68 protein-coding genes and 6 pseudogenes (2 of these 74 cut by a window edge) are annotated in these 55998 nt (G+C 38.5%); 54 read left to right on the top strand and 20 right to left on the bottom strand.

The features are described 5' to 3' along the window. Positions 1 to 384, top strand: partial view of a GNAT family N-acetyltransferase gene (locus MKP09_RS16365; protein WP_240831211.1) — the 3' portion only. It extends 81 nt beyond the left edge of the window; only the last 384 of its 465 coding nucleotides appear in the window; its start codon lies off the left edge, out of view; it ends in the stop codon at positions 382 to 384. 209 nt (positions 385 to 593) lie between these two features. Here MKP09_RS16365 and MKP09_RS16360 read toward each other — a convergent pair whose 3' ends face one another. Beyond that, the gene (locus MKP09_RS16360) at positions 594 to 1691 is read right to left on the bottom strand and encodes an outer membrane beta-barrel protein (protein ID WP_240831209.1); all 1098 of its coding nucleotides are present in this window, start codon (positions 1689 to 1691) and stop codon (positions 594 to 596) included. A gap of 407 nt (positions 1692 to 2098) precedes the next feature. On the opposite strand from MKP09_RS16360, the gene MKP09_RS16355 reads away from it, so the two are divergent. The 5 genes from MKP09_RS16355 to accC all read left to right on the top strand — a co-directional run bounded on the left by MKP09_RS16355 (position 2099) and on the right by accC (position 5196). After that, positions 2099 to 2371, top strand: a complete 273-nt coding sequence (locus MKP09_RS16355) for a hypothetical protein (RefSeq protein WP_240831207.1) — start codon at positions 2099 to 2101, stop codon at positions 2369 to 2371. After that, positions 2344 to 2664: a hypothetical protein gene (locus tag MKP09_RS16350; protein WP_240831205.1), complete on the top strand. Its 321-nt coding sequence runs from the start codon at positions 2344 to 2346 to the stop codon at positions 2662 to 2664. Before MKP09_RS16355 ends, MKP09_RS16350 begins: the two co-directional genes overlap by 28 nt. A gap of 181 nt (positions 2665 to 2845) precedes the next feature. After that, the gene (gene accB, locus MKP09_RS16345) at positions 2846 to 3334 is read left to right on the top strand and encodes an acetyl-CoA carboxylase biotin carboxyl carrier protein (RefSeq protein ID WP_240831202.1); all 489 of its coding nucleotides are present in this window, start codon (positions 2846 to 2848) and stop codon (positions 3332 to 3334) included. A 67-nt stretch (positions 3335 to 3401) separates the two neighbouring features. Further along, entirely contained in the window at positions 3402 to 3794 is a 393-nt protein-coding gene (locus tag MKP09_RS16340) for a four helix bundle protein (RefSeq protein WP_240831199.1), read from the top strand. Positions 3795 to 3855: 61 nt separating this feature from the next. Further along, positions 3856 to 5196, top strand: coding sequence for an acetyl-CoA carboxylase biotin carboxylase subunit (accC, locus tag MKP09_RS16335; protein WP_240831197.1), 1341 nt, complete (start codon positions 3856 to 3858; stop codon positions 5194 to 5196). 148 nt (positions 5197 to 5344) lie between these two features. Here the strand turns inward: accC and MKP09_RS16330 are convergent, their stop codons facing one another. From MKP09_RS16330 to MKP09_RS16310, 5 genes are all read right to left on the bottom strand, one after another. Continuing rightward, entirely contained in the window at positions 5345 to 6232 is an 888-nt protein-coding gene (locus tag MKP09_RS16330) for a DUF6263 family protein (RefSeq protein WP_240831195.1), read from the bottom strand. A 106-nt stretch (positions 6233 to 6338) separates the two neighbouring features. After that, positions 6339 to 7169 carry a DUF2911 domain-containing protein gene (locus MKP09_RS16325; RefSeq protein WP_240831194.1) on the bottom strand — a complete coding sequence of 277 codons (831 nt, stop codon included), beginning with the start codon at positions 7167 to 7169 and terminating at the stop codon, positions 6339 to 6341. 120 nt (positions 7170 to 7289) lie between these two features. Beyond that, complete coding sequence (gene xerD, locus MKP09_RS16320) at positions 7290 to 8192, bottom strand: site-specific tyrosine recombinase XerD (RefSeq protein WP_240831193.1); 903 nt, start codon at positions 8190 to 8192, stop codon at positions 7290 to 7292. A gap of 203 nt (positions 8193 to 8395) precedes the next feature. Beyond that, positions 8396 to 8728: a hypothetical protein gene (locus tag MKP09_RS16315; RefSeq protein WP_240831192.1), complete on the bottom strand. Its 333-nt coding sequence runs from the start codon at positions 8726 to 8728 to the stop codon at positions 8396 to 8398. Positions 8729 to 9301: 573 nt separating this feature from the next. Further along, entirely contained in the window at positions 9302 to 9559 is a 258-nt protein-coding gene (locus MKP09_RS16310; protein ID WP_240831191.1) for a YraN family protein, read from the bottom strand. Between the two features lie 37 nt (positions 9560 to 9596). Here MKP09_RS16310 and manA point away from each other — a divergent pair, with 37 nt between their 5' ends. Further along, positions 9597 to 10481 (top strand): mannose-6-phosphate isomerase, class I, encoded by an 885-nt coding sequence (gene manA / locus MKP09_RS16305; RefSeq protein ID WP_240831190.1) that lies wholly within the window; start codon positions 9597 to 9599, stop codon positions 10479 to 10481. 299 nt (positions 10482 to 10780) lie between these two features. On the opposite strand, the gene MKP09_RS16300 is transcribed toward manA, so the two are convergent. Beyond that, positions 10781 to 11005 carry a hypothetical protein gene (locus MKP09_RS16300; RefSeq protein WP_240831189.1) on the bottom strand — a complete coding sequence of 75 codons (225 nt, stop codon included), beginning with the start codon at positions 11003 to 11005 and terminating at the stop codon, positions 10781 to 10783. Positions 11006 to 11217: 212 nt separating this feature from the next. Here MKP09_RS16300 and nth point away from each other — a divergent pair, with 212 nt between their 5' ends. From nth to MKP09_RS16240, 12 genes and pseudogenes are all read left to right on the top strand, one after another. Beyond that, complete coding sequence (gene nth / locus MKP09_RS16295) at positions 11218 to 11865, top strand: endonuclease III (protein WP_240831187.1); 648 nt, start codon at positions 11218 to 11220, stop codon at positions 11863 to 11865. 88 nt (positions 11866 to 11953) lie between these two features. Beyond that, positions 11954 to 12751, top strand: a complete 798-nt coding sequence (locus MKP09_RS16290; protein ID WP_240831185.1) for an N-formylglutamate amidohydrolase — start codon at positions 11954 to 11956, stop codon at positions 12749 to 12751. Then, the gene (locus MKP09_RS16285; RefSeq protein ID WP_240831183.1) at positions 12748 to 14049 is read left to right on the top strand and encodes a tyrosine/phenylalanine carboxypeptidase domain-containing protein; all 1302 of its coding nucleotides are present in this window, start codon (positions 12748 to 12750) and stop codon (positions 14047 to 14049) included. Before MKP09_RS16290 ends, MKP09_RS16285 begins: the two co-directional genes overlap by 4 nt. Further along, positions 13982 to 14426: pseudogene (locus tag MKP09_RS28255) on the top strand (tyrosine/phenylalanine carboxypeptidase domain-containing protein). Before MKP09_RS16285 ends, MKP09_RS28255 begins: the two are co-directional and overlap by 68 nt. Beyond that, positions 14423 to 14590: a hypothetical protein gene (locus MKP09_RS16275; RefSeq protein WP_240831179.1), complete on the top strand. Its 168-nt coding sequence runs from the start codon at positions 14423 to 14425 to the stop codon at positions 14588 to 14590. Before MKP09_RS28255 ends, MKP09_RS16275 begins: the two are co-directional and overlap by 4 nt. A gap of 106 nt (positions 14591 to 14696) precedes the next feature. Beyond that, a complete protein-coding gene (locus MKP09_RS16270; RefSeq protein WP_240831177.1) occupies positions 14697 to 14903 on the top strand; it encodes a hypothetical protein in 207 nt (68 codons plus the stop codon). After that, on the top strand, positions 14896 to 15060 hold the full coding sequence (locus tag MKP09_RS16265) for a hypothetical protein (RefSeq protein ID WP_240831175.1): 165 nt from the start codon (positions 14896 to 14898) through the stop codon (positions 15058 to 15060). Before MKP09_RS16270 ends, MKP09_RS16265 begins: the two co-directional genes overlap by 8 nt. After that, a pseudogene (locus tag MKP09_RS28250) lies at positions 14997 to 15678 on the top strand (ATP-grasp domain-containing protein). Before MKP09_RS16265 ends, MKP09_RS28250 begins: the two are co-directional and overlap by 64 nt. Positions 15679 to 15858: 180 nt before the next feature. Beyond that, positions 15859 to 17220, top strand: a complete 1362-nt coding sequence (locus tag MKP09_RS16255) for a carboxypeptidase-like regulatory domain-containing protein (RefSeq protein ID WP_240831173.1) — start codon at positions 15859 to 15861, stop codon at positions 17218 to 17220. Further along, on the top strand, positions 17217 to 18167 hold the full coding sequence (locus tag MKP09_RS16250) for a SusC/RagA family TonB-linked outer membrane protein (RefSeq protein WP_240831170.1): 951 nt from the start codon (positions 17217 to 17219) through the stop codon (positions 18165 to 18167). Before MKP09_RS16255 ends, MKP09_RS16250 begins: the two co-directional genes overlap by 4 nt. Beyond that, positions 18137 to 19078, top strand: coding sequence for a SusC/RagA family TonB-linked outer membrane protein (locus MKP09_RS16245; protein WP_240831168.1), 942 nt, complete (start codon positions 18137 to 18139; stop codon positions 19076 to 19078). Before MKP09_RS16250 ends, MKP09_RS16245 begins: the two co-directional genes overlap by 31 nt. Positions 19079 to 19104: 26 nt before the next feature. Further along, on the top strand, positions 19105 to 20907 hold the full coding sequence (locus MKP09_RS16240; RefSeq protein WP_240831166.1) for a RagB/SusD family nutrient uptake outer membrane protein: 1803 nt from the start codon (positions 19105 to 19107) through the stop codon (positions 20905 to 20907). Positions 20908 to 20951: 44 nt separating this feature from the next. Here MKP09_RS16240 and MKP09_RS16235 read toward each other — a convergent pair whose 3' ends face one another. The 4 genes from MKP09_RS16235 to MKP09_RS16220 all read right to left on the bottom strand — a co-directional run bounded on the left by MKP09_RS16235 (position 20952) and on the right by MKP09_RS16220 (position 23521). Further along, positions 20952 to 21854, bottom strand: a complete 903-nt coding sequence (locus MKP09_RS16235; protein ID WP_240831164.1) for a sucrase ferredoxin — start codon at positions 21852 to 21854, stop codon at positions 20952 to 20954. Between the two features lie 147 nt (positions 21855 to 22001). Further along, the gene (locus MKP09_RS16230; protein ID WP_240831162.1) at positions 22002 to 22178 is read right to left on the bottom strand and encodes a hypothetical protein; all 177 of its coding nucleotides are present in this window, start codon (positions 22176 to 22178) and stop codon (positions 22002 to 22004) included. Next, complete coding sequence (locus MKP09_RS16225; RefSeq protein ID WP_240831160.1) at positions 22166 to 23185, bottom strand: cupin domain-containing protein; 1020 nt, start codon at positions 23183 to 23185, stop codon at positions 22166 to 22168. The genes MKP09_RS16230 and MKP09_RS16225 overlap by 13 nt, the downstream gene beginning before the upstream one ends. Before the next feature lie 96 nt (positions 23186 to 23281). Continuing rightward, positions 23282 to 23521 (bottom strand): hypothetical protein, encoded by a 240-nt coding sequence (locus MKP09_RS16220; RefSeq protein WP_240831158.1) that lies wholly within the window; start codon positions 23519 to 23521, stop codon positions 23282 to 23284. A gap of 169 nt (positions 23522 to 23690) precedes the next feature. Between MKP09_RS16220 and MKP09_RS28910 the strand changes: the two genes are divergently transcribed. From MKP09_RS28910 to MKP09_RS16180, 9 genes are all read left to right on the top strand, one after another. Next, the gene (locus MKP09_RS28910) at positions 23691 to 24215 is read left to right on the top strand and encodes a glycoside hydrolase domain-containing protein (protein ID WP_240831156.1); all 525 of its coding nucleotides are present in this window, start codon (positions 23691 to 23693) and stop codon (positions 24213 to 24215) included. Continuing rightward, positions 24169 to 24978 (top strand): glycoside hydrolase domain-containing protein, encoded by an 810-nt coding sequence (locus MKP09_RS28905; RefSeq protein WP_240831514.1) that lies wholly within the window; start codon positions 24169 to 24171, stop codon positions 24976 to 24978. The genes MKP09_RS28910 and MKP09_RS28905 overlap by 47 nt, the downstream gene beginning before the upstream one ends. Before the next feature lie 17 nt (positions 24979 to 24995). Then, positions 24996 to 25367 carry a glycoside hydrolase domain-containing protein gene (locus MKP09_RS26390; protein WP_317235365.1) on the top strand — a complete coding sequence of 124 codons (372 nt, stop codon included), beginning with the start codon at positions 24996 to 24998 and terminating at the stop codon, positions 25365 to 25367. A 23-nt stretch (positions 25368 to 25390) separates the two neighbouring features. Next, complete coding sequence (locus MKP09_RS28900; RefSeq protein ID WP_490355050.1) at positions 25391 to 25588, top strand: hypothetical protein; 198 nt, start codon at positions 25391 to 25393, stop codon at positions 25586 to 25588. Further along, the gene (locus MKP09_RS16200; protein WP_490355052.1) at positions 25585 to 26676 is read left to right on the top strand and encodes a hypothetical protein; all 1092 of its coding nucleotides are present in this window, start codon (positions 25585 to 25587) and stop codon (positions 26674 to 26676) included. Before MKP09_RS28900 ends, MKP09_RS16200 begins: the two co-directional genes overlap by 4 nt. A gap of 425 nt (positions 26677 to 27101) precedes the next feature. Continuing rightward, complete coding sequence (locus tag MKP09_RS16195) at positions 27102 to 27716, top strand: IS110 family transposase (protein ID WP_240831154.1); 615 nt, start codon at positions 27102 to 27104, stop codon at positions 27714 to 27716. Continuing rightward, complete coding sequence (locus tag MKP09_RS16190) at positions 27713 to 28153, top strand: transposase (protein ID WP_449587068.1); 441 nt, start codon at positions 27713 to 27715, stop codon at positions 28151 to 28153. Before MKP09_RS16195 ends, MKP09_RS16190 begins: the two co-directional genes overlap by 4 nt. Before the next feature lie 366 nt (positions 28154 to 28519). After that, positions 28520 to 28900: a sugar phosphate isomerase/epimerase family protein gene (locus tag MKP09_RS16185; RefSeq protein WP_240831147.1), complete on the top strand. Its 381-nt coding sequence runs from the start codon at positions 28520 to 28522 to the stop codon at positions 28898 to 28900. Positions 28901 to 28902: 2 nt separating this feature from the next. After that, the gene (locus MKP09_RS16180; protein WP_240831143.1) at positions 28903 to 29229 is read left to right on the top strand and encodes a hypothetical protein; all 327 of its coding nucleotides are present in this window, start codon (positions 28903 to 28905) and stop codon (positions 29227 to 29229) included. A 138-nt stretch (positions 29230 to 29367) separates the two neighbouring features. Here MKP09_RS16180 and MKP09_RS16175 read toward each other — a convergent pair whose 3' ends face one another. The 5 genes and pseudogenes from MKP09_RS16175 to MKP09_RS16155 form a co-directional block, all read right to left on the bottom strand. After that, positions 29368 to 29829 (bottom strand): DUF983 domain-containing protein, encoded by a 462-nt coding sequence (locus MKP09_RS16175; RefSeq protein ID WP_240831141.1) that lies wholly within the window; start codon positions 29827 to 29829, stop codon positions 29368 to 29370. Between the two features lie 5 nt (positions 29830 to 29834). Beyond that, positions 29835 to 30098 (bottom strand): hypothetical protein, encoded by a 264-nt coding sequence (locus MKP09_RS16170; protein ID WP_240831139.1) that lies wholly within the window; start codon positions 30096 to 30098, stop codon positions 29835 to 29837. After that, the gene (locus MKP09_RS16165) at positions 30098 to 31126 is read right to left on the bottom strand and encodes a UDP-N-acetylmuramoyl-tripeptide--D-alanyl-D-alanine ligase (protein WP_240831137.1); all 1029 of its coding nucleotides are present in this window, start codon (positions 31124 to 31126) and stop codon (positions 30098 to 30100) included. The genes MKP09_RS16170 and MKP09_RS16165 overlap by 1 nt, the downstream gene beginning before the upstream one ends. A 164-nt stretch (positions 31127 to 31290) precedes the next feature. Further along, positions 31291 to 31515, bottom strand: coding sequence for a helix-turn-helix transcriptional regulator (locus MKP09_RS16160; protein WP_240831135.1), 225 nt, complete (start codon positions 31513 to 31515; stop codon positions 31291 to 31293). A 195-nt stretch (positions 31516 to 31710) separates the two neighbouring features. Then, a pseudogene (locus tag MKP09_RS16155) lies at positions 31711 to 32006 on the bottom strand (type II toxin-antitoxin system HigB family toxin). 87 nt (positions 32007 to 32093) lie between these two features. Between MKP09_RS16155 and ispF the strand changes: the two are divergent. Continuing rightward, complete coding sequence (gene ispF, locus MKP09_RS16150) at positions 32094 to 32573, top strand: 2-C-methyl-D-erythritol 2,4-cyclodiphosphate synthase (protein WP_240831131.1); 480 nt, start codon at positions 32094 to 32096, stop codon at positions 32571 to 32573. A 30-nt stretch (positions 32574 to 32603) separates the two neighbouring features. Here the strand turns inward: ispF and MKP09_RS16145 are convergent, their stop codons facing one another. Together MKP09_RS16145 and MKP09_RS16140 are read right to left on the bottom strand one after the other, a co-directional pair. Beyond that, entirely contained in the window at positions 32604 to 32858 is a 255-nt protein-coding gene (locus MKP09_RS16145; protein ID WP_240831124.1) for a DUF2442 domain-containing protein, read from the bottom strand. After that, positions 32855 to 33124 carry a DUF4160 domain-containing protein gene (locus MKP09_RS16140; RefSeq protein ID WP_240831122.1) on the bottom strand — a complete coding sequence of 90 codons (270 nt, stop codon included), beginning with the start codon at positions 33122 to 33124 and terminating at the stop codon, positions 32855 to 32857. The genes MKP09_RS16145 and MKP09_RS16140 overlap by 4 nt, the downstream gene beginning before the upstream one ends. Before the next feature lie 114 nt (positions 33125 to 33238). Between MKP09_RS16140 and dut the strand changes: the two genes are divergently transcribed. The 5 genes from dut to MKP09_RS16115 all read left to right on the top strand — a co-directional run bounded on the left by dut (position 33239) and on the right by MKP09_RS16115 (position 37261). Further along, positions 33239 to 33682 (top strand): dUTP diphosphatase, encoded by a 444-nt coding sequence (gene dut, locus MKP09_RS16135; protein WP_240831120.1) that lies wholly within the window; start codon positions 33239 to 33241, stop codon positions 33680 to 33682. A 92-nt stretch (positions 33683 to 33774) separates the two neighbouring features. Next, positions 33775 to 34557: a lipoprotein insertase outer membrane protein LolB1 gene (gene lolB1, locus MKP09_RS16130; RefSeq protein WP_240831119.1), complete on the top strand. Its 783-nt coding sequence runs from the start codon at positions 33775 to 33777 to the stop codon at positions 34555 to 34557. Positions 34558 to 34656: 99 nt separating this feature from the next. Next, positions 34657 to 35397 carry a murein hydrolase activator EnvC family protein gene (locus MKP09_RS16125; protein ID WP_240831117.1) on the top strand — a complete coding sequence of 247 codons (741 nt, stop codon included), beginning with the start codon at positions 34657 to 34659 and terminating at the stop codon, positions 35395 to 35397. 71 nt (positions 35398 to 35468) lie between these two features. Next, positions 35469 to 36170 (top strand): murein hydrolase activator EnvC family protein, encoded by a 702-nt coding sequence (locus MKP09_RS16120; protein ID WP_240831115.1) that lies wholly within the window; start codon positions 35469 to 35471, stop codon positions 36168 to 36170. Positions 36171 to 36217: 47 nt separating this feature from the next. Further along, positions 36218 to 37261, top strand: a complete 1044-nt coding sequence (locus MKP09_RS16115; RefSeq protein ID WP_240831113.1) for a flavin reductase family protein — start codon at positions 36218 to 36220, stop codon at positions 37259 to 37261. A gap of 17 nt (positions 37262 to 37278) precedes the next feature. Here the strand turns inward: MKP09_RS16115 and MKP09_RS16110 are convergent, their stop codons facing one another. After that, positions 37279 to 38097: an N-acetylmuramic acid 6-phosphate etherase gene (locus tag MKP09_RS16110; RefSeq protein ID WP_240831111.1), complete on the bottom strand. Its 819-nt coding sequence runs from the start codon at positions 38095 to 38097 to the stop codon at positions 37279 to 37281. Positions 38098 to 38310: 213 nt separating this feature from the next. Here MKP09_RS16110 and MKP09_RS16105 point away from each other — a divergent pair, with 213 nt between their 5' ends. From MKP09_RS16105 to MKP09_RS16080, 6 genes and pseudogenes are all read left to right on the top strand, one after another. Further along, positions 38311 to 38538, top strand: a complete 228-nt coding sequence (locus MKP09_RS16105) for a Tex-like N-terminal domain-containing protein (protein WP_240831108.1) — start codon at positions 38311 to 38313, stop codon at positions 38536 to 38538. A gap of 134 nt (positions 38539 to 38672) precedes the next feature. After that, entirely contained in the window at positions 38673 to 38951 is a 279-nt protein-coding gene (locus MKP09_RS16100; RefSeq protein ID WP_394801088.1) for a hypothetical protein, read from the top strand. 20 nt (positions 38952 to 38971) lie between these two features. Then, positions 38972 to 40213 (top strand): annotated as a pseudogene (locus tag MKP09_RS16095) (helix-hairpin-helix domain-containing protein); the annotation flags it as partial. Between the two features lie 11 nt (positions 40214 to 40224). After that, positions 40225 to 40557, top strand: a complete 333-nt coding sequence (locus MKP09_RS28240) for a S1 RNA-binding domain-containing protein (RefSeq protein ID WP_262915474.1) — start codon at positions 40225 to 40227, stop codon at positions 40555 to 40557. A gap of 162 nt (positions 40558 to 40719) precedes the next feature. Then, positions 40720 to 41067, top strand: a complete 348-nt coding sequence (locus MKP09_RS16085) for a HesB/IscA family protein (RefSeq protein ID WP_240831097.1) — start codon at positions 40720 to 40722, stop codon at positions 41065 to 41067. 158 nt (positions 41068 to 41225) lie between these two features. Further along, on the top strand, positions 41226 to 42125 hold the full coding sequence (locus MKP09_RS16080; protein ID WP_240831094.1) for a class I SAM-dependent methyltransferase: 900 nt from the start codon (positions 41226 to 41228) through the stop codon (positions 42123 to 42125). Positions 42126 to 42290: 165 nt separating this feature from the next. On the opposite strand, the gene MKP09_RS16075 is transcribed toward MKP09_RS16080, so the two are convergent. Continuing rightward, positions 42291 to 43118 (bottom strand): glutaminyl-peptide cyclotransferase, encoded by an 828-nt coding sequence (locus tag MKP09_RS16075; protein WP_240831093.1) that lies wholly within the window; start codon positions 43116 to 43118, stop codon positions 42291 to 42293. A gap of 320 nt (positions 43119 to 43438) precedes the next feature. Between MKP09_RS16075 and MKP09_RS16070 the strand changes: the two genes are divergently transcribed. The 14 genes and pseudogenes from MKP09_RS16070 to rpsA form a co-directional block, all read left to right on the top strand. After that, positions 43439 to 44383, top strand: coding sequence for an EamA family transporter (locus MKP09_RS16070; RefSeq protein ID WP_240831091.1), 945 nt, complete (start codon positions 43439 to 43441; stop codon positions 44381 to 44383). A 233-nt stretch (positions 44384 to 44616) separates the two neighbouring features. After that, entirely contained in the window at positions 44617 to 45633 is a 1017-nt protein-coding gene (locus tag MKP09_RS16065; RefSeq protein ID WP_240831090.1) for an LLM class flavin-dependent oxidoreductase, read from the top strand. A 306-nt stretch (positions 45634 to 45939) separates the two neighbouring features. Next, positions 45940 to 47349 carry a phospho-sugar mutase gene (locus MKP09_RS16060; protein WP_240831088.1) on the top strand — a complete coding sequence of 470 codons (1410 nt, stop codon included), beginning with the start codon at positions 45940 to 45942 and terminating at the stop codon, positions 47347 to 47349. Further along, positions 47319 to 47666 carry a hypothetical protein gene (locus MKP09_RS16055; RefSeq protein WP_240831086.1) on the top strand — a complete coding sequence of 116 codons (348 nt, stop codon included), beginning with the start codon at positions 47319 to 47321 and terminating at the stop codon, positions 47664 to 47666. Before MKP09_RS16060 ends, MKP09_RS16055 begins: the two co-directional genes overlap by 31 nt. A 609-nt stretch (positions 47667 to 48275) precedes the next feature. Beyond that, positions 48276 to 49370, top strand: a complete 1095-nt coding sequence (locus tag MKP09_RS16050) for a DUF3810 domain-containing protein (RefSeq protein WP_240831085.1) — start codon at positions 48276 to 48278, stop codon at positions 49368 to 49370. Positions 49371 to 49791: 421 nt separating this feature from the next. Next, positions 49792 to 51228: a sulfatase-like hydrolase/transferase gene (locus MKP09_RS16045; RefSeq protein ID WP_317235363.1), complete on the top strand. Its 1437-nt coding sequence runs from the start codon at positions 49792 to 49794 to the stop codon at positions 51226 to 51228. A gap of 216 nt (positions 51229 to 51444) precedes the next feature. Beyond that, positions 51445 to 52473: an HAD family hydrolase gene (locus MKP09_RS16040; RefSeq protein WP_240831076.1), complete on the top strand. Its 1029-nt coding sequence runs from the start codon at positions 51445 to 51447 to the stop codon at positions 52471 to 52473. Positions 52474 to 52654: 181 nt separating this feature from the next. Next, entirely contained in the window at positions 52655 to 52996 is a 342-nt protein-coding gene (locus MKP09_RS16035; RefSeq protein WP_240831074.1) for a phosphate-starvation-inducible PsiE family protein, read from the top strand. 82 nt (positions 52997 to 53078) lie between these two features. Continuing rightward, on the top strand, positions 53079 to 53474 hold the full coding sequence (locus MKP09_RS16030; RefSeq protein ID WP_240831072.1) for a formylglycine-generating enzyme family protein: 396 nt from the start codon (positions 53079 to 53081) through the stop codon (positions 53472 to 53474). Positions 53475 to 53512: 38 nt separating this feature from the next. Then, positions 53513 to 54126: pseudogene (locus MKP09_RS16020) on the top strand (formylglycine-generating enzyme family protein). An 11-nt stretch (positions 54127 to 54137) separates the two neighbouring features. Beyond that, the gene (locus MKP09_RS16015) at positions 54138 to 54584 is read left to right on the top strand and encodes a hypothetical protein (protein WP_240831061.1); all 447 of its coding nucleotides are present in this window, start codon (positions 54138 to 54140) and stop codon (positions 54582 to 54584) included. A 377-nt stretch (positions 54585 to 54961) separates the two neighbouring features. Then, positions 54962 to 55219, top strand: a complete 258-nt coding sequence (locus MKP09_RS16010; RefSeq protein WP_240831059.1) for a hypothetical protein — start codon at positions 54962 to 54964, stop codon at positions 55217 to 55219. Between the two features lie 11 nt (positions 55220 to 55230). Next, positions 55231 to 55602: pseudogene (locus MKP09_RS16005) on the top strand (outer membrane beta-barrel protein); the annotation flags it as partial. Positions 55603 to 55873: 271 nt separating this feature from the next. Further along, a protein-coding gene (rpsA, locus tag MKP09_RS16000) for a 30S ribosomal protein S1 (RefSeq protein WP_240831055.1) crosses the window boundary here: on the top strand, positions 55874 to 55998 show its 5' portion. It continues 1843 nt past the right edge of the window; 125 of the gene's 1968 nt are visible here — the first part of the coding sequence; it begins with the start codon at positions 55874 to 55876; its stop codon lies beyond the right edge, outside the window.

Here is a 55998-nt window from a genome sequence, read left to right as displayed (position 1 = left end):
CTAGCCAATTACGAACGTGCGCCGCAAGAAGTTACAGTAAATCTCGATCATTTTACCGAAAGCGGATTTGGAGAAAACCCTGTGTGGTGGGGCTTTGTGGCTGAGCACGCTGGAAAAATTGTTGCATTTGCTTTATATTATATTCGCTTTTCTACCTGGAAAGGACAGGCAATGTACCTCGAAGATATTTTGGTTACGGAAACAATGCGTGGAAAAGGAATTGGGAAAATGTTAATGGATGTGCTGATAGAAGAGGCGAAGGAAAAAGGTTTTAAAAGAATCTGTTGGCAGGTGCTGGACTGGAATGAACCAGCCATTAATTTTTATAAAAAATATAATGCGAGTTTTGATGGGGAATGGATGAACTGCGCTATTGATGTATAATTAGAATTGATTCTTCACAGATCTTGAAAGCTGTGATTGCTGTGTTTATGTGGGATGCCATATATATTCTACAACTGACCTGAGCGTAGCAATTTTGATGCTGCATATTTACTGCCGCAACAATAGATTTTATTTTTTCAGCTTGACAAAAGCAAAAGAAACCCCTGCAAAAACAGGGGTTCATTTAATATAAGCAGCGTAAACAGAAGTTAGAACGAATATACTGCGGCTAACAAAAAGCTACCAGTGCTTTTGGTTAAACTACCGTCATTTTTATAAAAGAACGGGTCTTTAGCGTTATCAAATCTAAACTCAGGTATGAAAGTTAAACCGCTAACAGGCTTAATGTTGAAAGAAAGTGTGGCTTGCATAAGTGAAGTGCCATTTCCGTCTTCGTTGGTGAATAAGAAACCTCTGTCCTTATCATCGAAATATTCGCCACGAAGTGTGATGCCAAACTTTTCAGTTGGATCAACGTTCACATATAAAGCAGACCCCCACCATTTTCCGGAACCTCCGCCTACAGGATCAATAACTTTTACTGTACCGTCATATCCTAAAGAAAACATTTCGCTTATTTTGCCCGTTGCCGTTAAGCCTAACTGATTATGATTTTCGCCACTTAGTGTTTTACCGCCAACATAATTTAAGTAAGCATTTACGGTTTCGCTTGTTTTGCTAACCTGTGCAATCACATTTTTCTTAGCAAACGAAGCAGAAAGTATATCAGTTGGATTAGTAACTCCGGCCATTACGCCAAAGCCGCCACCAATGTTATAATCTATTTTTAACCCGGTGTGTGAGAAGGGTCCGTAAGAAAACATATAACTCATGCTATAGTTTCTGTTTAGTTGTGGATCCAAAACTTCGTAGCCCAGGTGCGTTCCCCATTTACCGGCAGAAATTCTTAAATTATCTGTTGGATTGTAAACAACATATGCTTGTTTAATGGCTTGTAAGATGGCGGAGCCATTTCCGAATCCGTCAGGCTCTTCGGCATAGGAAAATTCTCGGGCTCTTGTTCCAAACCCCAAGTCAACTACTACGCCTGCTTTCCCTTTGGTATAGCTTGCTTTTAAAGAAGCCATACCTAATTCGATAGAGTTTTGAGAGTTAGTGAAACTTGTTAAGTTGTTAGTTTCTTCGAGCGATTTGGCATTCGCGAAATTGTAGCGATAGTAAGCATCAACAGATCCGTTAATTTGCAGTTCGCCTTTTGGTTCTTCAGTTTCGGTTTCAGTTTGTGCAAAAATTGCACTTGAGATGAAAAGAGCTTTGGTTGTTAAAAGAAGAAGTTTTCCTTTCATTTACTGTAGTTTAATGTTAAAAAAATGGTTAAGAAGAAAAATTTATATTAGCAGTGAATTTCATATTTAATTTAAATACATATGATTATTTATGTGTTATTTCTATTAAATACATATATAATTAATTATAATTAATTGTAAAAATAACAATATTTGAAATAAATATTGTAAAAACTGTGTATAATAATTATATATTTATATTTATAATATATTTTAATGCAATTTTTCTTTTCATATTTTCATCTTTTGCTAGTATGAGTTCATATTTAATTTAAATATTATATTATTTCCTTCGTTTTTCTTTGTTTGGTTTTAGGTTGAACCTAAAGCTGGAAATCTGATGTTATTTTTTTGTGAACCTTACAGATGGAAAATTTTATGTACGTTTGCGCCCTAAAATTTTTACAATGGCAAATACTTCTGATATCAGCCGGGGCATGATCTTAAAGCTGGATGGTAGCCTTTATTCGGTGGTGGAGTTTGGAGAAAACAAAACAGCTCGTGCTGCTGCGAAAGTGTGGGCGAAGCTTAAAGGCGTAGATAATAGCAGAACGATCGAAAAAACGTGGAACTCAGGTGATACTATCCATCCGGTAAGAGTTGAAAAAGAGATTATCAGTATCTCTATCAGGATGAGACAGGATATAATTTTATGGACAACGCTACTTTTGAGCAAATGAGTGTTGCTGAAAATCTGATCGATGCTCCGCAGTTTTTAAAGGAAGGCCAGGAAGTTGCAATTGCGATGAATACTGAAACCGAACAGCCGGTAAGTGTTGAATTGCCCGATAAGATAGTAATGTTAGTTACTTATACCGAGCCGGGTTTAAAAGGGGATACTGCTACACGCACCTTAAAACCAGCAACTGTAGAGACAGGTGCTACAGTAAACGTTCCTTTATTTGTAAACGAAGGCGAGCTTATAAGAGTTAACACAAAAACTGGTGAATACGTTGAGCGTGTTAAAGAGTAATTCAGCCTTAAGAAAAAGTGCTGAGGAGAAGGTGGCAGGTGTTTTTACATCAGAGAATTGATCTGTCAAAAATTAGCAGTAAATCTTCTGTTAATCTTGCTGATTTACTTAACTTAGTTATTCTTTTCCAAAAGCCATTAGCTAAAATAATATTAATCCAAAAGCTGTCAAATTGAAAAATATGGACTTCAGACAAATTCAGGAGTTGATCAAAATGATCAATAAATCCAATATCGGAGAGTTGAGCATTGAACAGAAAGATTTTAAATTAACTATAAAACAAAAAGAAGACGCTGTGACTCAGGTAGTATCTGCGCCTCCTTTCTCAATGCCGATGCCTGTTGCCCCAGCGCAAATAACGGCGCCGCAAACAACACAAGCAGCAGCGCCTACAGAAAAGCAAAAAGCTGCCACGCCAACGTCCAGTAATAACACAATTGTTAGAAGTCCGATGATTGGTACATTCTATCGTAAACCTTCTCCCGATAAACCTGATTTTGTAGAGCAAGGAACAATAATAACTCCAGGTAAAGTTATATGTGTAATTGAAGCAATGAAACTGTTTAATGAAATTGAAAGTGAGATAAGCGGAAAAGTGGTTAAAATATTGGTGGAGGATGCATCGCCTGTTGAGTTTGATCAGCCTTTATTTGAAGTAGAAACGGCGTAGTTAATTAGCTAATTGGCCAATGAGCCTATTAGCCAATTTGGTCAGTTACACAATAATATTCAGAAATATGAAAAGGGAAATAATAGAAAAAAACCCAGTTCTGAAATTGTCTTTTGATTTTTCACTAATGGTGATTGATTATTGTGAACAGCTGGACTTTAAAAAGAGGTTTGTTGTAAGTAAGCAATTGTTGCGATCGGGTACTTCAATTGGCGCAAACGCGTTTGAAGCTCAGAATAGTGAAAGCAAAGCAGACTTTATACACAAGATGAAAATAGCAGCAAAGGAGAGTGATGAAACTCAGTATTGGTTATTGCTCTGTAATTATGCAAACGATTATCCTGATTGCAGTTTGTTGCTTCAAAAGCAGGAAGAGCTAAATAAGGTGTTAACCAAAATTATATCAACTTCAAAACGAAATAACCCTCTAAGTTATTTTTTTAGTTTCTTTAGTATATAGAAATTCTTTTTGCTAATTGGCTAATCGGCTAATTGGCATATTATCACATTGTATTAAAACCATGTTTAAAAAAATATTAATAGCCAATAGAGGAGAGATCGCATTACGTGTTATAAGAACCTGTAGAGAAATGGGTATTAAAACTGTTGCCGTTTACTCTACCGCAGATAGTGAAAGTCTTCATGTAAAGTTTGCTGATGAGGCTGTATGTATCGGTCGTCCGGCAAGTTCCGAGTCGTATCTTAACATTCCTAATATTATGGCCGCAATGGAAATTACCAATTCAGATGCGGTTCATCCTGGTTATGGCTTTTTAGCAGAAAATGCAAAGTTTGCCAGTATTTGTAATGATAGCGGAGTGAAATTTATTGGTCCCACTGCTGACATGATCAACAAAATGGGCGATAAGATTACTGCTAAGGAAACGATGGTCAAAGCCGGTGTTCCAGTAGTTCCAGGTGGCGAAAGTTTATTGGAAAGTGTAGAAGAAGCAAAAGGATTGGCAAAAGAAATAGGTTATCCTGTTATACTCAAAGCTACAGCTGGCGGTGGCGGTAAAGGCATGCGTATTGTTTGGGACGAATCTGAAATCGAAAAAGCATACGACACGGCTAAGATGGAAGCAGCTGCCTCGTTTAAGAACGATGGCATTTACATGGAAAAATTTGTGGAAGAACCACGGCATATTGAAATACAGGTAGCAGGTGATCAGTTCGGAAATGTTTGCCACATGAGCGAGCGCGACTGCTCTATTCAAAGACGGCATCAAAAGCTGGTGGAAGAATCACCATCACCTTTTATGACAGATGAACTACGCCATGCAATGGGCGAAGCCGCAAAGAAAGCAGCTGCAGCTATCGGGTATGAAAGTGTGGGCACCGTCGAGTTTTTGGTGGACAAGCACCGCAACTTTTATTTCATGGAAATGAATACCCGTATTCAGGTAGAGCACTGTGTTACAGAAGAAGTGATCAACTTTGATCTGATCAAAGAACAGATCAAAATTGCCATGGGTGAAAAAATATCAGGCGATGATTATTTCCCACACATGCATAGCATCGAATGCCGTATTAATGCCGAAGATCCATTCAATGACTTCCGTCCTTCACCCGGAAAAATTACAACGCTACATGTACCCGGCGGCCATGGTGTGAGAGTCGACAGCCATGTTTATGCAGGCTATACAATATCACCTTATTATGATTCGATGATTGGTAAGCTCATCACCATTGCGCGTACCAGGAAAGAAGCTATAGATACCATGTACAGGGCTTTAAGCGAGTATGTAATTGAAGGCGTTAAAACAACAATACCGTTTCATCTTCAGCTGATGAAAGATGAGAGTTTTATCAAAGGAGATTTCAACACTAAGTTTTTAGAGACTTTTCAATTGAAGAAATAATTATTGAACCAGCGTTGGCACTACTATCATCGTATTTGCCACGCTCGGTTTATCGTTCCGATCATTAATGAACAAAAAAACAGGCGTCGAATACGGCGCCTGTTTTTTGACCATTCACTATTGACCATCCACCATTCACTAAATTTCTTTACTTCTTCTGAGTAGTCATATTTATATCCATATTCATGGCCATAGGAACTTTTTGTCCCTGTACTTCAATATTGCCTTTTAAATTTTGTCTGGCATTCGACACCATCGGCATTCCTGTTTCTATATCGATTTCTGAAGTTCCAGACATATCACCCGATAAATCCAGTGTCATCTCCATTCCATTGCTCGAAATTTTTGAACCGGGTGCGGTTTTTAGCGTACTTACAGTATTGATAAAAGCTTTCTTGCCCTCCACTTTCGTTAAAGTGTAAGTGTTCGTAGAAGTTATGGTGTATGGCGATTTTATAGTTATGCTATCTGTCCAGCTCTCGCCAACCTTTACCGGTTTTTTAGGGTAAAATCCAAAAGCCTGATTAAGCATGTTTTTTAGCGCATCTTCACCTAAAACGCCTTCCATAGTTTGTTTTTGCATTTCATTGCCACCCACTTTTTCCAGAATTTCCTCCGTACCATCTACTTTTACTACCTGTCCCTGGGGGTTTAATGTGACGCTAATCGTTTGGCCTTTTAAAGCTCTGAAACCCTTGTTCACATCATTTGAAGTGTCGGCATCATCGCTGTTCATAGTGACTTTCTGACCCATTACATCCATGTCCATTTTTAATTGATCATAAGTCATCTGTAGTTTTTTATTAGCGCCTTCATTAAGAATATCATAGGACATATTTATGTCATAATTCATATTGATATTCATATCCTGACCCATTACATTTTGAGCAACTTTAGATTTTACGCTACTAACAACATCGTATTTGCTACCATTTTCGGGCTTAAAGGCAAGTGAATAAGTCTTTTGCCCGAATGCTACGGATGTTGTAAAAAGTATGGTTGCGCTTATCATCAGCGACTTCATGTGCTTTTTCATTCATTGATTTTTTAAAACTTAGAATTTAAAACTTAGAAATTAGTATACTTTATCCAACATTCTAAGCATATTTAATGCCACCAATTGTTTATTTAGGCTAAGGGGTTTAGTTTAGGCTTTTGATTAACTTATCATTTAAAGTTACATAATCCTGATTTTTAGCGGTTGATGCCAATTCTTTTGATTGCAAAGCGGCCTGCTTTGCTTCTGATTTTTTGCCAGCCTTAGCTAAAGCTCTTGCCTGCTGATATTTAATCCAGAATGCATCAGGCTGTGCTTCTGCTGCCTTAGCAAACCATTCAACTGCCTTGTTTAGATCCTTACCGCTTTCAAGGTAATACGACGCGGCCTGAAAATAGGCGGGTTTGTCTGATTTCATCGACGCTTCAATAGACGCCATCACTTTTGCATCGATATCAGTTTTAATAGGCAGGCTTACTAATGTGTTATCCCAAATTATAGTTAGCTCACATGTTTCAGCTGTTATATTTTCAAAAGAAATAGAAAAGTTTTCAAGATTAAATGGAAGCTCCATAGGTTTTACATTAACCCTTACAACATCTTCTTCCGGTTTGTATGCGGCGGGGCTTGTAACATCTGTTTGTTTTGTAATAATTAATGTCCATGAATCGGCGCCTGGAATACTTAAAAGGCCATACTTTCCAGCTGGAATTTTTTTGTCACCAATAATTACTTCATCACCAAAAGTTAAAGTAGTAGCTCCATTGGCTCCGGTTCTCCAAACTTTATCGAAAGGAACAAGATCTCCAAATATTTTGCGGCCTTTCATAGCAGGGCGACTATAAGAAAGTTCGATGTTTGATAAGCCAAATTCTTGTTTTACTGTTTGAGCCGGACTTGGTGCAGGTAGTTTTACTTGTGCGTTAGAGATATATACAGCGCATAGTAATGCAATCGATAAGGCAATTTTCTTCATTGTTGAAATGTTTTTTGTTTGATATTAAAGTTAATGAATATAAACGACAGCCACTACCAAAGCAATAGCCTTGTGTGGTGCGCAGGGATAGTAACACGCAATCGATTATAAAGTTTATGCTTATCCGTGAAAGGATGGATGAAACTGTTCCAGTGTTTTTCGTAAAAATTCTTTGTTAAGGTGCGTGTAAATCTCGGTGGTGGTAATACTTTCGTGCCCCAACATTTCCTGTACAGCCCGAAGGTTGGCACCACCTTCAATTAAATGCGTAGCAAAAGAGTGCCTGAAAGTGTGTGGGGAAACGGTTTTTTCAATACCTGCTTTTTGAACAAGGTCTTTAATTATTAAAAAGATCATGACCCTCGTAAGCTTCTGGCCTCGTTTGTTAAGAAACAAGATGTCCTCATTACCGGGTTTAACCTTAATTTGATTACGAATATTTTGTCGATATATATTGATATATTTTATAGCCGGAGCGCCAATAGGCACAAGTCTTTCTTTATCGCCTTTCCCAATCACTCTTATAAAACCAACGTCAAGGTATAATTGAGAAATACGCAGATTTACTGCTTCGCTTACGCGTAAGCCACAGCTGTACAAGGTTTCAATTATGGCTTTATTGCGCGTGCCTTCTGGTTTGCTTAAATCGATCTGAGCAATGATATGATCAATTTCCGCAAAGCTCAATACATCAGGCAGCGCACGTTTTGTTTTGGGTGCTTCGAGAAGCAGGGTTGGATCTTCAACGACTATATCTTCAATAAGACAGTATTTGTAAAAAGCGCGGATGCCTGAAATGATACGTGCCTGAGATGTAGCATTCATTTCAAGGTCACCAATCCACTGTATAAAAAACTGCAAATCCTGCAACGTGATTGTTGCAGGATTTTTTTGCAGATTTTTTATTTCAATAAATTGAGTAAGCTTATCCAGATCGCGCAGGTATGCTTCTGTTGAGTTTTCTGAAAGCGATTTTTCTAATTGAAGATAAGCTTTGAATCCTTTTTTATACGGTTCCCACATGAGTTGATAGTCGTGTCAAAATAAATTCCATTTAAACCACATAGGCTCATAGCATAATTCTTTTGAGGTTGCATAGACTCCGCCAAAGGCGGAGCATAAGCCTCAGGCAAATAAACGTTATGTGTTTTTATGTTTCCTGTCCTATCAAAAAAATATGTTTCTATGTGGTTTATTTTCAAAAACATCAAGCTATTTTAACGAGGTTATTTAAAAGTAAGGGGATTGTTATGTTCGATTTCTTTTTTGTCTGCTTTTAATTTAGCGTAAATATTGCTTTTGGTAATGTTAACCGAATCGATCAGACTGTGAACATTGTCGTAATCAATATCAGTAACACCTTTGTCGGTAAGCAATTGCTTAGCCACCTCACCGGTTTTCATATCTTCAACATAAATAAAAGTATTGTCATAATAAGCTGCCAAACCTTCTTCAATTTTAAACTTAGGATCAAAGTTGTTGATGGCGCTGGTAAATTTTCTCGTAGCTCCATCTTTATCAAAAGGCAGGTGCAACAAATATCCGCGCCCGTGGCACAATCATTGAATTTTATCCACGCGTATTTGCTATCAATAATTTCGCAACTAAGAAATTGTTTTGAAGGCTTAACCGGTTTGTCAATGAATTCTGCAAAAATGATGTCTTTAATTTGACCCATACCGCCTTTCTCCCAATGGATGGAATCTATCTGACAGTCTTTAAAACTGATTCTTACAAACGGGTTGCCAGATGCTTTGGCTTCAAACTTCATAGGTTCTTTAAGGCAGGTTGTATCACTGCAAAATGGTTTTGAAGAAGTGTCTGCTCCGTCTTTACAGCCAATAAAAGACAGGGTGGCAATAACAATAGTTAAACTTAATAATTTCATGTACATGTTTTAAAAAATTAATTAGGTTGCTGAAAGCAACAAACCTACATAAAATTAACGATGAAAGTTGATATGTTGGAAGGTTGATATATTGATAAGTTGAAAAGAATCATTGCTTTGATGATTGATACCTGTAAATAGATCAACTTACATAAACACATCTTCCAACAAAAAAATGCAGGCTCTTTTCCTTTTTGAAAAGTTATAGAAACGATGTCATACTGTATCCACTTATACCCCGGATTTAGAAACAGATATTCATCAGCAGCATTTTTAAGATATCTGAATTTTTTCGGGTAACGCTTTCTTCTGGATGTCCGTAAAATGAAGAGCTTCGCGTTTTTACTTCAATGAAATGTAATTTTTTACCTTTGGTAGCAATAATGTCTATTTCGTAATGTGCATGGCGCCAGTTTCTGCAAATAATAGTGTAGCCTCTGGTTTCGAGAAAGCCTGTAGCTAATAATTCTCCGTTTTTTCCAAGTTCATTATGATCAGCCATTACTTATCTTTATCTTGAATTTACTATAAAAAACAATATGCAACTGTTAGCGCCTTTAAGTGGAAGTATTAAACATTATGACTGGGGTGGCACCTCCTACATTCCGTCTTTATTACAAATAGAAAATCCTAATATGCAGCCGTATGCTGAATATTGGCTGGGCGTTCATCCCCAGGCAGATTGTAAGTTAACGCTCGCAAATGGTGAAATGGTGCTATTAAGAGATTATATATCGGCTAACTATTCTGATGCCTTGGGAGCAAAGGTTTTAAAAGCATTTGGTAATATGCCTTATCTGCTAAAGGTGTTAGATGTAAAAGATATGCTGTCGATACAAGTTCATCCTTCAAAGGCGCAGGCTGCAATCGATTTTGAGAATGAAAATAAAGCAGGTGTGCCGCTTAGCGCACCTAATAGAAACTATAAGGACGCGAATCATAAACCAGAATTAGCGGTGGCCATGGGAGCGTTTTATTTACTGCATGGATTTAAACCGGAGGATGAGTTGTTGTCCGTGTTGGATAAAGTAAAAGAGCTTAAAATATTCAAAACTATTTTTAAGAAGAAAGGGTATGCCGGGTTATATAAATTAGCGATGGAAATGTCGCAGGAAGAAGTGAATGAGTTATTGCAACCTCTGCTTGCTCGTATTATTCCATTATATCAAAACAATAAGTTGAGCAAGAGTGATGAGGATTTTTGGGCTGCCCGCGCAGCGCTTACGTTTAGTCAGCCAGGCGTTATTGACCGGGGTATATTTTCTGTTTACTTCTTCAATTTGGTGTATTTAAAAAAAGGTGAAGCGATTTTCCAGGATGCTGGTGTGCCTCATGCTTATCTGGAAGGCCAAAATGTAGAAATAATGGCAAGCAGCGATAATGTATTGCGCGGGGACTTACCACTAAACATATCGACTCCGTAGAATTGCTAAAACATACTAAATGCGAAGCCACACATCCTAAAATCATCAAGCCATCGAAGAGCAAAGCCAATCAGCTATACAAAGCGCCTGTAAAAGATTTCTCGCTAAGTTCTTATCAATTAAAAAAAGGAGAATCGATCGAGCTGGATATAGCTACAGCGGACCTTTTTTGCTAATGGAAGGAAAGGTGACTTTACAGTCTAAAAAGATCAAAGTTGTTTTACAAAAGCCCAATATTACTGCTGCAGCTTTTGCGGGCGCGACAGTAATAGTAAAGGCCATGGAAGATTCGTGGTTATTTAAGGCGTCGGCTCTATAGATGATCTTTGATACAAGGCTCCGTAAGGTGGCGAATACATCGAAATGAGTTTATCATTATCGAATTCAAGAAAATAGACTTCGTACAAATTTCCTAAAACAAATCTTGCGTATTGTAAACGCTCTAATGTGGCCCCGTTTGCATCTGTAAAAAATTCTTTTTTATACGGTTTACCAAATCGGTCTATTACGTCAGATTTACTCATCCCAATTTTTGCTTCGTTAGAATTGAAAGCAAATTTCGTGGGAGAACACGACATGAGAAGGCTAAAAGTAGAAGCGAAAAATAGGAGGATAAGAAATTTCTTCATAAAAATTAATCTTGTGTGTTTTAATGTTATGATGTTGCCTGCTATTTTAGGGTTGCAAATTCTTACTATTGATATGTTTTTTAACAATTAAGATTTTAGTTTTATAGATGACAAAAAAGGAACGCTACCAATTTGTAATAGATTATTTTTCGGTTCATATGCCTGAGCCGGAAACCGAATTGGTATATGATAACCCATATCAATTATTAGTTGCAGTTATATTATCCGCACAGTGTACAGACAAGAGGGTAAATATGACCACTCCTTTCATTTTTGAAAAATATCCGGATATTGAAAGCCTCAGTCAGGCTACCGCGGAAAACGTTTTCCCACTAATAAAAAGTATTTCCTACCCTAATAATAAAAGCAAACATTTGGTAGGGATGGCTCAAAAGGTGCTTAATGATTTTAATGGTGAAATACCTATGACGGTTAACGAATTGATAACACTGCCGGGAGTAGGGCGCAAAACAGCCAATGTTATTACTTCGGTTGTGGAAAAACAACCCAACATGGCCGTTGATACACATGTATTCCGCGTCAGTAAACGTATTGGCCTTGTTTCGCCAAAAGCCTCTACTCCGCTTGCGGTAGAAAAGGAACTCGTAAAAAATATGGATGCTTCTTTGATTCATAAAGCACATCATTGGTTGATATTACATGGCCGGTATATATGTATTGCTCGTAATCCCAAGTGCAGAGAATGCGGTCTTCAGCAGGCGTGCTTATGGTTTCAGAGAATAGTTAAGCAGTAGATTATCTATGGCCTTACATTTTTCTTCAGAATAATTTTCTCCACTATCTTAAAATTATTGTGGCTTACTTTTTGTCTTTAAAGAGGTTATGACCGCCGATAATTTTTTTACCATAACAAACAGAAATACTCCCATTATCGTTTTTGCGCTTCACGATGGGCATGGCATTGAAGATTCGCTGAGGGATTATCTTTTGCTGGACGAGCAAGCCTGTGCGCGTGAAGAAGATCCTTACACTGGTTATATGATTTCAGATCTGCCGGTTACTACAGTAATTGTTCATTCATCACGTTTTCAACTGGACCTGAACAGAGCAAAAGATAAGTCCATTTATAAGAAGCCAGAAGATGCATGGGGCCTCAACGTATGGAAAAATCTTCCAGACTCAAGTGTACAGGAACTTCATAAAAAGTACGATATTTTTTATAGCGCTATTGCTCATCTTATCGAAGAGGCGATAACTGCACATGGTTATTTCTTTATTTTGGATGTTCACTCTTACAATCATAAACGCGATAACAGTTTTGAGGAAGCACCAGTTGATACTCATCCCGAGATTAATTTAGGTACAGCTTACAATAAAACTAAATGGAAAAATACTTGCGATCGTTTCGCCGAATTTTTATCTAAAGAAAAAATTCTTGATCACGCAATTGATGCACGGCAAAATATAATATTTAAAGGAGGCGGATTCGCGCAATGGGTGATAGAGAACTATGGAGCACAAGGCGCAGTCTTTTCAATCGAATTCAAAAAAACTTTTATGGATGAATGGACGGGTATTGCTAACATTCCACATATTAACGAGCTTAAAAAGTTGCTTGCATTATCGGTAAGCTTTTTGTATAAAGAAAGGAAACAAGAAAAAGAGGATGTAAAACAATGACCGAAGCAGGCCAAAAAATACTAAATCGACTACAGGATAAACTTAAGAAGTCTGATCCTATTCATATCAGTTTGCCAGGAAATGGAATTTTGAAAATTGAAAAGGCGGTTCCATTTTTATTGGTTTACAGGCTGCGCGGTGGTAAAGATTATTTTGCCAATCGGTTGGGTAAAACTGAATCATCTTATTTAGTAATAGAAGAAGATAATGAAGGGCTATTGGTAAAGATCGTAGAGTCGATCAGTAATTTATTTGCAGATAAATTTAAGGGATTTCTTGTTGTAGAAACCTGGTTGGCACCGCAGCCTTATCAATCACCGTTTACAATTTATATAAATCAAAAAAGCGCTATAGATACTGCCCGTAAGTTAGATGCCGAGCTTAATAAGATTCCTATTCCTTCCTGGGGTAAAACATCTTTAATTAAAAAGCAGGATGAGCCAGCAGCGCCACAAGATAAGAAGCCCTTGTCAAAAGAATATCTTGAAAAACATGGCATTACTTTAGTGGGTTTGGAAATTGCACCAGTTTATATTAATGAAATTACAGGCAAACCATATCCCTTGTTCTTACGCGAATTACGGGCAAGTTATAGTAAGGCATTACGAAAGAGTTTTTTTGAGTTCATTCGTCTTCAAACATCCTTTAGTGCGTCACATTTTCAAATGTTGGGCACAACGATAGTGGATGATAAGGCCAGGGAAATTGATAGGGAGCTTGCGGCTTACAGCAAATTATTTGATTTTTTAATGTTGGTTACCCCAATCAATGTAGAAGAAGCCTGGCAGGATTTTAAAAAGGCTAACTATGCTAAAAATCCTATATTTCATTATCGTCCTATGCCGGTGGATCCTGAACTTATTAAAAGGAAAATATATAATCTGCCGGTTGAAGATATCATTGATCCTACAGTTGCATTTTTATTTCGCGATAAGCGTAAAGAAATAGACCGCATGTTAAACATGATGCAGGAAAGGGAAAAGCATGATTTTATGCTTAGTAGTCTGCAATTGTTTGGGCCTGTTAGTGAACAGTTGCTGGATATTGCCAAGGCGTTGTTAGTGGCAATAGATGTAAACCATGAACCGGCGAGCGAATCCAAAAGAATGAATGCGGCGCAGTTTGCATTACTTGCACAAAAAGAATTAAAATGGCTGAGGTTGCAGGACCCAAGTATTTCCACCAGTGTTCGAATAGCAGATGATGTAGAAGGAATATTGGTTTCCAAAGGTGTGCTTAATATTAATTCAGCATTTGGTGTATCAAAAAAGCGCGCGCAGCCCTTTGTTACAACATGAAATAGGCACTCATGTTGTAACTTATTATAATGGAAAGGCCCAGCCACTTGAGTTATTTTCCATAGGGGTACCCGGTTATGAAGAATTGCAGGAAGGTCTTGCTGTACTCGCCGAATATTTAAATGACGGGTTAACCAATAGTCGAATGCGTACTCTGGCTGCCCGTCGTGGCCGTACACGAAATGGTAAGTGGAAAATCTTTTGTTGAAACTTTCAACTTGCTTACAGATAAGTATACATTTGTTGAACATTCAGCATTTAATATTTGTATGCGGGCATACAGAGGCGGCGGTTTAACTAAGGATGCTGTTTATTTAAAAGGCTTTTTAAATATCATTAATTATATAAAAAAGGAAAAGACCTTAAACATCTATTGATCGGCAAGATAAGGGAAGACTATTTGCCTGTGGTGCAGGAATTGATACATCGAAACATTTTACTTGAAGCACCTATTACTCCACGTTTTCTGTCGGGAGATTTCAAAGAGAAAATTGAAGCAATTAAAAAAGATGGAAACATTTTTAAAATGATCCAGCAATGAGAATAGTGTAAACTGTCATGTAAGGATTATTAAAAACATGAGTAAATGATAGTTTTAAAAAAACTAAAGATTATACCAGACATTTAAAATATAAAAATATAAATAAATGAAAATAGCTTTTGTTATTAACGACTATGATACTGAAGAACCCTTATATACTACAACCCGATTGGCGTTGCAAGCTTTGCAAATGGGTCATGATGTATTTTATATTGCTGTGGAGGATTTTAGTTATACAGCATCGGGACAAATGGGTGCGCATAAAAAAAGCTCCATCAAAAAAATTCAGAAGCCCCAAGATATTCATGGATGAGGTATTTAAGGTTGATAAGAAGTTGATAGAGTCCAAAGATCTGGATGTGTTGATGTTAAGAAATGATCCGTCTGCAGATTTGGAAGAGCGGCCATGGGCACAATACGCGGGCATTGTATTTGGTCAGCTCGCAAAAAGAATGGAGTGTTGGTGTTGAATAACCCTGACATGCTGGCGAAAGCTACAAATAAAATGTATTTCCAATACTTTCCTGAAATAATAAGACCTGAAACCATTATTACCCGCAGCCTTAGCGAAATACAAAGTTTTTATGCTTCGCATAAAAAGAATATCGTATTGAAACCATTACAGGGTTCCGGTGGAAAGAACGTATTCCTGGTGAATGAGCAAAATAAAAATTTAAACCAGATAGTAGATGCCATAGGACGTGATGGATATATTGTTGTACAGGAATATCTTCCTAAAGCAAGCAAAGGAGATGTACGGCTTTTTTATTAGAAGGTAAGCCCATTGAAATAAACGGAAAGATAGCGGCTATTCATCGTTCACAGGCCGAAGGTGATATCAGAAGTAATATACATCAGGGTGGAAGTGTATCTCCTGCTAAGATTACTAAAAAACACTGGACATTGTAGATGCGGTAAGCCATAAGCTAGTCAAGGATGGTATGTTTCTCGTAGGTCTTGATATTGTTGGCGATAAGGTTATGGAAGTAAATGTATTTAGTCCTGGTGGCATGGGGCATGCCTGTAAACTCAACGATGAAAATTATTTTGAAGTTGTGATACAAGCTATTGAAGAACAATTGCATTAGAAAAAGTAGGGGAATTTAGGGCGTATTATTTTGACTATATTTTGACAAATATTAACTCAAGAGGGTTGTTCTGTTAAGATTGTGCTATTTTCGGCACTAAGCTAAAACCCTCAAATCTTGAAACTAAACCAATCCCTCAAACGGGTTCGCTTTTGCGTGAACCTACCTAAATGCATTGCTTTGGCATTGCTAGTTTTAATCATCCATCCTCGTACTCGCGCAGCGGACATAGTCAGTAAGTTTTATTTTCAGACGGACCATACCGTCGCAGGCACGGTCGTCAGTAATCAAGGTTCAGCGATTGCAGGAGCAACCGTGATCGTAAAAAGCACGCAACAAGCAACCACAACCGATTCGAGTGGTCACTTTAGTATAAGGATGCCGTCTGGCACGGATACACTCGTAATTAGCTATGTTGGTTTTGCTAGTCTTGACGTTCCTGTAAATAATCAAACGCAGGTCAATATTACATTAGGCCCTGTACAGGGCGAAATGGATGAAGTGGTGGTAGTAGGTTATGGTACGCAAAAGAAATCGAATATTACCGGAGCGGTATCATCAATCAATACAGCTAAAATAAACAACATTCCACTTACCAATATGTCGAATGCGTTGGCGGGACGTGCCGCAGGCGTTACGGTAGTCAATACATCTGGCTTATCGGGCGCATCTTCAACGATTCGGGTACGTGGAAGTTTTGGAGAGCCTGTATATGTAATTGATGGTATTATTAAAAGTAAAGCAGCTTTTGATGCCCTTGACCCGAATGAAATTGATCAGATGAGTATATTGAAAGATGCAGCAACTGCTTCGGTTTATGGCGTGCAGGCTGGTAATGGTGTAATGGTTATCACTACCAAAAGAGGATCATCTGGTAAGCCGGTATTTGGTTTTCAAACCTCCTTTACAACTTCAAGGCCAACACAGGAATTATTGGCTGATATGACGACTGCTACAGATGAGCTAACTTATCAGAATCGTGTAACGCAGTGGAATAATGAATATAATGATCGAAGCGATCCGCTACCTAATACACAAACTATTTTTGACTACTTTAAGGATCGGTCATATAACGCTAACGATTGGGTTTGGCGCAATCCATCCAATCAAAAATATTTACTAAGTGTAAGTGGGGGAAGCGAAAAGATCAATTACTATTCAATGGTAAGCTATACTGGAGAGAAAGGATCTTACATCAATCTCGATTTCAAGAAATTTAATATGCGTAGTAATGTGACAGCCAAATTAAGTAATGCAATATCGGTAAATCTTAACCTGGCTGCGTCACAACAAAATGCGGATCGCTTCTACTGGCCATTTACAGGTGATGATGATTATGATGTGAGTGATTTTTACAGGGTTACTTTTAACTGGCCTAAGCTGTTCCCTTTTTATCTTAATGAAGATGGAAGCGTAGCTAATAACATCACTGATTATCCGGTTCAACCGGCAATAGGTAGCTTTCAGCTTTGGAATGTTGTAGATATGGTGCAAGGCGATAGGTATATCAATACTCGCCGTAGGCAGTTTAATCGATCTTGACATTAGATATAAAGTTGGATCAGTTCGTGAAAGGGTTATCAACAAAGTTGGTGGGTAATTATGAAGCCAATGATTATATGCGGAAATGGTATCTTACGCATCAATACAATTATAAATTCATTTCAGCCGATCCAACCAACAACCCATATATTCCCGGCAGGCCAGATCCTAATCAGATCAATATATTTACTTTCAGTCAGAATCAACCATTTCTACGTTATAATATTTCTACAGGATGGCAATACCAGGTTAACTGGTATTTAAATTATGACAGGAAATTTGGCGAACATGCCATAAATGCAATGACGGTATTTGAACAGGCAGATAACAGAAGAATCGGCGCTACTGCTCAGGGATTTGCTCCAGTAACAGATATTGACCAAATGTTTGCTTATTCTACTTCTCCAGGTAACAGATTTGGAGATGCTGAAGAGTTTATAGATCCTGCATTAACACGCCAGTCCTGGATTGGCAGATTGAATTACAATTATGGCAATCGTTACCTGGCTGATTTTTCATTCCGATATGATGGTACCGTGTTGGCAGCAAAAAGCCAAAGATGGGGTTTCTTTCCATCAGCTTCTCTGGCATGGAGAATATCGCAGGAGTCATTCTTTAAAGACAATATCGATTGGATTAATGAGTTAAAGTTGCGAGGAGGCTATGGAACTACAGGTAATTTAGTTAATGTTGCTAATGAACAAATAGGAAAGTTCTTGTACATGGATACATATGCTAACGCTGGAGGCTATATGTTTGGTAATACCTATTATATAAATGTAGGGCCTGGTCCAACACCGGTGCCAGGCATCACTTGGGCAACGAATTATGAAACCAACCTTGGATTAGATTTTGCAATGTTGAAAAATCGACTATCAGGATCGATTGATGGGTTCTTAAAAAGAAGAAGAATATTTTGGGCGCGCGCGATGTTACCATTCCTGTAACTTATGGACGCGCCTTAGCACCAGAAAACTATGCTGCTAATTCAACGCGTGGGCTGGAACTTGCTTTGCAATGGCAGGATAAAGTAGGAGAATTTATTTACTCTGTTTATGCCAATATAGGATATGCAAAAGATAGGTGGGACGTTTTAGACCCTTCAAATGCCTCCTACTATCCCGGACAACCACAGGATTTTAGATATCCTGTAGGATATCCTGCTAACAGGCTTTTCGGCTTTGTAGCTGAAGACCTGGTGCGCACTCAATCTGAATTAGATGCATTGTTGGCAGATGGCTATACAATTTTTGGTAGGAAACCATACCTGGGAGCTATTAAATATAAAGATATACGTGGTGCTGGTTTTTCCAATACACCTGATGGGAAAATTGATGATAACGATGTAATACTTCTTAGTGATAATGGCGCGCCACGTATCAATTATGGCGTTGGCTTTGCTGTTTCATGGAGAGGCTTTTCGTTGGATGCCCTTCTTCAGGGTGTTGGAAAATATGACAGGATGATCAGCAACCAGGATGGTGAAGGTATGCGCCAGCATGGAGGTTCCATAAGGCCATATTACCCAATATGGACCGACGATGTGTGGACACCAGAAAACCCCAATGCAAAATATCCGCGGCCTGTTGGCAAGAACTGGTTGGAGTCGGGAACTTTAGGTTCCACCTTTTGGCTTCGTAATGGAGCTTACCTCAGACTTAGAAACATTAATGTTGCGTATGATCTTCCAGCAAATTGGATTAATAAAATAGGTCTTACGGGAACACAGATATTTCTAAACGGAACTAACCTGTTTACGTTTTCAAAGATGAAAGAGTTTCAGGATCCTGAACAAAAGAATTACGATTCATATCCTATTATGAAAACATTTACGGTAGGATTGAATCTTAAGTTTTAATGCCATTCCATAATAAAAAGAAACACATGAAAAAATTATTGATCATATATTCATCGGCGATTATTTTATTCGCCAGTTGCTCAAAAGTGCTGGACATACCCAATCTCAATGGTTATGATCCTTCGTTGGTATGGACAGATCCCAATGTAGCAAACGCTTACCTAGGAAATATTTATTCCGATGCCTTTGGGAATTGGAACATAGGTCTTGACGGACAAAGTGAACAACTCACCGGCGTACCTTTTCCAGCAGATGTCGTAACTACTGTAAATGCAGGAAATCTCGTAGCCATACCGGGTTCTGGAAATAATGACTGGAACAATAATTACACGCGCATACGTTTAATCAATGAAGGTATTCTGAGAACCAACATTGGTACATTACCGCAAAATGTTAAAGATGCATTACTGGGACAATTTTATTTTTTAAGAGCGTATACTTATTTCGGCCTTGTGAAAACTTACGGCGGCGTACCCTATTTAAAAGTGCCGCAAGACAGATATGCGGATGAGCTGAATATTCCACGCAACTCCACGAAGGACTGCTTTGATTTTATTAATAATGATTTGGATTCAGCTATTGGTTTACTGCCACAACGTATCACTTCTTCATCGGGCGATTGGGGAAGAATCGATGGTAATTTCGCGTTGGCCTTCAAGGCAAAAGTATCGTTGTATAAAGCGTCACCACAATTCAATCCGGGCAATCCCTGGAACAATAGTTATTGGAGTGAAGCTTACACTATAAATAAAAAGGCTTATGATAGTCTGAGCACGCAAGGCTACACGCTTATAGAGGATTATGCACAAATAGCACTGTCTGAAAGAAACGCCGAAGTGGTTTTTTCCGTAACCAATTTATTCCCTAACAAAGTTGCTGCATGGGATAATGGCGCTCGTCCTGGTTCGCTCAGTCGTGGCCCGGCTTCTGTTGGTCCCACATGGGAAATGGTTAAAGCTTTTCCTATGAAAGATGGAAAACAGTATGATGACCCTTCCGGGCTATATTATAAAAGCGATGCAGAATTCTTACAATCCTATTGGCTTAACAGAGATCCACGCTTTGAAAAATCCGTTGTATGGAATGCAGGTTTGTACCCAGTTGCTGGTACCATGCCAGGTTACAGGCAGTACACATCAATTGGAATCGCCAATGTATTGGATAGTTACGGCGTAAATCCTAAATCATCAGAAAAGTCGCAAAATAATGACAGATACAGCGGATTCTTCATTTTAAAGAACAGTAATCTTTCGCTCACACAAGCTCAGGTTCAACAATATGATGTGGACTATGTTTTGATGCGCTTTGCGGAAGTGATGTTAAATTATGCTGAGGCAGCTAATGAAACAGGGCACACATCGGAGGCTTTGGATATTCTAAAAGCGATACGTCAAAGGGCAGGAATCGAAGCTGGTGCGAGTGGTAGTTATGGCATAATAGCAACTACGCGCGAGCAGACAAGGCAGGCGATTATGGATGAACGTAACATTGAGTTTTGTTTTGAGGGTTTGAGATTTAGCGATCTGCGCAGGTGGAGAATGTTCAGTGTCTTCAACGCCAAACCTAAAAATGGGGTTGAAGCGATTGCTATTAACGCTGGTGGTGCCGAAATACCTTTGACACAAGCCAGGGAAATGGCTTTAGCCAATCAATTGACTGAGACCAATTTCAAATACAGCTTATTACAAACGCCACAGTCTGGTGTTGACATTAATACTCTGCCGAATAAATATTATTTTGCACCAATACAGCAAAATGTTATTGCTGCAGGAAGTAAAATAGAGCAGAATAAAGATTGGGGAGGAACATTCAATCCAACTTTAGAATAATGTTCATATCAAAAAAGTAAAAGGGTGCTTAAAAGCACCCTTTTTTATGACTCAATTTTTTCTAATCTTGACAATCTGAATTTTGATATATTTTCCTGCTTTTTTGCTTTGCAGGTAAGCAGGTGCGGATAATCAATTGCCACTCTTTCCAAATCCAGTATATAATGTCCGTTATTGCTGGTGGTTACATCTACCGAATAATGATTGCCTTCGTGCAATAACAGGTGGGTGTGTATTTCAAAATCTATATCATAATTTTGTAAATATTCCCGTAAGTGACATTCAATCGCCTGTTCGTAAAACGATCGCCGGCTTAAACCCCGAAATTTATTCTTGTATATCTTGCGTAACAGGGTTCTAACCATGATGTGTCCTACATCTTCAACTGCTACATGTCCGTAATAAATACCAAACGGCATTGCTACTACATTAGCCGCAAACCTGTCGCCGCCTACATGTGTGCATTCCCAAACATTTACATCAGCATTGAAGGATTCAAAAAATTTAAAAACAGGAAATCCGAATTTAGCACAGCATTTATCTTTTTTACCATTTGTGCATATAACAAAAAAGGGATCTGTTTGCCATTGTGTATCTGGCGAATTGATTTGATCGCCAAGCCTTATGGAAGTAACCTTGTCGATGGTGGTGTGAATAGTAAAGTATCGGAAGGTTTTACAATCAACAAAAGATATCTTACAATCTTTAAAGTTTGTTTTTTTATTTCGGGTTAATAATACTTTAGCCTTAAGAGACTTTGCAAGCTGTTGTATTTCTCTTAGCCAATCCTTATCAAAATGAGCTTCAATGATCTTTTCCGGAAAAGGATTGCTGTGTTCGATCAAAATGAAAGCATTTGAATTAGCCGCTGTACCTGCCAGTTGCTCCTTAAAATACCTTGACGCTGCGCTACAAAAAAAAACTTCCTTATTTATATTACTTTCCAAACATGAATGCTTTATAGTTCATCGATAAATATCATTGGCTTTGATCGCCATCTCGACCGCAGAGAGATCTCCTTGTTACATATATGATGCTGGCTACTGGAGAAGCCTTCTTCGTTGGTATGACGCTCCATTAAGTTAATGCGCTAATCACATTGACTCATCAATATAAACAACGCCTTCTCTTATAAGTTTTGTAACGAGGTCTTTTGTTACTTCTGTGTTTTCGGGCAAATCTTTCAAACTGAATTTTTTATTGCTAAAAACGAAGTCTAATGCTGGTTTTACAGCATCGGGAATCTGTATAGATTTGCCTAATAATTGCAATTCGTTTGCCGATTCTTTTTTACAAAGGTATAAATAACGCCTTCGTTCAGTCTTAATTTTGTTTCGGAGGTTACTTTATCAATATTTCTAATGCTTTCGAAATAATTATGAAGGGGCTGTGCCTGCGCCGTTTTATGATTTTTGTTCAACCGCTCAATACCTTTATCAAAATTTAATTCTGAAAGTTTTTGTTTAAGCACTTCGGTTTTTTCTTTTATCAAATCGGAAATATCACCTTTCCAAAAAGGCACTGCTTCGCGGAAGGTTTTAAACTCTTCCAATTGAGGGAAAATTTCATTGAAATACCTGGCCCAGGTAAAAGATAATATTCCAATAGTGATATGCGACGAAATTCCGTCATCAGCCATCGCGTCATGCACATAGCCACGTGGCACATACAAAAAATCGCCGGGACTTAACTGAATAGTTTGAACAGGCTCTTTGTTATAATCCTTACTTACAAAAGTCTGATTTTTTGTAGGAAGTTCTTTTTCGAATCCATACAAATGCCAGGTTTTAGTTCCCGATATCTGGAGTACAAAAACATCATGCGTATCCCAATGGGGGTTAAAGCCTTGCGATTTGTTAGGTGTAATATATAAATTAGCCTGCACCGGCGCATTGAATTTTTGTGAAAGTTGCAAACAACAATGAGACAGGTTGTTGAAATAACGCTGCCCGGCTTGTACGACGAATGTTGCGCCATTATTAAACAAGGCAAATGCCTTATCTGTATTTATAATACCGTCTTTGCGATGATGCCCGATAGGAGTGCTTTTGAGCGTATATTCTGTGTTAGGTATTTCTTTGCCATTTTTTACAATTCTGATAGAGGGGTAGAAAACATCTTGTCTTTCCAGGTAATTTGAAATTTCTTTAGGAGTTAATATGCTTTCATAATAATGCTCGTCATTCCTTTTTATATGTAAAATATCTTTTTCATGATAAGTGTTGAAAAAATCATCAACTGTATAAGGGTTTACAATTGTATCGAAAAAATTATTCATTGTCTGGTTTTAATGAAGTCTTTAAATTAAAAAAAGCCGCAGAAATTTACCATAACTGCGGCTTTTTAAAAAAGTTCGTTTGATCAGCTGGAATACTTAAGCTCCTGTTGTTCCTTCACTTTCAGTAGTACCACCATCACCATCGGCACCACCATCTCCGTCAGCGCCGCCGTCTCCATCAGCACCACCATCTCCATCAGCGCCATCGCCACCGTCTTCACCACCATCGCCGTCCCCATCACCATCACCGTCGTACGCACCAGCAGCTCCAGTCGTTTCATCTAATCTTGTTACTAATAAATCTTCCTGCGTAAATTCCATATTTGTTGTTTCCATAAAATGATTTTGAGGTTTTTAATTTAAAATGATATTTGCCTAACTAAAATAAGCAATCTTTTCGATTTATAAAAATCAAAATCAGTGCCATTTTTTCTTTATAAAATGATTAACAAATGTTCATCAAAGCTTAACTTACGCTCTTAAATTTTTTTCAATACATGCGTTATTGTTTTATAGCCCTTTTTTTCTTTGCAATGTAGTTTCCGCACAGTCTATTAAATATGTAAATGGTAATAATAACTGGGATGCAGACTCATTAGGCAACCATAGCTTCGTTGTTCAGTTAACTGCAGCTGAATATTCAAAAAACAAAACTGTGGCGCATGTGGTTATTCCATGGCGCAGAAACGATGACAATCCTTCTGAAAAACGCATTATCATTGTTAGTGAAAATGGAAAGCAGCCTCTTTCCAATATCAAAATCATAAAATCTGATAACGAAACTGGCAATATATTATTTGAACCTCTTAATGGTCCCGGCAAATATTATATATATTATATGCCTTATAAAAATGAAGGCAGGTCGAACTATCCAAAAGGCGTGTATCTGAAACCGGAGCAAACGGCCGACGAAAGCTGGATCAAACAAACGAATTTGCGAAAGGCTTTTGCAGAAGCATCTGCGATCCAATATGAAGCCATTGATGCTTTCAATAGTTTTTACCCGATGGAGGTTATTGCAACAAAGTGAAACTGAGAAGTTATTGAGCTCGGCGGGTAATAAAAGTTTTATTGTCTTCCCTGAAGACCGGATGCATCCGATAAAAATGCAAACCTATTTGCCGCAACGCTGGATAAAGCGCGGCATGAAGGATACTTTCACAGATACTGCTTCGCGTGGCGAGTATCTGGCTTTCCAATTAGGTGTTTACGCATTGCAGGATTTGCAAAATTTACACATCAATTTTTCTGACTTAAAATCAAAAACAGGCAAAACTATTAATGCAAAGCATATTTCTTGCTTAAATACCAACGGAACAGATTATAAAGAAGAGCCACTTGTTAAGGTAGTCAACGTAAAGCCGGGTGTGGTGCAATCTATGTGGTGCGCCGTAGATGTGCCAGTTGATGCAACGCCGGGAATATATACCGGTAAAGCAACCGTTTTAACTGCAGGACAAACGCCACAAAGCATCAACATAACCCTTCATGTAATAAAAGATGTTTTAAAAGACGGAGGAATTAGCAACCCTGAAAAGCAAACAAGGTTAAAATGGCTTAATTCAACATTGGCTCAGGAAAATACAGTAATTGCGCCCTATACACCTTTACAAGTAGGGGATACGTCAGTTTCTCTTTTAGGAAGAAAAGTTTTGATTGGCAAGACTGGGTTTCCAGCACAGATACAAACTTTTTTCACGCCTGAAATGACAAGTGTTAGTTCAAAAGAAAATAACATTTTGACGGAACCTATGCATTTTCATTTTATTGAAAGCAAGTCTCAAAAAATATAGAATGGAAAAGTAGCGGAGTGGAGTTTTTACAAAAAGATGCCGGAACTGTTCGATGGAAATCTGTTAACACATCGCCTTCTTTAAATATGCAGGTTGATGCCACATTAGAGTTCGATGGATTTCTTTCCTATACAGTAAGGCTCATTGCTTCTCAGGACATAGCTATTAAAGATATAAACTTCCATATTCCTGTTGTTCCTGATTTTGCTAAATACTTTATGGGTTTAGGCTTGAAAGGTGGTAACCGGCCAGATTCAGTTCTTTGGAAGTGGGATGTTGCCAATAAAAATCAAGACGGAGGATGGATCGGAAACGTAAATGCCGGTCTCCAGTTTTCTTTACGTGATGAACATTATGTGCGTCCGTTAAATACGAACTTTTACCTATAAAAACCTTTGTTGTTGCCCACTTCATGGGGAAATGGCGACAAAGGAGGAATCAATATTTTCAAAAAGGAAGCGCCGTGTTGGTGGATGCTTATAGCGGCGCGCGTAACATGAAAAAAGGCGATACACTATATTATGATTTTCATTTGCTGATAACCCCTTCCACACGCTTAATACCGATTTTCAATGGGCCAACCGCTTCTATCATAAATATGAAGACATAAAAAGTATTAAAGAAAAAGGAGCGAATCTTATTAATATACATCATGCAACGCCTATTAACCCTTACATTAACTATCCTTTTATCGAATGGAAAAAGATGAAAGGTTATATTGATAGTGCTCATGCCCAAGGTTTAAAAGTTAAGATATATAATACGGTACGCGAACTTTCAAATAAGGCCTATGAAACATTTCCGATGAGAAGCCTTGGACATGAAATATATTCTCCCGGTCCGGGTGGTGGCTTTAGCTGGCTACAGGAGCATATTGGAAAAGATTATATTGCTGCATGGTTTGTGCCTTCTATTAAAGATGCTGCAATTGTAAATAGCGGTATGAGCAGATGGCATAATTATTATGTTGAAGGAATGAACTGGCTTGTAAAAAATGTTGGCATTGATGGTATTTATTTAGATGATGTGGCGTTTGACCGCATAACCATGAAACGAATTAAGCGTGTGTTAACGGAAAGTGATCATCCAGGAATTATCGATCTTCATTCAGCAAACCAGTATAATAAAAGCGATGGATTTAATAACAGCGCCAATTTATACATGGAGCATTTTCCTTATTTAAACAGGTTATGGTTTGGAGAATATTTTGATTATGAGAAAAGCGATCCCGACTTCTTTTTAACTGAAGTAAGTGGTATACCTTTCGGTCTAATGGGAGAAATGTTGCAGGATGGAGGAAATGCATGGCGCGGAATGATATATGGAATGACAAACCGCCTTCCTTGGAGTGGTGGTGCAGATCCAACTCCTATGTGGAAAGTTTGGGATGATTTTGGTATGGAAGGTTCGCAGATGATTGGTTACTGGAGTCCTGATTGCCCGGTAAAGGCCAATAACAGTAAAGTATTAACTACGGTTTATAAAAAAGAAGGAAAAGCATTGGTGTCGATTGCAAGCTGGGCTGATGAGAACGTAAATGTGAAACTAATTATCGATTGGAAAAAATTAGAAATTGATCCGGCTACTGCAACTATTACTGCAAAAGAAATTAAAGACTTTCAGCCTGCTAAAACCTTTGGTGCGAATGATGAAATAGTGGTTGAAAAAAATAAGGGTTGGTTGTTGATCATCCAATAATTCTAACAGAACTTTAAAAAAAACACATAGATACATAGCATTTGCTTCGTTTGAGGATATATAGCATCCGCCGAAAGCGGAACATAGCATCTTCCTAATGAGGGCTTATATGTTTCTTATATTTCCTATTTATTATAAAACCTATGTATCTCCTATGTTTGTTTTTATAAAAATAGTTCTTTGAGATTTTGATTAAAGATACCAATAGATTTGAGTTTATAAAGTGAAAAAGGATGAGAGCGAATATGTACCTAAGCAACGTTAAGTATGCTCTCACATAGATATAGCCTCATCCTTTTTTATCTCTCTTCGAGTTTGAACAGAATGTAAGGAACAGGGCAAAGCTTTGTATCCAGAATATCCAAGCAGGAGACAAAACGAAAGGGGATTTTTCACTTTACTTTTTTATTTTCAAAAGTATTGGTATGAAACAAATTGTAAAACAGGTTTGCGGTATTGATGTAGCGCAGAAAGAATTGGTAGTGGCATTTGGCCGTATGTACGATGATTTTAGCTCGCAAGTGTATGCCCACAAAACATTTGTGAACAATGTAAAAGGATTCGATTCTTTATTAAGCTGGGTAAAAAAGTTGTCAGAGGAAGTTATTGAAGTTCTATTTTTTATGGAAGCAACGGGTGTTTATCATGAAAAGCTTGCGTATCATCTTTATCTGAATAATCAGCAAGTGAACATTGTGTTACCCAATAAAATCAGCAACTATGCCCGCTCATTAGAAGTCAAAACGGTTACGGACAAAACAGCCAGCGAAGCTATTACACAGTTCGGATTAGAGCGAAAATCAGAGCCCTGGAGTCCTCCCGATCCTGTATTTAAGCAAATGCGGCAGTTGGTAAGGGAACGAGATCAGATAGTGCAGGCACGCACTGTAGCCAAGAATCAGCTTCATGCAGAACAGGCAGAAGCGATACCACTTAAAAATACCGTAAGCAGGCTAAAAAAGCAGATCACGTTTTTCGATAAACAAATAACAGAAGTGGTTCAAGAGATCAATGTATTGATAAAGTCAAATGAAAAATAAAAGTTGCGGTTGATTTATTATGTTCCATTCCCGGAGTGGGGTTATTAACCGCTTCAACTGTGCTGGCAGAAACGAATGGTTTTGATTTGATAAAGAATAAAAAACAACTGACTAGTTATGCGGGCTTAGATGTAAAGGAAAAGCAATCGGGTACTTCGGTAAAAGGAAAACCCAAAATATCAAAAAGAGGCAACAAGTATTTGCGAAAATCTTTGCACATGCCGGCGTTGGGCGCAATAAGCCATGATGAAAGATTTAAAGCCATATTTGCAAGATTAGTAGCCAGGCACGGCATTAAAATGAAAGCTGTAGTAGCTATACAAAGAAAGCTGCTAGAACTAATGTACACGCTCTATAAAAAGCAAGAAAAATATGATAAAAACTATTTTAACAACAATACTGGAGAACATGATACAGAAGATGGAAAAAAGGAGTAGGAAGCAAATAAATATTGCTCCCTACACAGGCTGGCGCATAGCCGCCTAAAACTCGAAATTAATTAAAAAATCTTTGGTTTTTAACACAGAATCTATGTGGTAAAAAATAAGTTTAAACAACAAAGTAAAATAAGCTCGTCTATATGAACAGAAAACTATTTTTAAAACAAATGTCGGCTGCAGTTGCGGCGACCACTGTGTTTCCTGCATTAGGGAATGATGTATTATTTGGAAAAAAGGCAAAATCTTTTTTGAGATCTCACTTGCGGAATGGTCGTTACATAAAAGCCTTTTCGCTAAAGAGATCAGCAATCTTGATTTTCCGGTAATGGCAAAAAAGATTTTGGGATCAGCATTGTAGAATATGTGAATGCTTTTTTCAAAGACAAAGCTGAAGACACGAAATACCTGAATGAGTTGTTGAAGCGTTGTAAAGATAATGGTGTAAAGAACCATTTAATTATGTGTGACGGAGAGGGCGAATTGGGCGACACGGATAATGCAAAACGATTAAAGGCTGTAGAAAATCATTATAAATGGGTGGGTGCTGCCAAGTATTTGGGTTGTGCTACCATTCGTGTAAATGCAGCAGGTGGCGGAACAAAAGAAGTTGTTGCTTCGGCTGCTGTAGATGGATTAAGCAAGTTGGGCGAGTATGCAGCAAAAGAAAAGATCAACGTGATCGTAGAAAATCATGGAGGTTACTCATCGGATGGAAGCTGGTTGAGCGGCGTGATGAAAAAGTGAATATGCCCAACGTGGGCACATTGCCTGATTTCGGAAATTTTTGTATCAAGAGAGATTCACAAAATTGGAAGATATGTGTAGATGAATATGACCGGTATAAAGGAACTGGCGAACTGATGCCTTTTGCGAAAGGAGTAAGTGCTAAAAGCTTAGAATTTGATGAGAAAGGAAATTGTGTAGAAACGGATTATTCCAGAATCATGAAAATAGTAAAAGATTCAGGCTTTAAAGGTTATGTGGGAATAGAGTATGAAGGCGATAAACTTTCTGAAAAAGAAGGCATCTTAAAAACAAAAGCTTTATTAGAGCGTATGCAAAAAGAATTGTAACCCGAATTTTAGTCAGCCCCGAAAGGGGCTGAACTTTTATTGTTACATGCGAAGCATACGGAAGATCCTGTATGTACTACAGTTGAAGGGAGCGTCGCAAAATCGATAAGTTATATTTATTGCTGACTCAAAATATAATTACCAGTTATTTCCCTGGTCTTTATTAATGCGTTCTGAAACGTCTATTGGGCCATGTTCGCGCCAGTTGGGGTCGTACTTTACAAACCATGATAGCCACAGGCTTCGGGATAGGCGCATGAGCCAGGGCTGCAAAACCACAAGTAATAGCGCGTTAAAAATGATCCAGTAAATAAACCGGTTGTCCTGCAACGAAAAGCCGACAATTACCCACCAGGCAATGGCGCTTGCAACGCACAACGCTACCGCAAGCATGTAACTTACATAGCTGGTGCCGTAGAAAAAACCTACTTCAATTTCTGTGGGTTGCCCGCAAACGGGGCATGCTTTATTCATTTTCAGCATACCACTCAGTTTCAAGCTGAGTGGCTTTTCAAATAATTTACCTTCCCGGCAACGCGGACAATAACATCCTAACACTGCTCCAACATAACTTCTGCTTGCTTTTATCTCTGTGCTCATGGCGGTTATTTTTTTATGGCAGTAAGAATTTTTTCCATTTGTGAACTGCGGCTGCCTTTTATTAAAAAGTAAGTGTTTTCGAAGTTTTGGCTTTGCGCCCAGTTGGCGGCATCCGCTGACTGATCGAAGTATAGAAAGTCGTTTTTATAAGGTTCAAAAGGTTTACCAACTAATATCACTTTATGCCAGTTATGTTTTTTGATTTGGTTGATAAGCGATTCGTGTTCGGCTTCTGTTTCAATTCCCATTTCTGCCATTGCCCCAATCATCAAAACTTTTTTGTTGTGTCAATATGTTCAAAATTTTCGATAGCCAGTTTCATGCTGCTGGGGTTGGCATTATAGGCATCTAAAATAATTTTATTACTACCGGTTTCAACTAATTGCGAACGGCTGTTGGAAGGAACGTACTTTTCTATGGCAGATTTTATTTCATTAAGAGAAATATTAAAAGCATCGCCAACGGCAACCGCTGCCAACACATTTGGTAAGTTATAATCTCCAACCAACTGCGTTTTTATTTCAGTATTTGTATTTTCTATTTCGACGTGTACGTTTAGTAAAGTAGCATTATTGCCTGAATGGCCTGTTACATGGGCATCTTGCGTTCCGTAAGTAATTATTTTTGAAATGTCCTTGCTCATTGTTTGCAGATAATCATAATCCTGCATAATAAACGCAACAGCGTCGTCTTTTGTTTTAAGATAGTCAAATAACTCACCTTTACCTTTTCTTACACCTTCAATGCTGCCAAATCCTTCTAAATGAGCTTTACCACAATTAGTAATCAATCCATGCGTAGGTTCAGCAATACGACAATAGCTTTCAATTTCAAGCAAATGATTGGCACCCATTTCAATCACAGCTATTTCTGCATCCCGTTTAATTTTAAGAAGCGTAAGTGGAATGCCGATGTGATTATTCAGGTTGCCTTCGGTTGTGTAAACTTTGTATTTTTCTGACAAAACAGTATGTATCAGTTCTTTGGTTGTTGTTTTGCCATTGCTTCCGGTAATGGCAATAAAGGGAATGGAAAACTGCTTGCGATGATGATTGGCCAATTGTTGTAAAGCCGTTAATACATCATCGACTAAGATTGTTTTTTCAGAAATCTCAAATTCTTTTTCACCTATTACAACATAGGCAGCGCCTGCTTCAAGCGCAGCTTTTGCAAAACTATTACCATTAAAATTAGGTCCTTTCAGCGCAAAGAAAATATCACCCGATTTTAATTTTCGGGTGTCTGTCTGAACGGAAGGATATTGTTTATATATATTGTATAAGTCCGCAATTTGCATGCGGCAAAAATAAGCAAAGCATGGAGACCTTCAAGGTTTTTAAAACCTTGAAGGTCTTTTCACTTGAGCTGCACCTGTACCTTATTTAAAGTGTTTTGTAACTTACCTTTATCCGCAAATAGTAAATTATGAGTTATAGAATAGGCAGCGGTATTGACTTCATTTTACGAAAACTCAATAATTGTTTTGGGGTCAATGTTGAAAACCTGATAAAGTTTTTTGGCCATTTTCATCGAAATATTTCTTTTCCCGTTTAATATTTGGCTGAAAGTATTTTCTTTTACTTCTAAAAGTGTTGCGGCCTGGCGTTGGTTAAGTGCTTTGGCGTGCATTTTATTTTCTATTGAAACAATAAGTGGGTTCTTCAATTTTAAAGGAGTCAGATTCATGTAAGTGCTTTCATAATCTGCACATAAATTTCCCAGCCGGCTGATCTCTTTGGTGTACTTATTACTTGCATCAGCGTCCTTTAAATATCCTTTTTTGTAGCTGTTGCAATAAGCGTTTCGATATGATTCATCACATTTTTGTATGTAATGCTGTCATCAATGCCCTTCAAATCTTCAAAAATTGATTTCTTCATGTTACAAATTTTCAATATTCCTAATCTTGTCATACTCCGAATGTGTACCACAAAACCTGATCTGCATAAACCCCTGGATAAATATTACCAAAACAATTAGTCGGTATCTATTTCCTCTGATGTTAAAACATACCTGCTGTTACCTACATAATCTGCCGTTGGAAAAACGTTTTTCAACTCATTGTGATTACTAAAGTCACTATGCTCAACGATCTCAATCCACCGGTTTATTGAGCTGATGGAATCGGGATGCCTTTTTGCAAAATCAGACAAAAAAGGTTTGTTAGCAATTTTCATTTAGCAATATTAATGCAAATGTACAAAATACTTCTCAAAATGAGAAGTTTGGAAATTCAAAGTTCCTTATTTTTACGAAAAAATACTATGAGTTATAGAATAGGCAGCGGCATTGACTTTCATGAATTGGTAACCGGTCGTGATCTATGGATTGGTGGCGTTTTAATTCCGCATACAAAAGGAGCTATTGGTCACAGCGATGCCGATGTGCTGTTACATGCTATTTGTGATGCTTTGTTAGGCGCCCTGGCTTTAGGCGATATTGGCGTTCACTTTCCCAATACTGATGAAAAATACCGTAACATTGACAGTAAAATACTACTAAAACATTGTATTGATCTGATCAAAGAAAAAAAGTACAAAGTGGTAAATATTGATTCAACGCTAACCTTGCAGGAGCCAAAAATAAAACCCTACGTTGAAAAAATGCGGGAAACCATTGCCGGTATCTGTGAGATATTGGTTGAAGATGTGTCGGTAAAAGCAACAACAACCGAAACGATGGGATTTGTAGGTAGGGAAGAGGGTTTGGTGGCGTATGCTACCGTTTTGCTACAAAAGGTTTAATTATAATACATTCGCTACGTATTAGTATCGTTAAACAAACAATTCAGCTTCGGGCTGCGAAATATGCCACAAAGTGTCTGCGCTTAAATCCACATCATAACCTTTCCATTCGATGAAATAGCCCCCATTATGCAAAGCCGAAAAGAAAACATCCGGATCTGCTAATGGCTTAAAAACTTCTTTATTCAGGAACGGCTTAATATCAGCTATTCTTCTCGATCCATCGTTAAATAAGCAACTCAGGCGAAAATCACTCAAAGCGCTAATGTCGGTAAGAGTTTTCATTTTAAAGCTTCAATTTTAAATATTTGTTGTCCTGATATGGCTAATTTCCAGTTTGCCATTAATTCATCTTTATGAATTTCAATCCAGGCTGTAACTAATTTTAGCTTATCATTAGGGAATTTACCAGCCAAAATATTTCCTTCGGGAATCTGAATTACAGCCGTCATTTCTCCGTACTCAACATGAACATGCGGCACGTGATGTTCTTTGTTATCGTAATAAAACATTCTGACAATAATACCATAAAACATTGCTATTACAGGCATATCAGATAATTTGCTGTAAAGTTAACGTTTTTAACATAGGGCGCGAGTTCGGTTTTTAACATGTTAACTTTTCAACTTATCAACCTTTAACCACAACAGGTTATCTTTGTCGCTATGGCACAACTCGAAGTAAAAATTGTAAATAAATCGGAACACCCTTTACCCGCCTATGCCACTTCAGGTGCATCGGGTATGGATTTAAAAGCGTCAATAACTGAAAATATAGTATTGCAAACTCTTGAGCGGACCTTGGTTCCTACTGGGTTATTTATAGAATTGCCAGAAGGATATGAAGCGCAGATCAGGCCTCGCAGCGGGCTCGCTGTTAAGCAGGGATTAACCTGTTTGAACACGCCTGGCACAATTGATGCAGATTACAGAGGTGAAATAAAAGTTATCTTAATCAATTTGTCGAACGAGCCGCAAACGATCCAGAATGGTGATCGTATTGCTCAAATGGTTATTCAAAAAGTTGAAATTATTAACTGGACTCCTGTTGAGCAATTAAGTGAAACTGTACGCGCTGCGGGAGGGTTTGGACATACAGGGAAAAGTTAAAAGTCAGAAAGACGGTAAGTCGTTAAGCGCGTGTGACGTGCATGTTTCGGTCTTCCTGACTTCTCAGACTTCCGGCTTTAAAATAAACAAACATGAAAAAAATAATAATTATAGCGTCAATTGCAGCGCTTGCGTCTTGTAATGCAAGTAAAAAAGCTGCCAAAACCCCTACTCCGGAAACACCTACACCTGTGGCAAGAGTTGAAGATGAAAGTCCAACAGCAGTTTTATCTAAATTAAATACGATTGATTTTAAAACCTTTTCAGGAAAAGTGGATGTTGATTTTGATGACGGAAAGGGCAATGGTAAAAGTGTCAGCGCCAAGTTGGTCATTAAAAAAGATGAAGCCATCTGGATGTCAGCAGGTTTAATGGGTTTTGAAGGGGTACGAGCTTTGATAACAAAAGACTCGGTAAAAATTCTTAATAAACTTCAGAAGGAGTATATAGCTACAAGCCTTACTTACCTGCAGGAAAAAATTGGTTTGCCAGTTGATTTTACAACATTGCAAAACCTGTTGATAGGCAATCCGGTATTTGTAAGCACTACGAATGCAAGCCTGGTAAAAGAAGGGGATAATTACGTGATCACTACACAGGATGCTAATTTTAAAAATTTGTTGACAGTTTTGATGCCAGGCTATTTGCCGTCAGTAAGTAAACTGAGTGATGTTGATGCTACCAAAAACAGAAGTGCAGAATTAGCATACAATAATTATAAATCTGTTGCCGGCAGAAATTTTTCCACCACCAGAAATATAGGTGTTAAATACAAAAGTAATATAACCATCAAACTAGATTTTAAATCGCACGATTTTGATGGTGAAGTGAGCATACCATTCTCAGTTCCTTCAGGATATAAAACAAAACAATAACTTCCGTATAATTTTATGTACCAGGCTTCAGTACTGCTATCATCTTTGTTGCGTCGCACTCTTCAGCTGTTCAATATAACTGAACAACATAACGGTAAGATGATGGTACTTCTTTTGGTGCTACTTTTTTCTGGCGTTGATAGTAATGTAGTCGCTCAAAAAACAAGTGATAAAACAGCTATGGAGGATGAGCGAAGAAGGTTGCAAATGGAGCTAAAGCAAATTCAGGAAGCCTACAATGCTGTTAAAGGGGAAAGCAAAAATAACTTACATCAGCTAGCTGCACTAAACAAAAAGATTGAAGTACAGGAAAAATACATCAATAATATTGGGAAGGAAATTCGCCTGATAAATGATGATATTTACTATAGTGCCATCGAAATAAAAAAGCTGAAAAATCAAATGGATACACTCAAAGCGCATTATGCCCGAACTGTAGTGTATGCTTACAAAAACAGGAGTAATTACGATTATCTCAATTTTATTTTTTCCTCTAACAGTTTTAATGATGCTATAAAGCGGGTAGCCTATTTAAAAAGCTATCGCAATTATCGCGAAAAACAGATGGATGACATAACAAAGACCAGCAATCTTATCGATAAACGTTATAACCATCAGCGCGCAAGCATAGTAAATAAAAAAACGGCATTAGACAGCCGCTCCAGTGAGTTTGGCGTATTGGAAACACAAAGAAAAGAAAAAGATTCGGTCGCACATATTTTACAATCTCAGGCGGGCTCGTTGCAAAAGCAAATTGCTAAGAAAAAAGAAGAGGACAGGCAACTTAAGTCAAACATCGCAGCAGTAGTGCGACAGGAAATTGCAGAAGCAAAAAAATAGCACAGGAAGAATCCAAACAAAGAGCCGCTGCTGAGGCAAAAGCAAGGCAGGAAGCATGGGCGCGTGAAAGATTGCTGCAGACAGAGAGGGCATTGGCTGGCGCTAATCCTAATGCCGTCACAGCGCCTGCTACTCCAACACCTGAATCGGCTTTGCCATCTAAACCATTGCGGGAGCAAAAATTCAATCCGGTTGGTGCTGGTAAAAGCAGCGATGTTCGCAATATTCCAAAAACAAATAACCCCATCATTGCTAATGCAAACCCAATCGAGGCAAGACGGAATGCCCCGCCGCCTGCGCCAGTTGTAGAAAACAAAGCTCCTGAAGGCGGATATTTAAATTATAAAGCAGATGATATAGCACTGAATAGTGACTTTTCTCAAAACAGGGGAAAGTTACCTGCCCCGGTTGATGGCATTATCACGCTTGGCTTTGGACGATATAAAATTGAAGGCCTGGGCCCCGACATTGTGGGCGACAATCCTGGGGTAACTTATACCGCAAATGTCGGTGCATCTGTTAGAGCTGTTTTTGGTGGCGAAGTGGTAAGTATTTCTAAAGTAGGTGGAACATCTTTCGTTGTATTGAGACATGGAAAATATTTTACAGCGTATAGCAATTTGGCTTCTGTTAGCGTTAGCAAAGGTGCCAATGTGAATCGTGGACAGTCAATTGGTACTGTAGGGGCAGACGAAGAGACTGGTGGCGGAAAACTTGATTTCATTCTAATGATCGAAGAGAAAAACGTTGATCCACGTGCATGGCTAAGATAAACAGCTTCTAAAAATGGCTATCCGACAAAAACCAATAAACTTTTGCAATGGATAAAAGTATTATCAAAAAGGTGGAGGTGGTGTCGGTCCATAACAATACAAAAGATTCCCGTACAATAATATTAAGGCCAATGGATGACTGGCAACCTGTTTATAAAACAGGCCAGTTTATTACGCTTGTATTTTATACAAAGAACGGGGAGCAGCGGCGTTCCTATTCTATCTCTTCATCTCCGGTGGCAAATGAGCCTTTGTCTATTACAGTAAAAAAGCTTGATAATGGAGAGTTCTCAAGATGGCTGGTGTATAAAGTAAAACCGGGCGATGTGCTGCTAACTTCCGGGATCAATGGTTTTTTTGTGCTTCCCGAAAATGTTCACTCAAAAACTTTTTGTTTCCTTGCTGCCGGAAGCGGCATCACGCCTTGCTTTTCGCTGATCAAAACAATTTTACTTACAACACAGCAAAAAATATTTTTGTTTTACAGTAACCGAAATGAGGCCGACACTATTTTCCTTCAGGAGTTAAAAACGTTGCAAAAGCAAAATCCTTATCGCCTGTTCATTCATTTTATGTTCAGCAATAAGTTGGATGTTTATTACAGCCGCCTTAGCCACTGGCTTTTGACGCATCTGATCGATCAACATTTTCAACACATTGCAAAACCCGATATACTCTTTTATATATGCGGCCCTTTTGATTACATGTTGATGGCAGGAATTTCTTTACGAAACAATGGCATAACAAACAGCCAGATCATTAAAGAAGATTTTAATCCTTTACCTCCTGTAAAATTACCCAAGCCGCCAGACACGACGCAGCACAATGTTACGATGCATGTAGGTGGCCGTACTTATACCATTGCGGTTCGATATCCTCAAAGTATTGTTGCCGCTGCAAAGCAGGCAAAAATTTCGGTACCATATAGCTGCGAAGCCGGAAGGTGCGGAAGTTGCGTCGCCACTTGCATTTCGGGGGAAATCTGGATGGCATATAATGAAGTGTTGTTAGATGAAGAGATTGCCAGGGGCCGTGTGCTCACCTGTCAGGGCTTTCCAATTAATGGCAACGCCGAAATAGTGTATGAGTAATAAGCCCATTTCCCTTTTCAAAAATTATTGTTACGCAAAAGCGTCCATTGCTTTTTGAACACTACCATGTTGAAGCAGTATTTTTTTGCATGAACATAATCGGCTATACCTGTTTTATCCATCAGTATTTTAACTGCGCGATCGGTGATTTTATTATTGATCAGCTTCACATTTACCATGCTATTATCTAACACCCTTCCCAGTTGGATCATCGTAGTGGTGCTGATGATATCAAAAATCATTTTTTGCGCAGTACCGCATTTCATACGCGTGCTGCCGGTAACGAATTCCGGCCCGGTAATTACTTCTACCGGAATAGCAGCTATTGCGGCAATAGGGGAATCGGGATTGCTGACGATGCAGCCTGCCGTAATGTTGTTGTCTTTACAATGTTGCAAAGCACCTAATACAAAAGGTGTGGTGCCACTTGCAGAAATACCGATTACGATATCTTTAGAAGATACCTTAAGATCCAGCAAAGCGTCCCATCCTGCCTCCTGTTCGTCTTCTTTGTCTTCGGGTGCTTCCAGTAAAAGATCTAATCCGCCGGATAAGATCACTTGTACTTTTTCTTTTTCAATGCCGTAAGTAGTGGGCAATTCAAGTGCGTCAAGTACCGATAGGCGGCCTCCGCTACCTGCGCCTAAATAAAACATGCGTCCGCCTGCTTGCAACTTTTCTACGATGGCTTTTATCAGGATATTGAGTTGAGGCAATGCTTTTTCAACAGCTAGTGCCACTTTTTTGTCTTCTTTATTGATGGCAGTGGTGAGGTCTTCTACTGTCATTTTATCTAAATGTCTGTAAAGTGAAGGTTGTTCGGTTATTTTTTGCATAAGTTATAATAAAGCAGTTAATATAAAGTATTGTTATAAAAATAAGTATTTCCCTAACACTTTACCTGTTTGATCTAATACCTGATGAATATCTTTTAGTTACCAGGTTGCGCATGGGGTTGTTTGGATAAAATACCTACATAAAAAAATCTTTTTTCTTTTTTCTACCCGCCTACATTTGCATCCCGATACTCATTGAACAAAACAGAAACTATGGATTTAAAATATATACATCAGATCGCAACAGATCTTTCATTACCAGTTAAAAACGTGACGAATGTGCAGCAATTGCATGCAGAAGGTTCAACTATTCCATTTATCAGCCGCTATCGAAAAGAAGCGACGGGTAATATGGATGAAGTTCAGGTAGGGGATGTGATCGAGAAGATAAAATACTACGACGAGCTTGAAAAAGAAAAGAAACGGTTCTTAAAACTATAGAAGCTGCAGGAAAGTTAACACCCGAACTCAAACTTCGTATTGAAAATTGTATTAATGCTACAGAGCTTGAAGATATTTACCTGCCTTACAAACCTAAGCGTAAAACAAAGGCCACAGTTGCAATTGAGAAAGGATTGGAGCCTTTAGCCCAAACCATATTCGATCAAACCAAAAATATTTCAGAAGAAGAAATTGCTGCATTCTTTACCGAGCAGGTAAAAGACAAAACTGAAGCCCTGCAAGGCGCACGCGATATCATAGCCGAGTGGGTTGCTGAAAGCGAACAAGCCAGAACCCTTATACGTTCTATGTTTCAGGAAAGTTCAACTATTTCGGCAAGAGTGCTTTCAACAAAAAAGAATCAGAAGAAGCGCAAAAATACCGCGACTACTTTGAGTTTAAAGAGCCTTTAGCTGATTGTCCCTCACATCGCTTGTTAGCAATCCGACGCGGTGAAAAAGAAGGTTTTTTGATTATGGATATTTCTATTGAAAAAGATTCAGCTATTGGAGGATTGAAAGAAGTATTTGTAAAATCATCAGGAAATGCTGGCGAGCAAGTAGCTTTGGCAACTGAAGATGCTTACAGCCGGTTGTTGAAACCAGCTATTGAAACCGAGTTTCGTATGAGTAGCAAAACGGCGGCTGATGAAGAAGCGATTCGCGTATTTGCTGAAAACCTGCGCCAGTTGCTGCTTGCATCGCCTTTAGGCAGCAAACGTGTGTTGGCCATCGATCCCGGATTCAGAACAGGTTGTAAAGTGGTTTGCCTCGATGAAAGCGGTACTTTTTTAAAGTATTCAACCATCTTTCCTCACGCACCGCAAAATGAATGGGATGGCGCTATGGTAACCATTAAGGATTTGGTAAGCAAATATAATATCGAAGCCATTGGTTATGGCAATGGTACGGCGAGTAAAGAAACAGAGAAGTTAGTACGTTCTATCGATTTTGGTAAACCGGTTTCCATTTTTATGGTAAACGAAAGCGGGGCATCTATTTATTCGGCAAGTGAAGTGGCTCGCGAAGAATTTCCTGATGAGGATGTTACGGTTCGTGGTTCAATAAGTATTGGGCGCCGTTTATTAGATCCATTAAGCGAGCTGGTTAAAATAGATGCTAAAAGCATTGGTGTGGGTCAATATCAGCACGACGTAAATCAGACTCGTTTAAAAGATAGTTTGGATAATGTGGTGCAAAGTTGTGTGAACTATGTTGGCGTGGATGTAAACACTGCCAGCAAACATTTACTTACTTATGTATCGGGATTAACATCAACCACAGCAAAAATATTGTGGAATACCGTAGCAAAAACGGTGCGTTTACTTCGCGCAGCGAATTATTGAAAGTGTCTATGTTAGGTCCAAAAGCTTACGAACAATGTGCAGGGTTTTTAAGAATTCCAGGTGCTGTAAACCCACTTGATAATTCTGCAGTACACCCCGAAAGCTATGGCATTGTGGAAGATATGGCCAGGAAAATGAATTGCACTGTGCAGGATATTATTGTAAAACAGGATATCAGAAAACAGATCAATGCAAAAGAATTTATTACTGAAACAGCAGGCGCATATACGATTGAAGATATTTTAAAAGAACTGGAAAAGCCAGGCCGCGACCCACGCGATACTATTGAAGAATTCCGTTTTGCCGATGATATTGCTAAAATGGATGATCTAAAACCAGGTATGAAATTACCCGGTATTGTTACCAACATCACTAATTTCGGCGCTTTTGTTGACGTAGGCGTAAAGCAGGATGGATTGGTACACGTTTCGCACCTGGCTAATAAATATGTGAGTGATCCTAATGAAGTGGTGAAGCTGAATCAAAAAGTAATGGTAACGGTTTTGGAAGTAGATGCTTCGCGCAAAAGAATTGCTTTAAGTATGAAGGAAGAAGGTAAAAATGAACCTCGCCAACGCAGTCATACGGCTACGCCTAAAGGTGCTTCCGTAAATAAACCTAAAAATAGTTTTCATTCAAGTCTGGATGCATTGAGGAAGAAGTTTGATAAATAGTGGTTGGCTTAGAAACTTGGTCTGACCGTCCCGGTCTGATCAGTGTTGCGTAGTCACTACTGATGCCATATAATCGGGACGATAAACTGAGCGTAGCAATTGCGATGCCATTATAACGGAACGATGACACAATAATAAAAAGGTTTTGTCTAATTTTGCAGTATGGACACAACAATTGTGAGCGGCCCGGTAACTTTAACTGAAGGCGCTGTAAAAGAAATAACGAGATTGATGAATGAACCCGGTTTTGACACAACGCAATATTTGCGCGTTGGTGTGAAAGGTGGTGGCTGTAGCGGAATGAGCTATGTTTTGGGCTTTGACGCAAGGTCGGAGAATGATAAAGAATTTGAGATTGAAGGCATTACCTGCATCATCAATAAATCGCACGAATTATACCTGGCAGGGATGGAAATAGACTGGAGTGATGGATTGGATAACAGAGGGTTTACTTTTTCTAATCCGAATGCGAGCAGTACCTGCGGTTGCGGTACCAGCTTTGCGGTATAAAGCCTCTCCCTAACCCTCTCCAAAGGAGAGGGGACGGTTTCGTTTTTGATTCCTGTTAGTTTTTATTGAAATATTTGCCGAAGGTAAACTTTGCGATCTTTGTTTGCGAAGAGCATGAATACTTCTTTGCGAACTTTGCGTGATAATTCATCGATTTTATGCCTGATATTCATTATTCCCATTGCCCGGTTTGTCAATCCGGCGATTTGCAACAAGTTTTTGATGTGAAGGATTATACCGTAAGCAGTAGAAAATTTGAAGTAGTTCATTGCAACTCCTGCACGCTTCGGTTTACACAGAGCGTGCCTGATGTAAATGATATTGGACAATATTACAAATCGGAAGATTATATATCCCACAGCAATACCAGCAAAGGATTAATAAACAAACTGTATCAACAAGTGCGGGTGCGCACAATGAAACAAAAAGCAGGTATTGTTAAAAAGTTTACAGGAGTAGCCGGCGGAAAATTGCTAGATATCGGATGCGGGACAGGGACATTTTTGCATACCATGCTTCAGGAAGGTTGGGATGTGGATGGACTGGAACCAGATGCGGATGCAAGAGCCGTTGCTATGCAGCAATATGGTATCAATACAAAACCTTCTCATGAACTTTTTTCTTTAGATGCTGGCAGCTTTAATGCTATTACGCTTTGGCATGTATTAGAACATGTTCATCCTTTGCACGAATATGTAATCAGGATGAAAGAATTGTTGGCTGAGAATGGTGTACTATTTATCGCCGTTCCAAACTATACAAGTAAGGATGCTAAAACGTATGGCGAATTTTGGGCGGGTTATGACGTGCCGCGCCATTTATATCATTTTTCTCCAAAATCAATGAAAACGCTGATGCAGCAACACGGGCTAAAGATTGAAAAAATGCTACCTATGTGGTTTGATAGTTTTTATGTGGATATGCTAAGCAGCAAATACAAAACGGGACAAATAAACTATTTAAGCGCAGGTTTGCGCGGTCTGGCTTCTAACCTCAACGCAGTTGGCAATGTTGAAGAATGTTGTTCGGTTATTTATGTTATTAGTCCGGAGAAGTAGTAGGCAGATTAAAGTTATGACGAATATATTTTTATAAATCCGGCTGATGAATATATGGCATCTTCGTTGCGTCGCACTTTTTATCGTCCCGATTATATATGAACAGTCCATCGACTATGGACAACAAACCAGCAACCTGAAACCAGTAACTTGCAACCTAAAAAATCATCGCCCCAATTGAACTTCATATAATTCCGGCCATTTTTTCCCGGTTATATAAACTTTTTTAGTTTCAGCATCATAAGCAATTCCGTTAGGAACATCAGCCTGCGGATCTAAAGTTTGCACTCTATTCCATATTTGGGAAACATCTATTCTGCCTGAAATTTGTCCGCTGTTGGGATCTATTTTCAGGATATAAGGTTGCTGCCACTGATTAGCATATACAAAGCCATCGATATATTCCAGCTCATTAAGATTGTATGACAGTTCTCCGTTTTGCGTTACAGATTGCGAATGCAATAACCTGAACGTTGCCGGATCGTAAAAATATAAGTTACTGCTGCCATCGCTTACTATTAGTTCCTTTCCATTAGTGGTTATGCCCCAGCCTTCGGTATTAATATCAAACTCTTTTACCTTTTTAAAATCGGGTAGCGTATAGGCAAAAACCTTATGCTCCCTCCAAGTAAGTTGATAAACGGTGTCGTTTAAAATAGTAATGCCTTCTCCAAAATATTTGGGATCAATATCAACCGATGTTTTTGGCTTGCCTGTTTGCAGATCCACTTTCATTAATTTGGAAAATTTACTTCCCACTACATCATAAGCCGCACCGCCCGTTCCTTCATACATCTCACCTTTATAAATAGCAAGTCCTTGCGTAAATGATGATGTATCGTGCGGAAAACTCTTTATAACAGAAATGCTGATGGCGGGTACAGTATTGTTGCTTCCGGAAGGTGCTCCTTCAGAAGATGAGTTCTTGTCGCCATCTTTACAACCAATAAATGTAATCGTAATAGCAACAATAAATATAGAAAGATGCTTCATGTTCTTTATAAATAATTGGTTACAAATGTAGGATAAGAAATTTTTAGAAAATCATAAAAGACAAATAAGGATATTGGAGATTTTTATTGACCCGGCTGTAGAATAAGTGGCATCGGTATTGCGTCGCACACTTTTTTTGTAGTGCATAGCTGATCCTATATAATCGCAGTAACCGCGGTCTGACCAGCATCCGGAACCATACTTCAATAACTTCAGGATGACAACGAACGCAAAAGTTTATTAAATAGCTTTCACCATATATTTTAATTTTGAACTAAAATCTGTAGGCTTTGTTAGTAAATTACTCAGCCTCTAAATTTATGGATACTATTAAAAAGTCGCCTTCGTTATTATTAGTCGTATTGGCATTTGCTGCAGTATATCTCATTTGGGGATCAACCTACTTTTTTATAGAGATGGCTGTAAAAGATATTTCTCCAATGATTTTAGGCGCGATACGTTTCATCATTGCTGGATTAATATTGATGGGCTGGGTTGCTATTAAAGGCGAACGGATCTGGGATAAACGGGCACTTAAACCCGCTATGATAAGCGGCTTGTTGATGCTTTTTTTAGGTAACGGTGCAGTTATTTGGGCCGAGCAATTTTTACCAAGTTCGTTTGTTGCTATTTTTCTGGCGTCGGCGCCACTTTGGTTTTTATTGCTTGATAAAGTGAGCTGGCAGCAAAATTTCAGCAATAAATTTACGTTGATTGGTGTGGCAATCGGTCTATTAGGCGTTATCGCATTATTTTACGAAAAGGTAATGGCTACAGGTTACCAACAAAGTTTGGTGGCGCTGATCATTTTATGTATCGCCAATATCAGTTGGTCGATGGGATCTTTATTTTCGAAATATAAAGTAAAAAATACTTCGGTTTCTGTAAGTTCTGCCTGGCAAATGCTTGCCGCGGGATTAGCCTTTATCATCACTGGCATATTTAACGGTGAGGTTACCGAAATGGAATGGGCGCAAATACCTGCAAAGGCCTGGATGGCTGTTGCTTATTTAATTGTATTTGGTTCTATTATAGGATATAGCGCTTATGTTTTTTTGCTAAGTGTTCGCAGCGCTACACAAGTAAGTACTTATGCATACGTAAATCCCCTTGTGGCTGTATTGTTAGGGGTATTGATCAACCACGATCGTTTAACGGCAATGCAACTGGGTGGATTGGCTGTGATCTTATGCAGTGTGTTCTTTATCAATTTGGCTAAAAAAAGTCAACTTAAAATGAAGGCCCGTTTAAAAGTGCTGCCTTAGCTCTTTATTGTTGCAACTATTTTTTATCGTATGTGTTTATTTAAAGAATTTGTTTGATTTTTTTGGCTCTAAGGAATTTGCCCGTAGATAATCGCTGATTTTTTGCGCAAATTTCACAGATAATGAATCAGCGATTATCTGTGATGTTTTAAATCTGCCGAAAATCAGCGGGGGTATTGTTGCGATACTAAAGTGAGTCAGGTTACAACTTTAAATACATAATTGAGTAAATAATGAATGGTGACTTTTTGAAGAATGTTAAGTTCTCTGTTTTAGACCTGGCAACCGTTTGTCAGAATGATTCGTTGCAACAAACCTTTGAAAGAAGCCTAGCAACTGCACGTTTTGTTGAGAAAGAAGGTTATACACGTTACTGGTTTTCCGAACATCATAATATGGAAAGCGTTGCAAGCGCCGCAACTTCAGTATTGATTGGATACGTGGCTGGAGGCACTAACACAATCCGCGTCGGTTCAGGTGGTATTATGTTGCCCAATCATTCTCCATTGATTATTGCCGAACAGTTTGGCACTTTGGGTTCTTTATATCCTGACAGGATTGATCTGGGTCTGGGGCGTGCACCTGGAACGGATGGGCTCACTGCGATGACGATCCGAAACAGTCCTATTAATGCGCCTTATGATTTTAAAGCGAATATTGAGCAACTTCAGAAATATTTTAGTAAAGAAAATGCAGCATCAAAAGTAAGGGCTTTGCCTGGTGAAGGTGTTGATGTTCCCATCTGGATATTAGGATCAAGTACGGACAGCGCTTACCTGGCGGCACAGTTAGGATTGCCTTATGCGTTTGCAGCACATTTTGCTCCTGCTCAGCTTACACAGGCTTTATCGATTTATAAAGAATATTTTAAGCCTTCTGAAATTTTGAGCGAACCTTATGCAATGGCATGCGTGAATGTAATTGCTGCGGATACTGAAGAAGAAGCTGTGTTTTTATCTACATCAATGTATAGAATGTTCCTTGGTATTTTTACCAATTCAAGATCGCCCTTACTCCCTCCGTTCGAGCCGGATCAGTTATCAGATTTGTGGACACCAGAACAGGAATATGGAGTAAAGCATATGTTGTCGTATGCGTTTATTGGCGATAAAGCAACAATAGCAAAAGACATAAAATCCTTCATTAATGAAATGGACGTTCAGGAAGTGATGGCTATTTCACAGGTTTTTGATCAGCAAAAGAAAGAACATTCATTCCGGTTGTTTAAAGAAGTAATGACGGGTCTGTGAGTTAATTAGCTAATTAGCTAATGTGATGATGTGATAATGGTTGCAGGTTTCAGGTTTACGCAAGCGATAAATTGGACGTACATCGTAATTCCTACATCGTACATTTCCTATTAATCCCTCAAATCATGATTCAGACATCAGCGACGAATATGTAGGCTGGGATATGTACTACAAAAAAGGGAGTGACACAACAAAGGCGAGTTTTATTGACTGCCGACTCAATAAAAGTGCTATCTATTTAAAACATTTATTTTACAACTGCATTATCCCTAAATTAGTATCTTCAACACTTAAACAAAAAATTGTATGGATAACGCAATTCAACAAAAAGTAGATCAATGGTTGCAGGGCAATTATGACGAGGATACTAAAAATGAAATTAAAAAATTACAGTCTGAAAACACCAACGAGTTAGCCGATTCTTTCTATCAAAATCTGGAATTTGGAACGGGCGGACTTAGAGGTATTATGGGCGTTGGCACTAATCGGATGAACAAATACACGATTGGTATGGCAACGCAGGGCTATGCTAATTATTTGAAACAGTCTTTTGCTGATAGCGATGTGAAAGTGGCTATTGCGCACGATAGCCGCAACAACAGCCGTTTTTTTGCAGAAACAACGGCCAATGTATTTGCTGCAAACGGTATAAAAGTTTTTTTGTTTGAAAGTCTTCGTCCCACACCTGAACTTTCGTTTGCTATAAGAACTTTGGGTTGCCAGGGCGGCGTGGTTTGTACGGCTTCGCATAATCCTAAAGAATATAATGGTTATAAAGCGTATTGGAATGATGGGGGACAATTAGTTCCGCCGCACGATAAAAATGTGATCAAAGAAGTAGAAAAGATTCAGTCTGTCGATGATGTGAAATGGAGCGGCGGTGAGTCTAATATCACTATTATTGGGAAGGATATTGACGAGCAATATATTGATATGGTGAAAGGATTGAGTGTATATCCTGAAGTAATCGAAAAACACAGCGATCTTAAAATTGTTTATACGCCTATACACGGTACAGGTATTACATTAGTGCCGCAGGTGCTTGAAAGGTTTGGGTTTAAAAATGTTCATATTGTTGAAGAACAAAAAACACCGGATGGTAACTTTCCAACAGTTGCTTATCCCAATCCTGAAGAAAAAGAAACAATGAGTATCGGATTGAATAAAGCAAAAGAACTGGATGCTGATATTTTGTTGGGAACTGATCCTGACGCAGACCGTGTGGGCATTGGCATTAAAAATAACAAAGGCGAATGGGTGTTGATGAATGGTAATCAAACGGCGGTGCTTGCTTTTAACTACTTGCTGGAAGCCAGAAAAGAAAAAGGAATTGCGGAGGATAATGATATGATCATCACAACCATTGTTACTACAGGTATGGTTGATGATCTGGCAAAAGGTAATGGCGTTACATGTTACAGAGTTCTTACAGGGTTTAAATGGATCGCGGAAATGATCCGATTGAAAGAGGGCAAAGAAAATTATGTAATTGGCGGTGAAGAAAGCTTTGGGCTGATGATAGGAGATAAGATACGGGATAAGGATGCGGTGAGTGCGGTGGCACTACTTTGCGAGATGGCGGCGTATGAAAAAGACAAAGGCAAAACATTATTTGATAAATTGATTGAACTGTATATTAAGTACGGGTTTTATAAAGAAGACCTTATTTCAATAACAAAAAAGGAATGGATGGACAGCAACAAATCGCTGCCATGATGGAGGGGTATCGCAATAATCCGCCTAAGGTAATCAATGGGTCGAAAGTAGTAACCGTGTTGGATTATGATAACGGAATTGCTACTAATGTACAAACTCGCGATGTGACACCTATTAATCTTCCAAACTCAAACGTATTGCAGTTTATAACAGAAGATGGATCTTTAATTTCGGCAAGACCGAGTGGAACAGAGCCTAAGATAAAATTCTACTTTAGTGTAAAAGAACAGTTGGATAGTGCAGATCATTTCGACGAGGTAAATAAAAAATTGGATTCAAAAATCCAGGCTATTATAAGTGATTTGAAACTTAAGTAGTATGTGGTATCATAAATAATTAAAAAGCCGCCTTACAAATTTGAGGCGGCTTTTCTTATTAGATAAGGAACATCTTAATGACTTCTTCGACAATAACAAACAGAAAAACATATTTCAGAATCGGAACTTTTTTCAAATTGATTTTGTTTGGTAAACAAACTAATAGCATATCAGAACCGGACTACTCATTCTGACCTTATAACGTTCTCTGTAAATAATTCGATAAGTTTATATGAAGTTTAGCAGTTGGGTTAAGACAGATAATACATAGCATAATAATCAATAAACTCACTGCGAATAACTGTCCTTCTTTTTCTAAATAAAATTTTTCTTATCAATTTTAAACATGAGGCAATAATAGATTTCATACTTGTTACTCTTTTGTTTTTCATTTTTGCGTTATTTATAGGTCTTAATAAAAGTCCAATTGGAATGGACGAATTTATACTGAGAAGAGGGACTAAATTAGGGTATTTTTCCCGTAGCTTTTTGAGCGCACGAAATGTGTGGATAAGATTATAAAAGTAATAAATGACCAGTATTTTACAGTATTCAATGCACGTTGAATTAAATGAATGATATTTAAATAGTTATTTTTGAAAATTAGGTATGAAGAGGATTTTTTCAAAAAAATGGATAGGTTGGGCAATAGTAATAGTGTTGATAATTACAATCAAAATTATCTCAATCAATCCGGTGTGGGTTGAACGATATTATACAAATGGGGTGTATCCTATCATAGCTGTTGTATTGCGATACATGTTTGGCTGGTTGCCTTTTAGTATCGGTGATATAGCCTATTCTTTAGCTATTGTATTTGTTATATTTAAGATTGTAGGAACAATAAAAAGAATCAAGAATAAAAATTTTTCAAAGCAATATGCAAAATCATTTATTAGAAAAGGTGTTTTCGTGGCGTTGGTTTTATATGTTGTTTTTTATGGTTTGTGGGGATTGAATTATTCCAGGTTGGGTATTGCAAGCCAGCTTGGACTTAAAGCAAAAGAATATACAACACGGGATATTGACACTCTTGTAGGATTGTTGCATTCCAGGTTGAACAACAATGCCGTCTTGCTTACCAATTCTATGCGTGACTCATTTAAAACGAAGCGGGATGTCTTTTTCAATGCTTCTTTATTGTATAAAATTGCTGCGACAAAATATCCTTTTCTGGCATATAAAGCGTACTCGGTAAAACCATCCCTGTTCAGCTATTTTGGTAATTATATGGGCTTTCAGGGATATTACAATCCTTTTACCGGCGAGGGTCAGGTAAACACTACTATTCCCAAAAGTGTTGAGCCTTTTGTTGCTGCACACGAAATAGCACATCAGCTTGGTTATGCTAAAGAAAGCGAAGCTAATTTTGTTGGTTTTCTTGCTTGCCGCCTGCATCCTTCTATCAATTTCAAGTATTCGGTTTATTTTGATATGTATCATTATGCCATTCGGGAATTAGCAAGTGTTGATACCGTTAAGGCAAAACAATATGACAGCACATTACACAAGCAGGTGAAAAAAGATATGGATGAATATATCGCTTTTTATAAAAAATACCGCAATCCTATTGAACCTTATATTTATAAATTTTACGGCTATTTTCTAAAAGCCAATAATCAGCCAAAAGGGCGGGCATCTTATAATGAGGTAGTAAGTTGGCTTATTGCTTATTATAAGAAATATGGGCATTCTGTGATTTAGATTTTCCAGATTTTTAGATCTTTATTTTGCATTTGCGTGAACATTTTTAAACTTCTATAAAGATTTTTTTATCTTATATTTGAAGAACACCAATCAGCTAACCAATGTTAAATCTAATTGCTAATCATTTTAAGTCGCCAACATTAATCTACTGGTTTACCAATTTAAACAAGAAACAAGCACTTTTCGCGGGTTGTTGAGTTAAATCTGAATCGTTTTTTCGGGACAGTTGGTTGTTTCCAAAAACGCATTAGTGAATTTTTGATTGCTTTAGAACTTGTCTGGATCTTGTGAAAGCTAACTCTTATCACTTCAAAAATAGGGTCACACTATCAAACCTTTAAAAACAAACATTTATGAACAAAAAACTCAACTCCGGTAAGCTAATGTTGCTTGCCGTATTGTTTGCGCCGCTCATTTCGTGGGCACAAAAAAACCTAACATCCTTGTAATTATGGCCGACGACATTGGATGGTTTAACACCAGTGCTTATAACTCGGGCATGATGGGCTACACCACGCCAAACATTGATCGGGTAGCCAAAGAAGGGATGCGATTTACCGATGCTTATGGGCAACAAAGCTGTACAGCCGGGCGAGCGGCCTTTATTACAGGCCAGTCGCCAAAAAGAACCGGCATGCTTAAAATAGGATTACCAGGCGACCCTATCGGGCTTCAAAAAGAAGATCCTACCATTGCCGAATTGCTGAAACCGTATGGTTATGCTACCGGACAGTTTGGTAAAAACCACCTGGGCGACCTTGATAAATTTCTACCTACCAATCATGGATTTGATGAATTTTTTGGAAATCTTTATCACCTGAATGCTGAAGAAGAACCCGAAAATCCTGATTATCCGAAAAATCCGGAGTTTAAGAAAAAGTATGGCCCACGCGGTGTATTGAAAGCAACTGCCGGTGGCAGCATAGAAGACACAGGACCCTTGAATAAAAAGCGCATGGAAACGATTGATCAAGAGTTTTTAGACGCAACATTGGCATTTATAGAAAAGCAACACAAAGCAGGAAAACCATTTTTTACCTGGTACAACACCACCAGAATGCACATGTTTACACACTTACCAAAAGAGTATGAAGGTAAAACGGGAATGGGCATTGTGGCCGATGGTATGTTACAACACGATACACAAATTGGTATATTGTTAGATAAGTTAGAAGAATTGGGAATTGCCGAAAACACTATTGTTATTTACACAACCGACAACGGTGCTGAAAAGTTCACCTGGCCTGATGGCGGAACCACGCCTTTTAGAGGCGAAAAAGCCACCACATGGGAAGGCGGTATCAGAATTCCGTTTATGATTAAATGGCCGGGGCATATTAAAGCCGGAGAGGTTTCTAACCAAATTTTTTCTTTAGAAGATTGTTTGCCAACACTTATTGCTGCCGCAGGCGATGATGATATCAAATCAAAATTATTGAAAGGCCACAAAGCCGGCTCAATGACGTATAAAGTGCATTTAGACGGATATAATTATCTCCCTTATATGACAGGAGAAACAAAGGAAGCACCCCGCGATAAATTCTTTGCTTTTGTTGATGATGGAAGCTTGGGAGCTGTAAGATATAATCAATGGAAGTTTCATTTTTCAACGCAAGAACACGAAGGGCTTGGCGCCTGGCTGAAATCTCAGGATCCGCGCAAAGCACCTTTGCTGATTGATTTAAGAGCCGATCCGTTTGAAATAGCGCCGGAGGCATCTTCTTATTATGATGACTGGCTGGTGAGGCGTATGTATGCTTTCAACCCTTTGAAAGATATTGTAGGAAATTTCATGGCTACATTTAAAGAGTTCCCGTCAAGACAAGAACCGGGAAGCTTTACACCGAAACAATAAATATAATCGGGTGCATAAAGTTTTTTCGATTATTATGTTTTTTGCCACAATATGCTGAAGCATACGGAGAGAAAAACAGAGGGGAAAGAAATGTTATGCACTCGTGTAATCCTGTATGAGTTCAAAAAGCCACCTCTGTTTTCATGAACACAGAGGTGGTTTTATTCATGTATTCATTTCCAGCAGACGTTAATTACTGGGTTAAATATCTAACAGATGCGATTATTTTATCTATTAACTGTGGTTTCGCTTTTATTGTTTGCAGCCTGCAAACATGCAGATAATAAAACAGGTAAAGACAAAGGCGAATCAGTTCAGATGACCGATCCGCTTCCTTCTTGGAACGAAGGTGCGAACAAAAAAGCCATCATCGATTTTGTTACAAAAACCACAACCGAAGGAAGCACGGATTTTATTCCCGTTGCCGACCGCATTGCTTGTTTTGACAACGACGGAACACTTTGGAGCGAGCAGCCGATGTATTTTCAATTAACCTTTGCAATTGACCGTGTGAAAGCAATGGCAAAAGATCATCCAGAATGGCACAATAAAGAACCGTTTAAAGCCTTGTTAGAAGGTGATATGAAAAAAGTAATGAGCGGTGGCGAGCATGCTTTGCTTCAATTGGTAGCCGCATCGCATGCGGGCATTTCAACCGAAGCATTCAATCAAAATGTAAAAGATTGGTTGAAAACAGCAACGCATCCCAAAACGGGAATGCATTACAACGAAATGGTGTTTCAACCCATGTTGGAATTGCTTCAATATCTTCAATCAAACGATTATAAAACTTTTATCGTTTCCGGTGGAGGTATTGATTTTATGCGGGTTTGGGCAGAAGAAACCTACCATATTCCAAGCCATCAAATTATTGGAAGTTCCATCAAAACTAAATATGAAGTGGGCGAAGACGGCATTCCGAAATTAATAAAATTGCCTGAACTCAATTTCAATGATGATAAAGATGGCAAGCCGGTTGGTATTCATCAGCATATCGGGAAACGACCCGTTTTGGCATTCGGAAACTCCGACGGCGACTACCAAATGCTACAATGGACAACCACCGCCACAGGCTATCCTCGATTAGGATTAATCCTTCATCACAACGATGCCGAAAGAGAATGGGCGTATGATAGGCAATCTCATATAGGCAAACTTGATAAAGGCCTGGATGATGCTTCAAAAAATGGCTGGTTGTTAGTGGATATGAAGCAGGATTGGAAGCAGGTTTATCTTAAAAAATAAGCGAACAAAAAGTTGAAAAGTAGTGGAACGTTGTTTAACGATTGTTCAACTAAATTGAACCTTTCAACAACACTCAATAATCAATAAAACATGGAAAAAGTCATAAAGAAATTTGAAAATATAGTGATGTACTTTCTGATTTTTATTGGAATGCTGTTCGTATTATATCAGATTGTAGATCTTGTTTATATTTTTATTGTGGGTATGCGCGAATCTTTTTTACCGGAACTTTTTCTCCCAAAGCGCAGGGCTTGGTATTGGAGCTATTTTCTTTAATGTACTGCTTACGATGGAAATTATAGAAACCGTAAAAGTATTTGCCAAAGATCATCAGAATAAATTAAGAATAATACTGCTGGTGGGCTTAATAGCCGTAACACGGAAAATATTATTGTTAGATGCCATGCATGCAGAACCAATGATGGAAATAGCAACTGCAGTATTAGTTGTTGCACTGAGCCTGGGGTATTATTTGATTAGCCGTTCGGGCGGAAGGAGAGAAGTTGATACGCAGCAAATTTGATGAGTTGAAAAAGATTGAGTTTATAATTCACAAATTCAATAACGCGGTATAAGTCCATAAACAATTAACTATTTTAAATAATATGATAATTGAATTGAGTAAAAACATAACTGTGTTGTTGCTGGCGACATTATTAATGATACAATGCAAGTCGAAGAAAACTGGCGGCGAAAACGAACAAGTCGATGCTACGGGCATGGTGCTAATTCCGGGCGGAACATTTATAATGGGAAGTAAAAATAATGATATAAGCCAAGCTACAGCTTACAAAGTAAAGCTGGATAGTTTTTACATGGATGCCACCGAAGTAACCAACGATGAATTTGCCCGCTTTGTAAACGAAACCGGATACAAAACCATAGCCGAACGCCCTATTGATTGGGACGAAATAAAAAAGCAATTACCACCCGGCACGCCAAAACCCGATGAATCGATGTTACAGCCGGGTTCTCTGATTTTTGACCCGGCAAAAATATAGCCAACCTGTACGATATATCGCAATGGTGGACATGGGAGGTGGGGGCAGATTGGCGGCATCCGCACGGAACGGGCAGCTCCATTGATGGAAAAGGCAATCATCCGGTGGTACATGTGGCCTACGAGGATGCGCAGGCTTATGCCAAATGGGCGGGCAAGCGATTGCCTACCGAAGCCGAATGGGAATATGCCGGCGCGGCGGAAACCCCAATCAAAGTTATGCTTGGGGCAACCAGTTAGTGCCTGAAGGAAAATATTTGGCCAATTTTTTTCAAGGCACATTTCCGCAAGGCAATACACTATTGGATGGCTTTGCAACCACCGCGCCCGTAAAAACTTATCCGGCTAACGCTTACGGATTGTACGATATGATTGGCAATGTGTGGGAGTGGACGAACGATTGGTACAGCGCCGATATTCATGAAATGAATAAACAAAATATACAAAAGGGTATTTGTGGTAATCCGCAAGGTCCGGCCACAAGCAACGATCCGCGCGAGCCACTAGTGCCTAAGCGTGTGGTAAAGGGCGGCTCATTTTTATGCAGCGAACAATATTGTAGCAACTATCGGCCCAATGCCAGAGTAGCTACGCCATTCGATTCGGGACAGGAACATTTGGGCTTTAGATGCGTAAAAGACATCAATCTATAAAATTAAAAGCGATGAAGAAATACAGTACTTTATTGTTTTTTATGCTGGTGATAAACCCTCTTGCCTTATTGGCACAGGAAGAAGAAAAGGACGAACTGTTTCATGAAATAGAAGTGGCGCACAGCTACATCAATAATGAAAAATGGCGGGGAGTTGTTGCTGCCAACTGGAAGCATATTTACGATGAGAATGGCTGGAGAAGATGGGGCGGTGATGCATATATTTCACGAAAATTAAAAATTTTCAGTTTTGAAGCAGGGGTTACCGCCAGCTATACTTTCGATAAAGATATTGTGAACTATTTTGAAGCGAGGCCGTGGATTGGGCTTCGTACTGATTTTGAGTTGGGAGATCGGTTGGCGTTGATGCAAAAATTTAAAACAGAAAGCCGTCATTTTTTTATGAAGATGAGTATGCAAACGAACACCGCATTCGAAGCCGGTTTTTATTATCCTTAAAATACAACTTTATTAAGGGGCGTGAAGACTGGAAGCTAAATCCAACTGGAGAATGGTACTTTGTAGGAAAAAATGCCGATGCCGAAAGATTTTCCAACTCGGTTGAATTTGGCCTTCGGCTCATTAAAATATTCAGCAATGAACACGAAATAGCTTTAGGGTATAAGCGCGAATCGTATAAATCAGCATTTATAAGTGATAGTAAGCACGGACATATATTGATGTTGGAATATGCATTTTGATGGATGATGGACAATAGTCAAATAGAAATAGATGAAATAATCGCGGCAAAGCCGCATACTAAAAAAATATACACATGAAAAAAAATAATATTCCTGATCCTGATTTGCTTTTATACAAATAGCGCTTCTTCTCAGGTGCTGGTTGCACTGTTATTGGGCGATAAGTTAAAATCAGACAAAATAGAATTTGGCTTAAATCTAAATCCAACGTTTAGCACCATTAGTGGGTTGGATGGCGACACAAAGCCGGGCCTTGGTTTGGGTCTGTATTTTAATTTTAAGCTAAACGACAATTTATACTTTCATCCAGAGTTTAGTCCTAAATCTGTGTTTGGAATTAAAGGCCTGGCGCCTTACGCTACAGGCAATGCACATGTTGATGGCATTTATTAAACAACGATAAAGCCGAAGTAGCAAGAAAAATAAAAGCAATAAGCCTCCCTTTAATGATACGTTATCGTATCAAAGGATTATTATTTGCACAGTTAGGTCCCCAGTTAAATTTTTTAACTAAATCAAAAGATGTTTTCAGTACTACTGTTGATGAAAATGAAATTGATTATACTATTAAGATCAAAGACCAGGTATCTTTTATGGATATAGGCTTCACCGGTGGCCTGGAATATAAAATCAAAAAAGAAAAAGGCATGGGCATTGGTCTTCGTTATTATTACGGAGTTACAGATGTAATGACGAAAATAAATGGCTCGCAACGCAACTCGGCTTTATATTTAAGTGTTTTAATTCCGATAGATCCAACCGCTAAAGCAAAGTGAGTTATCTGATAAAGTTCGCCATTATGGCTGAGATAGAGCAATGCAAAAAAGTAATTTTGAAGGTTAATTGTTTTTTAGAAAATTAAAGAGGCATCATTTTTAAAAGCAAAGAATTAATTACAATATATGCTTCAAATAATTGATTATCAATGTAAAAATATTAAAATTACCTTGCAGGTAGGTGTGCATGCTTGTGCGGACACTAAATCCGGAAATTCTAAATTTTCGCTTACCTTTGCAGTCCGAATTTTTAAACCCTTCGGATTTTTTTATGAATTTTTATTTTAAACAATTAAACGCTGATGCACAGGAGAACGCAGGGGCTACCGAACCGGTAGAGGAAGCTTCTACAGCGACAACAACTGCACCTGCTGAAGCAACTGAGGCGCCTGCTGA

The organism is Paraniabella ginsengisoli (genome assembly GCF_022513635.1).
GTDB classification, from domain to species: Bacteria; Bacteroidota; Bacteroidia; order Chitinophagales; family Chitinophagaceae; genus Niabella; species Niabella ginsengisoli.
Note: the sequence above shows the minus strand (reverse complement) of the source record. Positions and strands in the feature narration are given on the sequence as shown.

Excerpts from the sequence above, each read along its gene's own strand:
- MKP09_RS16360 (WP_240831209.1), bottom strand. The coding sequence starts at position 1,691 with ATGAAAGGAAAACTTCTTCTTTTAACAACCAAAGCTCTTTTCATCTCA.
- MKP09_RS16355 (WP_240831207.1), top strand. The coding sequence starts at position 2,099 with ATGGCAAATACTTCTGATATCAGCCGGGGCATGATCTTAAAGCTGGAT.
- MKP09_RS16350 (WP_240831205.1), top strand. The coding sequence starts at position 2,344 with ATGGACAACGCTACTTTTGAGCAAATGAGTGTTGCTGAAAATCTGATC.
- accB (WP_240831202.1), top strand. The coding sequence starts at position 2,846 with ATGGACTTCAGACAAATTCAGGAGTTGATCAAAATGATCAATAAATCC.
- MKP09_RS16340 (WP_240831199.1), top strand. The coding sequence starts at position 3,402 with ATGAAAAGGGAAATAATAGAAAAAAACCCAGTTCTGAAATTGTCTTTT.
- accC (WP_240831197.1), top strand. The coding sequence starts at position 3,856 with ATGTTTAAAAAAATATTAATAGCCAATAGAGGAGAGATCGCATTACGT.
- MKP09_RS16330 (WP_240831195.1), bottom strand. The coding sequence starts at position 6,232 with ATGAAAAAGCACATGAAGTCGCTGATGATAAGCGCAACCATACTTTTT.
- MKP09_RS16325 (WP_240831194.1), bottom strand. The coding sequence starts at position 7,169 with ATGAAGAAAATTGCCTTATCGATTGCATTACTATGCGCTGTATATATC.
- xerD (WP_240831193.1), bottom strand. The coding sequence starts at position 8,192 with ATGTGGGAACCGTATAAAAAAGGATTCAAAGCTTATCTTCAATTAGAA.
- MKP09_RS16310 (WP_240831191.1), bottom strand. The coding sequence starts at position 9,559 with ATGGCTGATCATAATGAACTTGGAAAAAACGGAGAATTATTAGCTACA.
- manA (WP_240831190.1), top strand. The coding sequence starts at position 9,597 with ATGCAACTGTTAGCGCCTTTAAGTGGAAGTATTAAACATTATGACTGG.
- MKP09_RS16300 (WP_240831189.1), bottom strand. The coding sequence starts at position 11,005 with ATGAGTAAATCTGACGTAATAGACCGATTTGGTAAACCGTATAAAAAA.
- nth (WP_240831187.1), top strand. The coding sequence starts at position 11,218 with ATGACAAAAAAGGAACGCTACCAATTTGTAATAGATTATTTTTCGGTT.
- MKP09_RS16290 (WP_240831185.1), top strand. The coding sequence starts at position 11,954 with ATGACCGCCGATAATTTTTTTACCATAACAAACAGAAATACTCCCATT.
- MKP09_RS16285 (WP_240831183.1), top strand. The coding sequence starts at position 12,748 with ATGACCGAAGCAGGCCAAAAAATACTAAATCGACTACAGGATAAACTT.
- MKP09_RS16270 (WP_240831177.1), top strand. The coding sequence starts at position 14,697 with ATGAAAATAGCTTTTGTTATTAACGACTATGATACTGAAGAACCCTTA.
- MKP09_RS16265 (WP_240831175.1), top strand. The coding sequence starts at position 14,896 with ATGGATGAGGTATTTAAGGTTGATAAGAAGTTGATAGAGTCCAAAGAT.
- MKP09_RS16240 (WP_240831166.1), top strand. The coding sequence starts at position 19,105 with ATGAAAAAATTATTGATCATATATTCATCGGCGATTATTTTATTCGCC.
- MKP09_RS16225 (WP_240831160.1), bottom strand. The coding sequence starts at position 23,185 with ATGAATAATTTTTTCGATACAATTGTAAACCCTTATACAGTTGATGAT.
- MKP09_RS16220 (WP_240831158.1), bottom strand. The coding sequence starts at position 23,521 with ATGGAAACAACAAATATGGAATTTACGCAGGAAGATTTATTAGTAACA.
- MKP09_RS28905 (WP_240831514.1), top strand. The coding sequence starts at position 24,169 with ATGCTTTCAATAGTTTTTACCCGATGGAGGTTATTGCAACAAAGTGAA.
- MKP09_RS28900 (WP_490355050.1), top strand. The coding sequence starts at position 25,391 with ATGGGGAAATGGCGACAAAGGAGGAATCAATATTTTCAAAAAGGAAGC.
- MKP09_RS16195 (WP_240831154.1), top strand. The coding sequence starts at position 27,102 with ATGAAACAAATTGTAAAACAGGTTTGCGGTATTGATGTAGCGCAGAAA.
- MKP09_RS16180 (WP_240831143.1), top strand. The coding sequence starts at position 28,903 with ATGCCCAACGTGGGCACATTGCCTGATTTCGGAAATTTTTGTATCAAG.
- MKP09_RS16175 (WP_240831141.1), bottom strand. The coding sequence starts at position 29,829 with ATGAGCACAGAGATAAAAGCAAGCAGAAGTTATGTTGGAGCAGTGTTA.
- MKP09_RS16170 (WP_240831139.1), bottom strand. The coding sequence starts at position 30,098 with ATGATTGGGGCAATGGCAGAAATGGGAATTGAAACAGAAGCCGAACAC.
- MKP09_RS16165 (WP_240831137.1), bottom strand. The coding sequence starts at position 31,126 with ATGCAAATTGCGGACTTATACAATATATATAAACAATATCCTTCCGTT.
- MKP09_RS16160 (WP_240831135.1), bottom strand. The coding sequence starts at position 31,515 with ATGAATCTGACTCCTTTAAAATTGAAGAACCCACTTATTGTTTCAATA.
- ispF (WP_240831131.1), top strand. The coding sequence starts at position 32,094 with ATGAGTTATAGAATAGGCAGCGGCATTGACTTTCATGAATTGGTAACC.
- MKP09_RS16145 (WP_240831124.1), bottom strand. The coding sequence starts at position 32,858 with ATGAAAACTCTTACCGACATTAGCGCTTTGAGTGATTTTCGCCTGAGT.
- MKP09_RS16140 (WP_240831122.1), bottom strand. The coding sequence starts at position 33,124 with ATGCCTGTAATAGCAATGTTTTATGGTATTATTGTCAGAATGTTTTAT.
- dut (WP_240831120.1), top strand. The coding sequence starts at position 33,239 with ATGGCACAACTCGAAGTAAAAATTGTAAATAAATCGGAACACCCTTTA.
- lolB1 (WP_240831119.1), top strand. The coding sequence starts at position 33,775 with ATGAAAAAAATAATAATTATAGCGTCAATTGCAGCGCTTGCGTCTTGT.
- MKP09_RS16125 (WP_240831117.1), top strand. The coding sequence starts at position 34,657 with ATGATGGTACTTCTTTTGGTGCTACTTTTTTCTGGCGTTGATAGTAAT.
- MKP09_RS16115 (WP_240831113.1), top strand. The coding sequence starts at position 36,218 with ATGGATAAAAGTATTATCAAAAAGGTGGAGGTGGTGTCGGTCCATAAC.
- MKP09_RS16110 (WP_240831111.1), bottom strand. The coding sequence starts at position 38,097 with ATGCAAAAAATAACCGAACAACCTTCACTTTACAGACATTTAGATAAA.
- MKP09_RS16105 (WP_240831108.1), top strand. The coding sequence starts at position 38,311 with ATGGATTTAAAATATATACATCAGATCGCAACAGATCTTTCATTACCA.
- MKP09_RS28240 (WP_262915474.1), top strand. The coding sequence starts at position 40,225 with ATGAAATTACCCGGTATTGTTACCAACATCACTAATTTCGGCGCTTTT.
- MKP09_RS16085 (WP_240831097.1), top strand. The coding sequence starts at position 40,720 with ATGGACACAACAATTGTGAGCGGCCCGGTAACTTTAACTGAAGGCGCT.
- MKP09_RS16080 (WP_240831094.1), top strand. The coding sequence starts at position 41,226 with ATGCCTGATATTCATTATTCCCATTGCCCGGTTTGTCAATCCGGCGAT.
- MKP09_RS16075 (WP_240831093.1), bottom strand. The coding sequence starts at position 43,118 with ATGAAGCATCTTTCTATATTTATTGTTGCTATTACGATTACATTTATT.
- MKP09_RS16070 (WP_240831091.1), top strand. The coding sequence starts at position 43,439 with ATGGATACTATTAAAAAGTCGCCTTCGTTATTATTAGTCGTATTGGCA.
- MKP09_RS16065 (WP_240831090.1), top strand. The coding sequence starts at position 44,617 with ATGAATGGTGACTTTTTGAAGAATGTTAAGTTCTCTGTTTTAGACCTG.
- MKP09_RS16060 (WP_240831088.1), top strand. The coding sequence starts at position 45,940 with ATGGATAACGCAATTCAACAAAAAGTAGATCAATGGTTGCAGGGCAAT.
- MKP09_RS16055 (WP_240831086.1), top strand. The coding sequence starts at position 47,319 with ATGGATGGACAGCAACAAATCGCTGCCATGATGGAGGGGTATCGCAAT.
- MKP09_RS16050 (WP_240831085.1), top strand. The coding sequence starts at position 48,276 with ATGAAGAGGATTTTTTCAAAAAAATGGATAGGTTGGGCAATAGTAATA.
- MKP09_RS16040 (WP_240831076.1), top strand. The coding sequence starts at position 51,445 with ATGCGATTATTTTATCTATTAACTGTGGTTTCGCTTTTATTGTTTGCA.
- MKP09_RS16030 (WP_240831072.1), top strand. The coding sequence starts at position 53,079 with ATGATAATTGAATTGAGTAAAAACATAACTGTGTTGTTGCTGGCGACA.
- MKP09_RS16015 (WP_240831061.1), top strand. The coding sequence starts at position 54,138 with ATGAAGAAATACAGTACTTTATTGTTTTTTATGCTGGTGATAAACCCT.